Origin of the sequence: Streptomyces sp. 378, assembly GCF_030124145.1 — a bacterium.
Lineage (GTDB): Bacteria > Actinomycetota > Actinomycetes > Streptomycetales > Streptomycetaceae > Streptomyces.
In genome coordinates this window covers 1-56,267 of record NZ_JASKMS010000021.1, presented here as the reverse complement: position 1 = coordinate 56,267, position 56,267 = coordinate 1, and the positions used below count along the sequence as shown (strand labels likewise).

General features: G+C 72.3%; 52 protein-coding genes and 1 pseudogene (1 of these 53 running past the window's edge). 23 read left to right on the top strand and 30 right to left on the bottom strand.

Annotated features, from left to right (window positions below; all coding sequences use genetic code 11):
- Both QNO09_RS25960 and QNO09_RS25955 read right to left on the bottom strand, forming a co-directional pair.
- On the bottom strand, positions 1-210 hold the 5' portion of the coding sequence (locus QNO09_RS25960) for a phosphatase PAP2 family protein (protein ID WP_283972660.1). Its footprint begins 1,710 nt before the window's first position; 210 of the gene's 1,920 nt are visible here — the first part of the coding sequence; the start codon lies at positions 208-210; its stop codon lies off the left edge, out of view.
- Positions 211-421: 211 nt separating this feature from the next.
- Complete coding sequence (locus tag QNO09_RS25955; protein WP_283972659.1) at positions 422-1,321, bottom strand: N-acetylglucosamine kinase; 900 nt, start codon at positions 1,319-1,321, stop codon at positions 422-424.
- Positions 1,322-1,562: 241 nt separating this feature from the next.
- On the opposite strand from QNO09_RS25955, the gene QNO09_RS25950 reads away from it, so the two are divergent.
- The 5 genes from QNO09_RS25950 (at position 1,563) to QNO09_RS25930 (ending at position 8,103) form a co-directional block, all read left to right on the top strand.
- Entirely contained in the window at positions 1,563-2,684 is a 1,122-nt protein-coding gene (locus QNO09_RS25950) for an ROK family protein (protein WP_283972658.1), read from the top strand.
- 274 nt (positions 2,685-2,958) lie between these two features.
- On the top strand, positions 2,959-4,284 hold the full coding sequence (locus QNO09_RS25945; RefSeq protein WP_283972657.1) for an ABC transporter substrate-binding protein: 1,326 nt from the start codon (positions 2,959-2,961) through the stop codon (positions 4,282-4,284).
- Between the two features lie 122 nt (positions 4,285-4,406).
- Complete coding sequence (locus QNO09_RS25940) at positions 4,407-5,318, top strand: carbohydrate ABC transporter permease (protein WP_283972656.1); 912 nt, start codon at positions 4,407-4,409, stop codon at positions 5,316-5,318.
- Positions 5,315-6,217 carry a carbohydrate ABC transporter permease gene (locus QNO09_RS25935; RefSeq protein WP_283972655.1) on the top strand — a complete coding sequence of 301 codons (903 nt, stop codon included), beginning with the start codon at positions 5,315-5,317 and terminating at the stop codon, positions 6,215-6,217. The genes QNO09_RS25940 and QNO09_RS25935 overlap by 4 nt, the downstream gene beginning before the upstream one ends.
- Positions 6,218-6,264: 47 nt before the next feature.
- Positions 6,265-8,103 (top strand): hypothetical protein, encoded by a 1,839-nt coding sequence (locus QNO09_RS25930; protein ID WP_283972654.1) that lies wholly within the window; start codon positions 6,265-6,267, stop codon positions 8,101-8,103.
- Between the two features lie 7 nt (positions 8,104-8,110).
- Here the strand turns inward: QNO09_RS25930 and QNO09_RS25925 are convergent, their stop codons facing one another.
- Both QNO09_RS25925 and QNO09_RS25920 read right to left on the bottom strand, forming a co-directional pair.
- Positions 8,111-8,620 carry a GNAT family N-acetyltransferase gene (locus QNO09_RS25925; protein ID WP_283972653.1) on the bottom strand — a complete coding sequence of 170 codons (510 nt, stop codon included), beginning with the start codon at positions 8,618-8,620 and terminating at the stop codon, positions 8,111-8,113.
- A 7-nt stretch (positions 8,621-8,627) separates the two neighbouring features.
- A complete protein-coding gene (locus QNO09_RS25920) occupies positions 8,628-9,305 on the bottom strand; it encodes a nucleoside/nucleotide kinase family protein (RefSeq protein ID WP_283972652.1) in 678 nt (225 codons plus the stop codon).
- A 530-nt stretch (positions 9,306-9,835) separates the two neighbouring features.
- On the opposite strand from QNO09_RS25920, the gene QNO09_RS25915 reads away from it, so the two are divergent.
- The 6 genes and pseudogenes from QNO09_RS25915 to QNO09_RS25890 all read left to right on the top strand — a co-directional run bounded on the left by QNO09_RS25915 (position 9,836) and on the right by QNO09_RS25890 (position 17,228).
- Positions 9,836-10,573 carry a beta-phosphoglucomutase family hydrolase gene (locus tag QNO09_RS25915; protein WP_283972651.1) on the top strand — a complete coding sequence of 246 codons (738 nt, stop codon included), beginning with the start codon at positions 9,836-9,838 and terminating at the stop codon, positions 10,571-10,573.
- Entirely contained in the window at positions 10,570-12,924 is a 2,355-nt protein-coding gene (locus tag QNO09_RS25910) for a glycoside hydrolase family 65 protein (RefSeq protein ID WP_283972650.1), read from the top strand. The genes QNO09_RS25915 and QNO09_RS25910 overlap by 4 nt, the downstream gene beginning before the upstream one ends.
- A gap of 104 nt (positions 12,925-13,028) precedes the next feature.
- Positions 13,029-14,507, top strand: coding sequence for a hypothetical protein (locus QNO09_RS25905; protein WP_283972649.1), 1,479 nt, complete (start codon positions 13,029-13,031; stop codon positions 14,505-14,507).
- 74 nt (positions 14,508-14,581) lie between these two features.
- Positions 14,582-15,430 (top strand): proteasome subunit beta, encoded by an 849-nt coding sequence (prcB, locus tag QNO09_RS25900; RefSeq protein ID WP_283972648.1) that lies wholly within the window; start codon positions 14,582-14,584, stop codon positions 15,428-15,430.
- Between the two features lie 150 nt (positions 15,431-15,580).
- A pseudogene (locus QNO09_RS25895) lies at positions 15,581-16,482 on the top strand (HoxN/HupN/NixA family nickel/cobalt transporter).
- Between the two features lie 254 nt (positions 16,483-16,736).
- Complete coding sequence (locus QNO09_RS25890) at positions 16,737-17,228, top strand: DUF5709 domain-containing protein (protein ID WP_283972756.1); 492 nt, start codon at positions 16,737-16,739, stop codon at positions 17,226-17,228.
- 74 nt (positions 17,229-17,302) lie between these two features.
- On the opposite strand, the gene QNO09_RS25885 is transcribed toward QNO09_RS25890, so the two are convergent.
- Positions 17,303-17,509, bottom strand: a complete 207-nt coding sequence (locus QNO09_RS25885; protein WP_283972647.1) for a hypothetical protein — start codon at positions 17,507-17,509, stop codon at positions 17,303-17,305.
- Between the two features lie 217 nt (positions 17,510-17,726).
- Here QNO09_RS25885 and QNO09_RS25880 point away from each other — a divergent pair, with 217 nt between their 5' ends.
- Positions 17,727-17,963, top strand: a complete 237-nt coding sequence (locus QNO09_RS25880) for a chaplin (RefSeq protein ID WP_283972646.1) — start codon at positions 17,727-17,729, stop codon at positions 17,961-17,963.
- A gap of 68 nt (positions 17,964-18,031) precedes the next feature.
- On the opposite strand, the gene QNO09_RS25875 is transcribed toward QNO09_RS25880, so the two are convergent.
- Complete coding sequence (locus QNO09_RS25875) at positions 18,032-19,144, bottom strand: PP2C family protein-serine/threonine phosphatase (RefSeq protein ID WP_283972645.1); 1,113 nt, start codon at positions 19,142-19,144, stop codon at positions 18,032-18,034.
- A gap of 471 nt (positions 19,145-19,615) precedes the next feature.
- On the opposite strand from QNO09_RS25875, the gene QNO09_RS25870 reads away from it, so the two are divergent.
- On the top strand, positions 19,616-20,506 hold the full coding sequence (locus tag QNO09_RS25870; protein WP_283972644.1) for a GNAT family N-acetyltransferase: 891 nt from the start codon (positions 19,616-19,618) through the stop codon (positions 20,504-20,506).
- 131 nt (positions 20,507-20,637) lie between these two features.
- Here QNO09_RS25870 and QNO09_RS25865 read toward each other — a convergent pair whose 3' ends face one another.
- Together QNO09_RS25865 and QNO09_RS25860 are read right to left on the bottom strand one after the other, a co-directional pair.
- Positions 20,638-21,546, bottom strand: coding sequence for a Gfo/Idh/MocA family protein (locus tag QNO09_RS25865; protein ID WP_283972643.1), 909 nt, complete (start codon positions 21,544-21,546; stop codon positions 20,638-20,640).
- Between the two features lie 121 nt (positions 21,547-21,667).
- Positions 21,668-22,078, bottom strand: a complete 411-nt coding sequence (locus tag QNO09_RS25860; RefSeq protein ID WP_283972642.1) for a VOC family protein — start codon at positions 22,076-22,078, stop codon at positions 21,668-21,670.
- A gap of 175 nt (positions 22,079-22,253) precedes the next feature.
- Between QNO09_RS25860 and QNO09_RS25855 the strand changes: the two genes are divergently transcribed.
- A complete protein-coding gene (locus tag QNO09_RS25855; RefSeq protein ID WP_283972641.1) occupies positions 22,254-23,108 on the top strand; it encodes an aldo/keto reductase in 855 nt (284 codons plus the stop codon).
- A 25-nt stretch (positions 23,109-23,133) separates the two neighbouring features.
- On the opposite strand, the gene QNO09_RS25850 is transcribed toward QNO09_RS25855, so the two are convergent.
- Positions 23,134-23,364 carry a hypothetical protein gene (locus QNO09_RS25850; RefSeq protein ID WP_283972640.1) on the bottom strand — a complete coding sequence of 77 codons (231 nt, stop codon included), beginning with the start codon at positions 23,362-23,364 and terminating at the stop codon, positions 23,134-23,136.
- A 188-nt stretch (positions 23,365-23,552) separates the two neighbouring features.
- Here QNO09_RS25850 and QNO09_RS25845 point away from each other — a divergent pair, with 188 nt between their 5' ends.
- On the top strand, positions 23,553-25,277 hold the full coding sequence (locus QNO09_RS25845; protein ID WP_283972755.1) for a hypothetical protein: 1,725 nt from the start codon (positions 23,553-23,555) through the stop codon (positions 25,275-25,277).
- 71 nt (positions 25,278-25,348) lie between these two features.
- On the opposite strand, the gene QNO09_RS25840 is transcribed toward QNO09_RS25845, so the two are convergent.
- The 6 genes from QNO09_RS25840 to QNO09_RS25815 form a co-directional block, all read right to left on the bottom strand.
- Positions 25,349-25,990 carry a cutinase family protein gene (locus tag QNO09_RS25840; RefSeq protein WP_283972639.1) on the bottom strand — a complete coding sequence of 214 codons (642 nt, stop codon included), beginning with the start codon at positions 25,988-25,990 and terminating at the stop codon, positions 25,349-25,351.
- Positions 25,991-26,142: 152 nt separating this feature from the next.
- Positions 26,143-27,366 carry a PucR family transcriptional regulator gene (locus QNO09_RS25835; protein WP_283972638.1) on the bottom strand — a complete coding sequence of 408 codons (1,224 nt, stop codon included), beginning with the start codon at positions 27,364-27,366 and terminating at the stop codon, positions 26,143-26,145.
- Between the two features lie 122 nt (positions 27,367-27,488).
- Positions 27,489-28,439 carry an alpha/beta hydrolase gene (locus QNO09_RS25830; protein WP_283972637.1) on the bottom strand — a complete coding sequence of 317 codons (951 nt, stop codon included), beginning with the start codon at positions 28,437-28,439 and terminating at the stop codon, positions 27,489-27,491.
- A 22-nt stretch (positions 28,440-28,461) separates the two neighbouring features.
- Positions 28,462-32,430, bottom strand: a complete 3,969-nt coding sequence (locus tag QNO09_RS25825) for an acyltransferase domain-containing protein (RefSeq protein ID WP_283972636.1) — start codon at positions 32,428-32,430, stop codon at positions 28,462-28,464.
- A complete protein-coding gene (locus tag QNO09_RS25820) occupies positions 32,427-34,184 on the bottom strand; it encodes a fatty acyl-AMP ligase (protein WP_283972635.1) in 1,758 nt (585 codons plus the stop codon). The genes QNO09_RS25825 and QNO09_RS25820 overlap by 4 nt, the downstream gene beginning before the upstream one ends.
- A gap of 64 nt (positions 34,185-34,248) precedes the next feature.
- Positions 34,249-35,784, bottom strand: coding sequence for an acyl-CoA carboxylase subunit beta (locus QNO09_RS25815; protein ID WP_283972634.1), 1,536 nt, complete (start codon positions 35,782-35,784; stop codon positions 34,249-34,251).
- Positions 35,785-36,076: 292 nt separating this feature from the next.
- Here QNO09_RS25815 and QNO09_RS25810 point away from each other — a divergent pair, with 292 nt between their 5' ends.
- Together QNO09_RS25810 and QNO09_RS25805 are read left to right on the top strand one after the other, a co-directional pair.
- Positions 36,077-36,934, top strand: coding sequence for an aldo/keto reductase (locus tag QNO09_RS25810; RefSeq protein WP_283972633.1), 858 nt, complete (start codon positions 36,077-36,079; stop codon positions 36,932-36,934).
- 260 nt (positions 36,935-37,194) lie between these two features.
- Positions 37,195-37,446: a DUF5133 domain-containing protein gene (locus QNO09_RS25805; RefSeq protein WP_283972632.1), complete on the top strand. Its 252-nt coding sequence runs from the start codon at positions 37,195-37,197 to the stop codon at positions 37,444-37,446.
- A gap of 47 nt (positions 37,447-37,493) precedes the next feature.
- Here QNO09_RS25805 and QNO09_RS25800 read toward each other — a convergent pair whose 3' ends face one another.
- Entirely contained in the window at positions 37,494-38,462 is a 969-nt protein-coding gene (locus tag QNO09_RS25800) for a GlxA family transcriptional regulator (protein ID WP_283972631.1), read from the bottom strand.
- 188 nt (positions 38,463-38,650) lie between these two features.
- On the opposite strand from QNO09_RS25800, the gene QNO09_RS25795 reads away from it, so the two are divergent.
- On the top strand, positions 38,651-39,106 hold the full coding sequence (locus QNO09_RS25795; RefSeq protein ID WP_283972630.1) for a hypothetical protein: 456 nt from the start codon (positions 38,651-38,653) through the stop codon (positions 39,104-39,106).
- Between the two features lie 138 nt (positions 39,107-39,244).
- A complete protein-coding gene (locus QNO09_RS25790) occupies positions 39,245-39,448 on the top strand; it encodes a hypothetical protein (RefSeq protein ID WP_031111422.1) in 204 nt (67 codons plus the stop codon).
- A gap of 54 nt (positions 39,449-39,502) precedes the next feature.
- On the opposite strand, the gene tgmB is transcribed toward QNO09_RS25790, so the two are convergent.
- The 3 genes from tgmB to QNO09_RS25775 all read right to left on the bottom strand — a co-directional run bounded on the left by tgmB (position 39,503) and on the right by QNO09_RS25775 (position 41,137).
- Complete coding sequence (gene tgmB / locus QNO09_RS25785) at positions 39,503-40,486, bottom strand: ATP-grasp ribosomal peptide maturase (protein ID WP_283972629.1); 984 nt, start codon at positions 40,484-40,486, stop codon at positions 39,503-39,505.
- A 16-nt stretch (positions 40,487-40,502) separates the two neighbouring features.
- Entirely contained in the window at positions 40,503-40,694 is a 192-nt protein-coding gene (tgmA, locus tag QNO09_RS25780) for a putative ATP-grasp-modified RiPP (RefSeq protein ID WP_283972628.1), read from the bottom strand.
- A 119-nt stretch (positions 40,695-40,813) separates the two neighbouring features.
- Entirely contained in the window at positions 40,814-41,137 is a 324-nt protein-coding gene (locus QNO09_RS25775; protein WP_283972627.1) for a YkvA family protein, read from the bottom strand.
- Between the two features lie 400 nt (positions 41,138-41,537).
- On the opposite strand from QNO09_RS25775, the gene QNO09_RS25770 reads away from it, so the two are divergent.
- Complete coding sequence (locus QNO09_RS25770) at positions 41,538-41,990, top strand: hypothetical protein (RefSeq protein ID WP_283972626.1); 453 nt, start codon at positions 41,538-41,540, stop codon at positions 41,988-41,990.
- Between the two features lie 62 nt (positions 41,991-42,052).
- Here the strand turns inward: QNO09_RS25770 and QNO09_RS25765 are convergent, their stop codons facing one another.
- From QNO09_RS25765 to QNO09_RS25750, 4 genes are all read right to left on the bottom strand, one after another.
- On the bottom strand, positions 42,053-43,201 hold the full coding sequence (locus QNO09_RS25765) for a hypothetical protein (RefSeq protein WP_283972625.1): 1,149 nt from the start codon (positions 43,199-43,201) through the stop codon (positions 42,053-42,055).
- A gap of 107 nt (positions 43,202-43,308) precedes the next feature.
- Positions 43,309-43,632, bottom strand: a complete 324-nt coding sequence (locus QNO09_RS25760) for a hypothetical protein (protein ID WP_283972624.1) — start codon at positions 43,630-43,632, stop codon at positions 43,309-43,311.
- A 447-nt stretch (positions 43,633-44,079) separates the two neighbouring features.
- The gene (locus QNO09_RS25755) at positions 44,080-44,418 is read right to left on the bottom strand and encodes a hypothetical protein (RefSeq protein WP_283972623.1); all 339 of its coding nucleotides are present in this window, start codon (positions 44,416-44,418) and stop codon (positions 44,080-44,082) included.
- Positions 44,388-44,558, bottom strand: a complete 171-nt coding sequence (locus QNO09_RS25750) for a hypothetical protein (RefSeq protein ID WP_283972622.1) — start codon at positions 44,556-44,558, stop codon at positions 44,388-44,390. Before QNO09_RS25750 ends, QNO09_RS25755 begins: the two co-directional genes overlap by 31 nt.
- 208 nt (positions 44,559-44,766) lie before the next feature.
- On the opposite strand from QNO09_RS25750, the gene QNO09_RS25745 reads away from it, so the two are divergent.
- Positions 44,767-45,192: an ATP-binding protein gene (locus tag QNO09_RS25745; protein ID WP_283972621.1), complete on the top strand. Its 426-nt coding sequence runs from the start codon at positions 44,767-44,769 to the stop codon at positions 45,190-45,192.
- 60 nt (positions 45,193-45,252) lie between these two features.
- Entirely contained in the window at positions 45,253-45,615 is a 363-nt protein-coding gene (locus tag QNO09_RS25740; protein ID WP_283972620.1) for a hypothetical protein, read from the top strand.
- Positions 45,616-45,687: 72 nt separating this feature from the next.
- Here QNO09_RS25740 and ppk2 read toward each other — a convergent pair whose 3' ends face one another.
- From ppk2 to QNO09_RS25720, 4 genes are all read right to left on the bottom strand, one after another.
- Positions 45,688-46,644: a polyphosphate kinase 2 gene (gene ppk2 / locus QNO09_RS25735; protein ID WP_283972619.1), complete on the bottom strand. Its 957-nt coding sequence runs from the start codon at positions 46,642-46,644 to the stop codon at positions 45,688-45,690.
- Between the two features lie 231 nt (positions 46,645-46,875).
- On the bottom strand, positions 46,876-47,601 hold the full coding sequence (locus QNO09_RS25730; protein WP_283972618.1) for an SDR family NAD(P)-dependent oxidoreductase: 726 nt from the start codon (positions 47,599-47,601) through the stop codon (positions 46,876-46,878).
- Between the two features lie 289 nt (positions 47,602-47,890).
- Positions 47,891-49,267, bottom strand: coding sequence for a glycoside hydrolase family 43 protein (locus QNO09_RS25725; RefSeq protein WP_283972617.1), 1,377 nt, complete (start codon positions 49,265-49,267; stop codon positions 47,891-47,893).
- A gap of 525 nt (positions 49,268-49,792) precedes the next feature.
- The gene (locus QNO09_RS25720) at positions 49,793-50,191 is read right to left on the bottom strand and encodes a cupin domain-containing protein (RefSeq protein WP_283972616.1); all 399 of its coding nucleotides are present in this window, start codon (positions 50,189-50,191) and stop codon (positions 49,793-49,795) included.
- 434 nt (positions 50,192-50,625) lie between these two features.
- Between QNO09_RS25720 and QNO09_RS25715 the strand changes: the two genes are divergently transcribed.
- Entirely contained in the window at positions 50,626-50,787 is a 162-nt protein-coding gene (locus QNO09_RS25715) for a hypothetical protein (protein ID WP_283972615.1), read from the top strand.
- 42 nt (positions 50,788-50,829) lie between these two features.
- On the opposite strand, the gene QNO09_RS25710 is transcribed toward QNO09_RS25715, so the two are convergent.
- From QNO09_RS25710 to QNO09_RS25700, 3 genes are all read right to left on the bottom strand, one after another.
- The gene (locus QNO09_RS25710; protein ID WP_283972614.1) at positions 50,830-51,774 is read right to left on the bottom strand and encodes an MIP/aquaporin family protein; all 945 of its coding nucleotides are present in this window, start codon (positions 51,772-51,774) and stop codon (positions 50,830-50,832) included.
- Between the two features lie 127 nt (positions 51,775-51,901).
- A complete protein-coding gene (locus tag QNO09_RS25705; protein ID WP_283972613.1) occupies positions 51,902-52,090 on the bottom strand; it encodes a hypothetical protein in 189 nt (62 codons plus the stop codon).
- 101 nt (positions 52,091-52,191) lie between these two features.
- Positions 52,192-55,845, bottom strand: a complete 3,654-nt coding sequence (locus QNO09_RS25700) for a LamG-like jellyroll fold domain-containing protein (protein ID WP_283972612.1) — start codon at positions 55,843-55,845, stop codon at positions 52,192-52,194.
- Between the last annotated feature and the right edge of the window lie 422 nt (positions 55,846-56,267).

The window sequence follows — 56,267 nt, the reverse complement described above, 5'->3', positions numbered from 1 at the left end:
GTTGGTCTCGGGGGTCTGGTTCGTGACGACGTTCGACGTGTAGTCGTCGACGAACGCGGCCAAGCCCGTGGCGGCCTTGGCGTCCGCCGCGCCGAGCCACGACACGACGGTGGGTGCGGCGATCAGGCCCGCCGAGGCGCCGAGGGAGGTCCTGAGGAAGCCCCGCCTGTCGACGGTGGTGGGGGAGCGGTGCCCGGCTGATGACGGCATGGGTGTGCCTCTCTGGAATTCTGCGAGGAAGGTGTCATGGCGTGGAGCGACGGAGCTTCGGCCGTTGCGGCCGGGGAATCTGCATGTGCTGCTTCTGATGGTTTCTGTGGCACCTGGTACGTACGAGCGAAGATCTACGGCCGTGTGGTGACCCTTCGGCGAGGGTTCGGCCACCAGACCGTGTCCGGATGGTGAACGGCGGCGGCCGGGCTCACAGAAGCGAACGGGCCAGGGCCAGCGCGCCCTCGACCGGCGGCACGCGCAACGGCTGCGGCCGGGCCCCGGGCAGGGACTCGGCGAGCGCGGCGGTGAACGCCTCGTACAGGGCGGGCTGGGCGAGCACGGTGCCGCCCGCCACCACCACGTCGTCCACCGGGACGCCGCGTGCGGCCAGCCGTACGACCAGCCCGGCGAGCGCCCGTCCGCCCTCGGCGATCACGGCCCGGGCGAGCGGTGAGCCCGCCGCTGCGGCGGCGAACACGGCGGGGGAGCGGCGGCCCCACTCCGCGGAGACGTCGACGGCGGCCTCCAGGGCGGCTCCGAGCGCGGGCACCTCGGCCACCCCGAACGCGGCGACCAGCCCGCTCGCCAGGGCGTCGGGCTCCTCCCCGCGGTCGTGCGCGGCCCAGACGGCCCGTGCGGCCTCACGGACCAGGCCGGCCGCGCCGCCCTCGTCGCCGAGTACCGCGCCCCAGCCGCCGACCTGGACCGGAGCACCGTCGGACAGTCGCCCCACGGCGACCGAACCGGTGCCGGCGACCAGGCCGACGCCCTTGTCCAGCCCCGCGGCGGGCACGAGCAGCTCGGCGTCGCCCACGACCAGGGCGGGGACCCCCAGCCGCTCCTGAAGCGCGGCCCGGATCCCCGCGCACTGGCGTGGTGTCTCACAGGCGTGGCCGCCCACGGCGAGCGCGGACGGCCGTACGTCGGGAGGCAGGGCGTCGGCGACCAGAGCGGCCAGCCAGTCGGCGGCGGCCCCGGAGTCGTGCGGCCGCCATCCGGTACTGCTGCGGACGCGGTCGACGAGGTCCTCGCCGTCCGCGAAGGCGCGCAGATGCGTCTTGGTGCCGCCCACGTCGATACCGACCGCGTAAGGCGTGGAGTCCTGCACGGGTCCTCTTTCGTCGTTGCGCGGACACGGCGAACGGCAGGCGAACCGCACGTCGGACCACGGCAGTTGAAGAGGTCGGGAAGCCCCGGGACGGGCTTCTGTCGAGCACGGCAGGCGAGTACCGTGAAGTTCGTTAGGAAGTTAACTAACGAAGTAGGGTGCGCGTCAAGAGGCACGGAATTCCCGGTGCCGCGCGACCTTCGCGGCCGCCTGCTCGGCCGCAGCACGACCTGGGGAGACCATGCACCTGAGTGAGAGTGCCCGTGTGGTGTTCGACGTACTGGCGGGGACGGGAACGGCCACCCGCCCCCAGCTGGCGGCCGGTGCGGGCCTTTCCAAGCCGACCGTCTCCACCGCCGTGGCCGAGCTCGAGGCCGCGGACCTCGCCGCTCACTCCGGGCGGGCCTCCGGCGGCACCGGCCGCAGCGCCGCCGTCTACCGGCTCGGCCCGGCCGCCGGGGCCGTGCTCGCGGTCGATCTGGGGCCCGCCAAGACGCGGGTGCGCGGGTGCGCGCTGGACGGCACGCTGCTCGCCGAGGACACCGGATCCCGATCCGAGGCGGCGGGCACCGTCGCCGGGGTGCTCGACGCGCTGCCCGCCGGGGCCCCGCTGCGGGCCGTCGTCGTCGCCGTCGGCGACGTCACCACCCGGGACGACGAGGGTGCCGGGGAGCGCCCGGCGACCGCCAAGGCCGGCCCGGTCTTCGACGCCATGGCCGTCGCGCTGCCCGAGGGTGTGCCCGTCCACCTGGAGAACAACGTCAACTGCGCCGCCCTCGCCGAACTGCACGAAGGCGCCGCCGTCGGCCGTGACACCTTCGGCTACCTGCGCATCGGCGTCGGCATCGGTCTCGCCGTCGTCATCGGCGGCCGGGTGCTGCGGGGCGCGAACGGCGCCGCCGGTGAGGTGGCCCGCCTGCCCTACCCCTGGGACGAGAGCCGCGCTCCGCGCCACGAGGGCCTGGAGCAGCGCATGGGCTCGCGCACGCTGCTGCGCCGGGCGGCCGATGCCTGGCAGGAGGCCGACGGGCCCCGCCCGCGCACCGCCGAGCGGCTCCTCGCCCTGGCCGGGCAGGGGCACGCCACGGCCCGGTCGGTGATCGACGCGCACGCCGCCGACGTGGGCCGGCTGGCCGCCGCCGTCGCCGCCGTGCTGGACCCCGGCCTGATCGTCCTCGGTGGCGGCACCGGCGCGGACCCGCAGCTCCTGCCGGGAGTGCGGGCCGAGCTGGCCCGGCTGAGCTGGCCCACAGAGGTGGTCAGCAGTGTGGTGGGCGACACCGGCACCGTGGCGGGCGCCAGCAGGCTCGCCGTCGCCCATGGAATTCAAACCGTGACCGGAGCTGTGCGGGCGAAGCATTGACGGGTGCGCCATCGGTCTGCCAATGTCCGGACAAGCGCTTTCTGAGTTGGCCGGGACGCCGACTCCGGGTGAGCCTCCCGCTCGTACGCGAAGTACGGCAGCCGCACGAGGGCGTGCTTGTGCGACGTCGGCCGTCATGGCCGGGGACCCCACCCGTCAGGACGACGCGGCCGGGCGAGGCCGTGCCCCCGGAAAGCGAAATCTCCCGTGAAACGCACCTGTGCCGCCTCGGCTGGCGCCGTGCTTCTTCCGCTACGACGAAAAGGGATTGAAGATGACCAGTCTGGGTGTGCGGCGCTCGCGCCGACTCGGCCGCGGCGGCATACGCCGCGTTGTTCCCCTCGCTGCCGTGGCAACGGCAGGTGCCCTCCTGCTCTCCGCCTGTGGTGGCTCGGACTCCGGCTCGGGTGGGACCTCCAAGTCGCTGACGTTCTGGATCTCCACGGTTCCGGGGCAGGACGCGGGCTGGAAGAAGATGGTGGCGCAGTACAAGAAGGAAACCGGCGTCACGGTCAAGCTCGTCAACATCCCCTATGACGGCTACGACGCGAAGCTGCGCAACGCCGCGCAGGCGAACTCCCTGCCCGACGTGGCGGCCGTGCCGAAGCTGGACCCGATCTGGGCGAACAAGCTGATCGACCTCGGCTCCATCGCCAACAACAAGAACAACAAGATCAACAAGAACTTCATCGCCAAGGACTCGTCCGGGAAGGTGCTGTCCATCCCCTCGGACGTCACCGCGTCCGGCCTGTTCATCAACAAGTCGCTCTTCGAGAAGGCCGGCGTCTCCTTCCCGTCCTCGCCCCAGAAGACCTGGACCTGGACCGAATTCGTCAAGGCGGCGGACAAGGTCCGGGAGAAGACCGGCGCCAAGTACTCCCTCACGTTCGACCAGTCGCCCTCCCGGCTCCGCGCCATGGTGTACGAGCTCGGAGGGAAGTACGTCCACGCGGACTCCTCCGGCACGTTCTCGGTGGACGCCGCGACCAAGAAGGCCGTGAAGCGCTTCGTCGAGATGAACGACGACAAGACCATGCCGAAGTCGGTGTGGACCAGCGGTGCCGACCCGTCGGCCATGTTCCAGAGCGGTGACGTGGTCGCCTACTGGTCCGGCGTGTGGCAGGTTCCCGCCTTCGCGGAGAGCATCAAGAAGTTCGAGTGGGCGAGCGTCCCGACTCCCGCCGAGCCGGTCCAGGCCAGCGACGTCAACAGCGGCGGCATGACGGTGGGCTTCAACAACAACGGTGACGCGGCCGCCGCCGCGACGAAGTTCCTGTCCTGGCTGTACGAGCCGGCCCACTACAAGGCGCTGTGCGAGGCGTCAGGGTTCCTGCCCGTCGAGAGCGGCCTGAACCCGAAGTACCCCTTCGAGTCCGAGGCGGCGCAGGCGGCGTTCAAGCTGTACAACGAGTCGATCCCGCTGTACGCCCCGATCTCCGGCTACTTCAACACCGCGCAGACGAACTGGGTGCTGAAGGGCAAGAGTCTCACCGAGGACCCGACCAAGACGGAGCTCGGCAAGGCGATCAACGGCCAGCAGTCGGTCGACAAGGCGCTGGACAACATCGTGGCCGGCTACAACCAGCAGGTCGGCGGCTGAGCGCAGGCCCACAGGCCCGGGCGGCGGGTCGAGACACCGCCGCCCGGCCTCGGGACCCACGCGATGCCGGGCTCATGGCCTGAGCCCACAGGAACCCATTCCACCAGCACGGAGTCAGGAAGATGACAAAACGCGCCCCGGACGTGTCCGCGAGCCCGCCCAGGAGACGCAGTAAGTACACCGTCGCGCCGCTCGTCCTCATCACGGCCAACGTCGTGCTCTTCGCGCTGTTCTTCGTCTGGCCGGCGGTGATCGGGTTCGTCTACTCCTTCACGAACTACACGGGCGTAGGGGCGTTCCAGTTCATCGGACTGGACAACTACCAGCACTTGTTCGGGGACTCCACCTTCTTCGACGCGCTGACCCGGACGCTGCTGTACACCGTGCTCTTCGTCCCGCTGAACTTCGTGTTCTCGCTGCTCATCGCCAACGTGCTGGTGAGCAAGCACGCCAAGGGCGTGTCGGTCGCCCGCGTCTTCTTCTTCATCCCGTGGCTTCTGTCGCCCATCGTCGTGGGTGTCCTGTGGCGGTGGCTGTTCGGTGAGAACTTCGGACTGGTCAACTACCTCATCGAGCAGCTCGGCGGAAGTGCCGTTCCGTGGCAGTCGAACGCGGACCTGTCGCTGCTGGTGGTGGTGGTGGCGGCATCCTGGGCCTGGACGGGCTTCTCGATGCTGCTGTTCATCGCGGCGATCAAGAACGTACCGGTGTCGTACTACGAGGCGGCATCGCTCGACGGCGCCGGTCCGTGGCGCCAGTTCGTCAGCATCACACTGCCGAGCATCGCGCCCACTTCCTTCATCGTCATCCTGCTCAACACGATCCACGCGATGAAGGAATACCCGCTGTTCGCCGCCCTCAACAACGGCGGACCCGGAACGTCGAACAACCTGCTTGTTCAGTACATCTACCAGACCGGCTTCAAATCGGGCCAGATCGGCTACGCGAGCGCCGCGTCGTTCGTGCTCATGCTCATCCTGATGGCCGTCGCGATCATCCAGCTGGTCGTCAACCGGCGGGTGGAGAACCGATGACAACCACAGACATGCCACGCCCCGTCGACGCCAAGGCCGGACGGGCTGTCGGCAAGAAGCGGCCCCGCGGCACGGCCGGCGGCGGGCTTCGGCGCGCGGTGCCCGCGACGACACTGCTGTGGGTCCTGGCGGCCCTCTACGGGCTGCCGGTGCTGTGGTTCGTCCTCAGCTCCTTCAAGCCGGCGGGAGACCTGTTCTCCCTTCCGCTGACGCTGCTTCCGCACGACCCCACCCTGTCGGGCTATGAGGCGGCGTGGGACAGCGCCAACTTCTCCGGGTACTTCATCAACACGGCCATCGTGTGTGTGATCGCGACGATCCTCACGGTGGGAGTCAGCTGCTGCACCGGGTACGCGCTGGCCAAGTACGACAACAAGTGGCTCAAGGTCTTCTTCGTGGGCATTCTGGCCACCACGATGCTGCCCTCCGAGGTCATGCTCGCCCCGCAGTTCCTGGTGGTCCGCGACCTCGGCCTGTACAACTCGCTCGCCGGTATCATCCTCCCGGCCGTGCTCACCGCGACCGGGTGCTTCATGTTCCGCCAGTTCTTCCTGACGGTCCCCGACGAGCTCATCGAGGCCGCTCGCATCGACGGTGCCCGCGAACTGTCGATCTTCCTGCGGATCATGGTGCCGATCTCCCGGCCCATCATGCTGACGCTCGCCATCCTGTCGTTCCAGTGGCGGTGGAACGACTACATCTGGCCGCTGCTGATGCTCAACGACCCCGACAAGTTCACCGTGCAGATCGGCATCCAGAGCCTCGTCGGGGCGCAGAACATCAACTGGTCGGTGGTGCTCGGCGGATCGGTCATCTCCATGATCCCGCTGATCGTCGTCTTCCTGGTGTTCCAGCGTTACGTCATGAACGCCGACATCAACGCCGGACTGAAGGACTGACCGTGCCCGCGGCATGGCCGTCCCAGGCATGAAGGGCTGATCCACCCGTGCACCTCCCTCACCAGCGCGGCCCGTTGCACGACCTCCCGGACACCCCGGAGGCGTACGACGCCGTCCTCGCCGACGTCACCGAGCAGGCCCTGGCCCGTATGACGCCGGAGGGCAACCTCGAGCACCCCGACTGCGTCGACGACATCGGCGATACGTCCCTCGGCATCACCTCCCTGCTGGCCCTGGCCTGGCAGCGCGGCAAGGACCCCCGGCTGCCCGCCGCGGTGCGCCGCAGCCTCACCTTCCACCTGGACGAACGGGTCTACACCGAGGACAACCCCGGCTACCCCAATCTGCGGGTGCGCAACTCCGGCCTGCCGTACGCCCGTTACACCCTGGCATCCGGCGCCCACCCCATCGGTGACTGGCCGAGCACGGTGTGGGCGCTGCTCCAGGCGGTCAACGTCCTGGACACCGCCGACGGCCTCGTCGACGAGGCGCAGCGCACCCGGCTCGTCGAGGTGGCGCACGGCTACTGGCGCTGGCTGACGGAGGCCACGTTCTTCAACCCGCAGGAGGCCGGCAACCAGGCGATCGGCTGTGTCGTCGCCGGCCTGATGCTGGCCCGGCACCTGCCCTCCCCGCAGGTCGGCGACTCGGTGCGGCGCGAGGCCCTGCGACTGTACGAGGACGAGATCCGCGCCCACCGGGTCGCCGACCGGGGCGCGCTGCTGCCGCCCGAGCACGGCGGTGCCTACGACAACAACTACGGTCCGATCTCCCTGTCCTTCCTCGCCCAGGCCCACCGGGTCAGCGGTGAGGAGAGGTTCGCCGAGGACGGCGAGGCGCTCGCCCGCTACCTCGACGCCCGCCTCACATGCGGCGGCTTCGACAACGGCGGCCCCCGCTACAGCGAGCAGCACTCCGCGTTCGAATCGGTGCTGGGCCTGCGCTATTTCGGCGCCCGCATCGGCTCCGACCTGGGCCGTTACCGGGGCGACAGCCGCTGGGCCCGGCACGCCCGCAAGGATGACGGCGGCGTCGACGGCCACTTCGCGTGGATGCTGGTCTGGCAGATCCAGGACACCACGCGCTGGCACCGCACCCCGTCGACGACGCCGGTCCGCCACCAACTGCGCGCGGGCACGGTCTCGGTGGCCTTCGACACCCGCATGACCCCCTCGCTGGTCGAGGCCGCGGGCGTCTACTATCTGCCCGCCGCCGTCCAGCGCCAGCACGGCTTCGGGCCGGTGACCGACGGTTTCCTGCTGTGCCGCCCGATGGGCGAGGTCCGCGTGCGGGACGTGGTGGCACAGGGCGGCCTGAGGGCGAAGCTGGTCACGAAACCGGTGGTCGGCCGCGACCATGTCCTGCGCCACGTCCAGTCCCTGTACGTCACCGACGGCACAACCCTGTGGATGACGGTCGCGGTCGAACGCCTCCCCGGCACGCCGTACCTGCTGGCCGGTCTGCCCTACGCCGCCGACGACGGGGACCGGGTCCGCAGGACCGCCGAGCCCCGGGTGACATCGGCGGGGGATCTGCGCCTGACCCACCCCACCCCGGACGATCCGCACCACTTCGACGCCCGCACGCCCGTCACCCAGGAACAGGCCGCCTTCGCCCTGGCCGCCGACCCCCGCGGTTACGGCAACCCCGACGAGGGCTGGAGCCACCTGGTCGCCTCGACGGCCCTGGAGGCGCAGCCGGCCCCCGGCACCCCCGAGGACCTGCACGTCTTCGCGGTCCGCTACGGCCCGGGCGCCGACGCCTTCACGCCGGTCTTCGCGCGCGTCGGGACTGCCCTCCGGGTCCGCACCGAGGCGTTCACAGCGGTGATCGGCGAGGCCGCGGGCGACGCGAGCGGGGAACCGGAACTGACCCTGTCCGCCTGAGAACGGCTCACCCCTCGCCGGCCGGGTCCACGACCTGCGGCGCCTGAGCGGCGAGTTCCCCGAGGGGCTCGCCGCTGAGCCGGCACACCTTCCACTCGTCCAGCAGTTCCACCCCGAGCGACGTGTAGAAGTCGATGGTCGGCGTGTTCCAGGCCAGGACCCACCACTCGAAGCGGTCGTAGCCGGTGCGCCGGCAGGTCGCGGCGAGGGCCGCGAGGAGGGCCTTGCCGTGCCCCGCGCCGCGCGCCTGCGGCCGTACGTAGAGGTCTTCCAGGTGCATGCCGCGCGTGCCCGTCCAGGTCGAGAAGCGCGGGAACCACAGGGCGAAGCCCACGGTCCCACCCGTGTCGTCGTCCTCGGCGATCAGCGCGTGGGCGGCCGGATACGCACCGAACAGGGCCTCACGCAGCTGCTCCTCCGCCGCCCGGGCCTGCTCGGGGGCCCTCTCGTAGGCGGCGAGTTCACGGATCATCGCCCGTATCTCGGGGACGTCGTCCGGGGTGGCGTGTCTGATCATGGGCAGATCATGCCTCGCCCCGCCCCGGCCATGCCTGCACGCGAGGCAGCGCCGGCTCCGGGACGACCAGGTCCGCCCGCCCCCGGGTCGCGGCCACCAGCTCGGCATTGCGCGCGTCCGAGCGGGACACCCAGGCCACCGCCTCCTCGTGCGTCTTGCCGAACCGCTCGTGCCGGGCGACCAACCGGCGGGTGCGTTCGTGCTCGGGCGGCTCGCAGAACCACACCTCGTCGAGGAGGGGACGGACACGGCTCCAGGCGCCGGTGTCCAGGAGCAGGTAGTTGCCCTCGGTGATGACCAGACGGGCCGCCGCCGGCACCGGGATCGCGCCCGCGACCGGCTGCTCCAGGACGCGTTCGAAGCCCGGGGCGTAGACGACGTCGTCGCCGGGCTCGTCGCGCAGCCGCCGCAGCAGGGCCGCGTAGCCGGCCGCGTCGAACGTGTCGGGGGCGCCCTTGCGGTCCCGGCGGCCGAGGCGCTCCAGTTCGGCGTCGGCGAGGTGGAAGCCGTCCATGGGGACGTGCGCGACCCAGGGGGCGCCGGTGCCGTGCAGCTCCCGCACCAGGTGCTCGGCGAGCGTCGACTTGCCGGAGCCGGGGCTGCCCGCGATACCGAGGATCGCGCGCCGGCCGCCCCGCGGGAGGGCCCGGGCGCGGTGAACGAGGTCGTCGAAGGTGAGCGGCACGGGGAGAGTCTGCCACCCGCGCCCGGACCGGAGCACCGGGCGTCCCGGGCACCTTCGCGTCGCGGCACCCCCGTGTCCCGGGCATCCACGCGCTCCCGGCGCCTCGCGTCCCGGGCGTCCTCGTGCTCCCGCGTCCTGGGTGCTCTCGTAGCCCGGCGCCCTTGTGTGCCGGGCGGCCTTTGTATCCCGGGCGTCCTCGTGCTCCCGCGTCCTGGGTGCTCTCGTAGCCCGGCGCCCTTGTGTGCCGGGCGGCCTTTGTATCCCGGGCGTCCTCGTGCTCCCGCGTCCTGGGTGCTCTCGTAGCCCGGCGCCCTTGTGTGCCGGGCGGCCTTTGTATCCCGGGCGTCCTCGTGCTCCCGCGTCCTGGGTGCTCTCGTAGCCCGGCGCCCTTGTGTGCCGGGCGGCCTTTGTATCCCGGGCATTCTCCTGCCCTCGCGCCCCGGGCGCTCTCGCAGCCCGGCACCCTCGCGCCCCCGGCGTGTGGCGTGCGCCACTCACTGGAACGTCGCCGGGTGGGGAACGCAACCTGTATGACGCAACTCGGTCTTCCCGAAGACATCCACGCCTGTCTCTTCGACCTCGACGGCGTCGTCACCAAGACGGCCGTCGTGCACGCCGCCGCCTGGAAGGAGATGTTCGACGCCTTCCTGCGCGAGCGTGACGGCGCGGACTTCCGGCCGTTCGAGGCGGCGGACTACGACGAGTACGTCGACGGGCGACCACGCGCCGACGGTGTGCGTGCCTTCCTCGCCTCCCGCGGCATCGACCTGCCCGGCGGCGACCCGGACGACCCACCGGGCGCCGAGACCGTGCACGGCCTGGGCAACCGCAAGAACGACCTGGTCCTCGAGAAGATCCGCACCGACGGCGTCGAGGCCTACGACGGCACCCTGCGCTATCTGGAGGCCGTCCGCGCGCGCGGCCTCAGTACCGCGATCGTCTCCTCCAGCGCCAACTGCCGCGACGTGCTCCGCTCGATCGGCGCCGAGCACTTCTTCGACGTACGCATCGACGGCGTGGTCGCCGCCGAGCGCAAGCTGCCCGGCAAGCCGCACCCGGACACCTTCCTCGCCGCCGCCGAGGACCTCGGTGTCGAGCCCTCCGCCGCGGCCGTCTTCGAGGACGCCCTGGCCGGTATGGACGCGGGCCGTGCGGGCCGTTTCGGGTATGTCGTCGGAGTCGACCGGGTCGGGCAGACCGACGCGCTGTACCGGCACGGCGCCGACATCGTGGTGAAGGACCTCGCCGAACTGGAGGACACGCGGTGATCACCCGGCGGGCGTACGGCGTCGAGCCCTGGACCGTCCGCGAGCCGGAACTCACCCTGGACGTCCTGGCGCAGAGCGAGTCCGTGTTCGCCCTGTCCAACGGCCACATCGGCTGGCGCGGCAACCTCGACGAGGGTGAACCGCACGGCCTGCCCGGCTCCTACCTCAACGGCGTCCACGAACTGCACCCACTGCCGTACGCCGAGGCCGGCTACGGCTACCCGGAGTCCGGCCAGACGTCCATCAACGTCACCAACGGCAAGGTGCTGCGCCTCCTGGTCGACGACGAGCCGTTCGACCTGCGCTACGGGCGGCTCGTCACCCACGAGCGGACCCTCGACCTGCGGCGGGGCGTCCTGGAGCGGATCTGTGAATGGACCTCCCCGGCCGGCTCCACCGTTCGGGTGCGCTCCACGCGCCTGGTGTCCCTCACCCAGCGCGCGATAGCCGCCGTGGCGTACGAGGTGGAGCCCGTCGACAGCCGTACCCGCGTGGTCGTCCAGTCGGAACTCGTCGCCAACGAGAGCCTGCCCGAACCGGACGGCGACCCGCGCGCCGCCAAGGCGCTGAAGTCGCCGCTGGAATCGGAGGAGGACCTCGCCGCGGGCAGCCGGCTGCGCCTGATCCACCGCACGCGCCGCAGCGGCCTCAGGGTCGCCGTGGCCGCCGACCACACCGTCACCGGACCCGAACGGACCACCACGAGCAGTGAGTCCAACGTGGACGTGGCCCGGCTGACCATCACCTCCGTTCTGGAACCGGGGGAGCGGCTGCGCGTGGAGAAGCTGGTCGCGCACGGCTGGTCCGGTGCCCGCTCCCGGCCCGCGATGAGCGACCAGGTCGAGGCGGCCCTGGCGGCGGCCGGCCACAGCGGCTGGCAGGGGCTGCTGGAGGAACAGCGGGCCTACCTCGACGACTTCTGGTCGCGCGCCGACGTCGAGATCGACGGTGACGAGGAGATCCAGCAGGCCGTCCGCTTCGCCCTCTTCCACGTGCTCCAGGCCGGAGCCCGCGCCGAACAGCGCGCCATTCCCGCCAAGGGACTGACCGGCTCCGGCTACGACGGCCACGCCTTCTGGGACACCGAGGCGTTCGTACTGCCGCTGCTGACCCACACCGCGCCGAAGTCCGCCGCCGAGGCGCTGCGCTGGCGCCTGGACACCCTGCCCGCCGCCCGGGAACGCGCCGCCCAACTCGGCCTGCGCGGCGCGGCGTTCCCCTGGCGCACCATCGACGGCTCGGAGGGCTCCGCGTACTGGCCGGCCGGCACGGCGGCCTTCCACGTCGGCGCGGACATCGCAGACGCCGTCGTGCGGTACGTGGCCGTCACCGGCGACGAGACCTTCGAACGCGAGGTCGGTGTGGAGCTGCTGGTGGAGACCGCCCGCCTGTGGCGCTCCCTCGGTCACCACGACGACCGGGGCGCCTTCCACATCGACGGCGTCACCGGCCCGGACGAGTACAGCGCCATCGCCGACGACAACACGTACACCAACCTCATGGCCCGGGCGAACCTGCTCGCCGCCGCCGACGCCTGCAAGCGCCACCCGGACGAGGCAGCGCGGCTCGGCGCCGACGAGGAGGAGCGGGCCGCCTGGCGGGACGCCGCCGAGGCCATGCACGTCCCGTACAACGAGGAACTGCGGGTGCACGAACAGCACGCCGGCTTCACCCGCTACCAGCGCTGGGACTTCGACCGCACCGGCCCGGACCACTACCCCCTGATGCTCCACTTCCCCTACTTCGACCTGTACCGCAAGCAGGTCGTCAAACAGGCGGACCTGGTTTTGGCGATGTACACCTGCGGCAGCTTCTTCGAGGAGTACTTCGACGAGGAGCAGATCGCCCGCAACTTCGCCTACTACGAGCCGCTGACCGTCCGGGACTCCTCCCTGTCCGCCTGCGTCCAGGCCGTCATGGCCGCCCGGGCCGGCCATCTCGGCCTGGCGGTCGACTACACGGCCGAGGCCGCGCTGATGGACCTCGGCGACCTGGCGCACAACACCCGCGACGGACTGCACATCGCCTCGCTCGCCGGTGCCTGGATGGCCCTGGTCGCCGGGTTCGGCGGCCTGCGGTGCAGCGACGGGGGGCTGCGGTTCGCCCCCCGCCTGCCCGAGCGCTACAGCCGGCTCGCCTTCCGGGTGGGCTTCCTCGGCCGGTGTCTGCGCGTGGAGCTGACCGCGGATCAGGCCACGTACACCCTGATCTCCGGCCAGCCCCTGACCCTCCACCACCACGGGAGCGAACTGACGGTGAGCGAGGAGGCACCCGTCTCCCGGCCCCTTCCCGAGCTGCCCCACCGCCCGGCCCCGAGCCAGCCACCGCACCGCGCCCCGCACACCCGCTGAGCCCGCCCCCCGGGTCAGTCACTTGGCCCAATCCCGCCCTGCGCACCCCTGCCCCGCGGGTTAGCTTGATCGTGTTTTCCGATCACCGGGATTAGGGGCGCACCATGTCTGACGGCGCGAGCGCCATCCTCGTCAGAAGGAGAAAACGCGAACGTCCGGCCGGGCCGCGCACCACTCGCCTGGCGCGCGGCGACCGGCCGCTCGCCGCCCTGGCCGCCGTCTTCACCCTGGCGCAGCTCGCCCTCGTCCGGCCCGTCCTGGGTCTCGGCTGGGACGAGATCGTCTACGTCAGCCAGGTCACCACCCACCACCCGGCGGCCTTCTTCAGCGCCCCCCGCTCCCGCGGGGTCTCGTTGCTCGTGGCGCCGGTCGCGTCCTGGTCGTCGTCCGTCCCGCTGCTGCGCGTCTACCTCGCCCTGCTCTCCGGACTCGCCCTCTACCTGGCCCTGCGGGCGTGGCGGGGCCTGTTCCCGACCCGCGTCCTGGTCGTCGGCGGGGCCCTGTTCGCCTCCCTGTGGCTGACCCTCTTCTACGGCCCGCAGGCCATGCCCAACTACTGGGTCGCGATCGGCGCCCTGATCTGCGTCGGCTGCTTCCTGCGCGCCGGGGCGGAGCGGCGCGCCCCGGCGCTCCTGTGGGGTCTGGCGGCGGGCGCCGCGCTCATGGCGTGGATGCGGCCCACCGACGCCGTCCACGTGGCCGTGCCGCTGCTCGTCCTCGCCTTGGCGCGCCGCCACTGGCGGCTCCTTCTCGTGCTCGCGGCGGGACTCGCGGCGGGCGGCGTGCCCTGGGTGATCGAGGCGTACACCGCGTACGGCGGCCTGGGCGAGCGGCTGGCGGAGGCCTCCCGCATCCAGGGCGGACTGGGCTGGCAGATCGCCGTCGACGACCAACTGCGCAGCCTGGGCGGGCGGGCCCTGTGCCGGCCGTGCACCGGGCCGATGCCCCACCCCCTGGTCACCCTCTGGTGGTTCGCCCTGCCCGTGCTGACCGGCCTCGGGCTGGTCGTCGCGGCGCGGGCCAGGCGCCTGGAACGGACCGTGGTCCCGCTGGCCTGCGCCCTCACGGCCGCCCTGCCGTACCTCTTCATGATCGGCTATGCGGCTCCGCGCTTCCTCCAGCCGACCTACGCGCTGCTCGCGCTCCCCGTCGCGGACGCCCTGTGGCACCTGGTCAAAGCCCCCGGCGGCGCATGGCGTCCGGTGGCCGTCACGCTCGTCGCGCTCGGCCTGGCCGGGCACCTCGCGGCGCAGCTCGCCGTGCTGAACGGCGCCGTGGTCCGCAACACCGAGAGCCGCCGCGACTGGGACCGCACCGCCGACGCCCTGCACCGTCTCGGCGTCCGCCCGCCCTGCCTGCTCACCGGCCACGAGGCCCTCCCGATCGGCTACTACACCGGCTGCTCCTCGGGGGCGACGTCCGGCAACAACGAGAACATCACCGTGGCCGGCATCCTGCGCACCGCGGACCGCCTCCCGGTCGCCCACCTCGCACCCGCGGGCGCCACCCCGCCCCGCTACGCCCGCTCCTGGCCCGTGCACCGGATCTCGGACCTGGACGTCCGCCTCGCACCGGGCGGCTGACGTCCCGGACGCGTTTCCCGCCCGCCCGGCTCAGGTAGGAGTCGGTTGTCGGTCTCGAGCGAGGGGGCAACGGCATGGCGGCGAGCGAGCACGAGGGCGGACTGCGGGCGGAGTTCTTCACTCCGGGCTCCTCGTCCTTCACGGAGTTCCTGGCGGCCCACCGCCCCGAGCTGCTGAGCACCCGGCGCGTCCTTCCGGACGGCGTCCGCGCCGAGGGCGCCCCGCACGGCACGACCGTGCTGGCCCTCACCTACCGGGACGGCGTGCTGATCGCGGGCGACCGGCGGGCGACGATGGGCAACCTGATCGCCCAGCGCGACCTGGAGAAGGTGCACCCCGCCGACGACCACTGCGCGGTCGCCTTCGCCGGCACGGTCGGACTCGCTGTGGACATGGTGAAGCTGTACCAGGTGGAGCTGGCGCACTTCGAGAAGATCGAGGGCATCCCCATGACCCTCGCCGCGAAGGCGACCCGGCTGGCCACCATGATCCGCGACAACCTGGGCCAGGCCATGCAGGGTCTCGCGGTCGTCCCGCTGCTCGCCGGCTACGACCCCGCCGCTCCCCGGGGCGCACACGGCCGCATCTTCTCCTACGACGTCACCGGGGGCCGCTACGAGAAGTTCGGCTTCCATGCCGAAGGCTCCGGATCGCCGTACGCCCGGGGCGCGTTGAAGAAGCTCTACCGCCCGGGCATGTCCCGCCGTGAGGCGGCCCTGGCCGCCCTGCAGGCGCTGTACGACGCGGCGGACGACGATTCCGCGACCGGCGGTCCGGACCTCACCCGCCGCATCTACCCGATCCTCTCGGTCATCACCGAGGACGGCTTCGAGCGGCTGACCGGGGCGGAGACGGAGGAGCTGAGTCGCGAGATGGTCGAGCAGCGTCACACCCGGCCGGACGGGCCGAACGCCGAGGTCTGACACCCGCCGGCAGTCACGCGCCGGGCGGAGTTTCCGGTTCCATGGACAAGACCGGTCACGGGCTTTACTGCACATGACTTGCAGCTGCCGGAGCATGGCACGAGGCTGTTTCACCACGGCCGTCCGTATGACAGAAAGACCTTCCCCCCGATGACGGCCGCCCCTGAGTCCACTCCGCCCCTCCCCGCCCCGGCCCCCGCCCAGCGCACGGCCTGGCACCGCGTCCGCAGCTCCATGACGCGGCGGGAGTGGACCAGGGTCGGGGGGATGGCGGCCTTCGTCCTGGCCCTGCACGTGGTCGGCTGGTTCACCCTGGTCGTGATCGTCGCCCCCCAGCACCGCGCCATCGGGACGCAGACCTTCGGCGTCGGCATCGGCGTCACGGCCTACACCCTCGGCATGCGGCACGCCTTCGACGCCGACCCCATCGCCGCCATCGACAACACCACCCGCAAGCTGATGGGGGAGGGGCAGCGGCCGCTGTCGGTCGGCTTCTGGTTCTCGCTCGGCCACTCCAGCGTCGTCTTCGCCCTGGCCTTCCTGCTCACCCTCGGCGTGAAGACCCTGGCCGGGTCGGTGCACGACGACGGCTCCGCGCTGCACGACGTCACCGGCCTGATCGGCACGGCGGTCTCGGGGACGTTCCTCTACCTCATCGCGGGCGTCAACCTCGTCATCCTGGCCGGCATCTGGAAGGTGTTCCGCGCCATGCGCTCGGGCCGCTACGACGAGGCAGCCCTGGAACAGCGGCTGAACAACCGCGGGCTCATGAACCGCCTGCTGGGCCGCGTCACCAGGTCGGTGTCCAAGCCCTGGCACATGTACTCGCGGGGCAGTTCGGCCTGCACGGCCCCTTCTGGGACCGGATCTCCGGCCTCGACCTCAACGTCCTCGGCTACGTGGTCGTCGCCCTGTTCCTCGTCACGTGGGTGGTGGCCCTGGTGGTGTGGAGGGTCGGGCGCATCGAGGAGAAGTGGTCGGGGGACCCGGTCGGGCCGCAAGGCTCCTGGCCGGCGCTCACGCCCCCGGTCGCGGCTCCCTGCGCCACGTGACGGTCTGCTTCTCCGCGTCGCCCGTGTGCGACCAGGGCGTGCGGGGCGCGGGCCCCCAGCCGCCGGACGGAGGAAGGTGGGATCGGGCCCGGGGACGACGGTTTCGACTCCGCCGGTCCGCCGGGTCGGGCCGCCCTCCCGGCCGGGGGAATCCGTCGAGGTTAGAGCCCGCGTTACGGGAAACGCGGAACGGACAGCAGAGACGAACGAGTCGACGCAGCGACAAGGAGGCAGGAGCGATGGGCACGGAACCGATGCGCCCCGAACCGATGGCGGACGACGTGTACCAGCCCACCGGGACCAACGAGGAGCAGGAGGACGCCGCGCCGCTGGACCTGCAGGACGCCGTCGACGAACGGAGCTACGACGACACCCTCGACGAGGGCTACTCCCCGCCGGAGAAGCCCCTCGGCGTCACCAAGCGCGGCACCACCGCCGCCGAGCAGCACGAGGGCGAGACCCTGGACGAGCGACTCGCCCAGGAGGTCCCCGACGTGTCAGCCGAGCCCGTGGGGGACGGCGTGGGCGACAGCCCCGACAGTGACGGCGAACCGGTGGACCCCGAGGCGGGCACCGCACGCGCCGGACGCCTGGTCGCCCCGGACGAGGGGGCGCACGCCGACACCACGAAGGAGAGCGTCGCGGCCGACGTCGGCATCGACGGTGGCGCCGCGGGTGCGGAGGAGGCCGCCGTGCACGTGGTCGAAGAGGACCTCGCCCTGCCCGAGGACGACCGCAGAGAGTGAACCGCCCGCCCGTACGGGAGCCGCCGTGCCAGGACACGTCCTGGCACGGCGGCTCCCGTACGCCGCGGGTCCGGCTAGGGCAGCAGCTTCTCCAGGGCGGCGGGTCCCTCCGCCGCCAGCTTGCGCTTGGCCCACTCGATGGTGTGCGGGGTGAGGTCCTTGCCCGAGGCGAGAACCAGGTCCTCCGGCGACACGTCGGTGCCGGTGCGGGCGTGGAGCAGACGGTCCGGGGTGGCGCGGTCCTCGGGCTGCTGGGACGCGGCGGGCTGCGAAGTCGACATGTTCTCTGCTCCTAGGGTCCGGATCGCTGGTGCGGCCCCGGTGCTGAAACGGGTCCGATATCACCATTCCCCGCGGGAGCGCGGCGTGCATCCGGAGAGGGCGGACCCGGCCCCGCCGGACCCCGTGCACCCCGTTCGGCCGCTCACCGATGTCGCGTCGGCGCACCACGGGTCACGGTGGGGACACGTGTCCCTGCGAACGACAGAAGCTCTACCCATGCGCACACGTGTGACTGCCGCGGCCGGCCTGGCCTGCGCCGCCCTGCTGGCCTTCGCCGGTACGGCGAGCGCGGACGACGGCCCCGTCGGTATCGCCGCCAACAACCCCGGCGTCCTCTCCGGCAACGTCATCCAGATCCCGATCGACATCAACGCCAATATCTGCGGGAACACGATCAACGTGATGGGTCTCCTGAACCCCGCGTTCGGCAACGAGTGCCAGATCAAGGACTGACGTACCGGTCGTACGGCGCCGCCGGCGGCGGCCCGCGCGGGTTCGCGGGCCGCCGCCGGCCGCCGTTGTCAGGGCCCTCCGGGCGGGCGGGGCGCGAGCACCAGCATCGTGACGTCGTCCCGCACGTCCGGGCAGTGCCCCACGAGGTCGGTCCAGACCCGCTCGGCCAGCGCGACCGGGTCCTCGGCGGCGAGGCCCGGCAGCCGGTCGACCAGCGGATAGAAGACCCCGTCGGCGTCCCTGGCCTCGGTGACGCCGTCGGAGGCGAGGAAGAGCCGGTCACCGGCCCTCAGCGGCACCGAGACGACCCGCGGCGGAGCGGCCTCGGTGAGGCTGAGGCCGAGAGGCGCGCACGGCTCGACGTCCAGCTCCACGACCCGCCCGCCCCGCAACAACAGCGGTCCGGCCTGCCCGCACGCCACGATCCGCACCAGCCGGGCGTCGGCGGAGAAGTCGAGCAGCACCGCCGTGGCGAACAACTCGGCGTGCGGCTCGCCCGCCGAGTCCACCGCCAGCCTCCGGTCGAGCCGGGCCGCCACGGCCTCCGGGTCCGGCTGGTCCAGCACCGCCTCCCGGAAGGCACCCAGCAGCGACGCGACCGTCGCGACGGCCGACAGCCCGTGCCCCTGCACATCGCCCATGACGGCCCGTACACCGTAGGGGCCCGCCCGTACGTCGAAGAAGTCGCCGCCGACCAGCGTCCCGCTCTGCGCGGCCCGGTACAGACCCGCGCAGCGCACCGGCCCGACGCGCTCCGGCAGAGGCGGCACGACCGCCCGCTGCGCGGCCTCGGCGACGGCCCGCTCGGTGACCAGTTGCGCGTCCCGCCTGGTGCGGACGTACGACAGCAGCACACTCAGCACCGAGACGAAGCACACGGTCAGCAGGTCGGTGCTGCCGGGATTGTCGAGGTTGAAAACGGGCACGGTCAGCACGACCACCACCAGCGCGCCGAGCACGGCCGTCATCACCGGTCCGTGCGCCAGCACGGCCAGGGGCGGGATGGCGCCCAGCAGGAAGCCGATGTCGAGGGGCTTCGGACTGATCAGCTCCGCCGCGCACACGCCCGCCAGCAGTGCCGACGGCAGCACCCGGGCCCAGCCGGGCGGCCGCGCGGCGCCGCGCAGCCAGCCCCGCCGGTCCGGGTCCCGGCGCGCAAGCCGGCCGCGCACACTGTTCATCCCACCACGCTGCTACGCCCGACCGGCCGCCGCACGCCGGGCCCGCGCCGCCGCAGGCCGTCGTGGTCCGCCGAGGTCCTGGAACGGCGCGAGCGTCAGCCTGATGCCCGTGGGAGCCGTGCCCTGGATCGGAGCGCTTTCGGACCACGCTGCGGCACGGATGCCGCGGACGGGCGCCGCCCTCGCCGACCCGGTCTCTTTCGCGGAAGTCCCGCCTCTCCCCATCCACTTGAAACACCCTGCATCGCTCGGCCATCGCTCAAGGAGCAGTCGAGCCGGGCCGGGAAAAGCGATGGACGGCCCGTCGGAGACCCCGTAGCGTGTGGCGCGCCACGCCCCTGAGACCTGTGGAAGGAGGGCAGAGCCGTGCAGTTCACCCCGTACCCGCGCTCCCTCCCCCTTGTCCCGGCGTGCCTCGACTGACCGACCGGGAGCGCTCTGAGCAGCAGCCTGCGTCCCGGAGGACATCCCATGACCGATCCGGTCATCCGCGCGCTCGACACGAGCGACGCCGAACTCTTCGACACCCTGCCCGACCCGCTGGGCGCCCGTGAGGGCCACCGGCTGACCCGGCACCGCCCCGACTGGAAGCGGGTGGCCCTGCGCGACGGCCGCGTCGTCGCACGCGGCGCCTGGTGGGGCGGGCCCGACGACACCCAGCCCGTCAACCTCAACTGGTTCGACGTGGCCGAAGGCGAGGCGGAAGCGGGCGCCGCCCTCCTGCGCTCCGCCCCCTGGCAGGTCGAGCTGGAGCTGAACCTGCCCGCCGGCTGGCGCGACGACCCGGAACTGCGCGCCGCCGCCGAGACCCGCCTCACCGCCGCCCGGAAGGCCGGTTACACCCTCCTGGTCGAGCGCCTCCTGTACCGCTGGACCCCGGAGCGCGGCCTGCCCGAGCGGCCCGGGCGCCTGGAGTTCCGCGCCGAACCGGACAACGCCGTGTTCTTCGACGCGCTGCGCCGCATCCACTCCGTCACCCTGGACGCCCATGCCCTCAAGGCCATCGAGCAGGGCGGACTCGACCAGGCGGCTCGGGAGGAACTCGACTTCTTCCACTGGTGCCCCTCGCCCCGCGCGTGGTGGCAGGTGGCGTACACCCCGCAGGGCGAGACGGCCGGCATCCACATCCCGGCCCACAACCCGTCCGGCCCCTGCATCGGCTTCATCGGCGTCCTGCCCGATCAGCGCGGGCACGGCTACGCCTACGACCTCCTGGCCGAGTGCACCCACTTCCTCGTCGAACAAGGGGCGGAGTTCGTCGCCGCGGCCACGGACCAGGGCAACTTCCCCATGGCGGCGAACTTCGCCAAGGCCGGCTACCCGGTGGTGAGGGAGCGGCTCAACTTCGACCCGGCGCGGTAAGGGAGCCGTCGCCGGGGGACGTCGCCTGGCTAGTGTCCCGCGCCGGAAGTTCCTAGGTAGTTCCCGCTGAGCTGCGGACGGTCAACGCCCCTGGTCGGCGGCGAGAATCCGACCGCCGAGACGAGACAGATCTACCGACGGATTTCTGGCGCAGCACACTCGGACCCGTCGTTCAGCAGGTCCTGGACCGCCGTGAGGATCTCCGTCACCCGCAGCCCGAACGCCGCGTCACAGGCATGCGGGCGGCCGGTCCGGGCGGCGTCGAGCAGGGCGTCCGCGGCCCGCATCAGCGCGGGCACCGCTCCGTCGGCGCTGTCGGGAAGCACCGCGACCCCCGCATTCCCCCGCAGCTCCACGGCGGCACCGGCAGCGGCGGCCGGTGCCGTCAGGCTCAGGGTCAGAGTGCTCGACGCGCCCCCCGAGTGGTCGAGGACGAGATGGGACGTGTCGCCGGGCCCGTACACCGCCGCCGTCACACGCCGCACGTCGCCGAGGACCGGCAGCAGCACGGACAGGGCGTGCGGGCCGACGTCCCACAGAGCGCCCTTCTCCCGCCGCCACGGCGTCGCGAAGGGACTGTCCCCGGAGAACACCGCCCCGAGCCACTCGGCCCGCCCCGTGAACCAGCCCGGCACCGCGGCCTGCTCGGCGATCCACGCCGCCGGCTCGGGCTGGAAGCGCGTCGTGAAGAACACGGCCGAGGCGACACCGGCCTCCTCGGCCGCCTCGACGACCGCCCGCCCCTGCTCCACCGTCGGCGCGAGCGGCTTGTCCAGCAGCAGATGGCATCCGGCCCGTGCCGCCCGCGCGGCGAGCCCGGCCTGTACCTCCGGCGGCAGCGCCACGGCCACGGCGTCCACGTCGGCGAACAACGCGTCGACGTCGTCGTACGCCCGCACGCCGTGTCGCTCGGACAGTTCCTCGGCGGCCTCCGGACGGCGGCCCCACACCCCGGCGAAGTCCAGCCCGTCGTGCCCGCTCAACGCGGGTGCGTGAGCCATCCGCGCCCAGGGTCCGGTGCCGAGCAGTCCTATCCGCATGCCGCCGCCTCTCCACGCTGCCAGGACGAAGAGCGTGCCACACGACAGCGGCGGGGGCGGGTTCGAGCCCCCGCGTTGGGCGGCCTCGAGGGGACGGTTCCGGACCGTCGGGCTCCGCTGCTCAGCTCTCCGAGCTGATGTTGACCATCCAGGGGACGCCGAAGCGGTCGGTGCACATGCCGAACACGTCGCCCCACATCTGCTTCTCCAGCGGCACCGACACCGAGCCGCCCTCGGACAGCTTCTCCCAGTAGCCGCGCAGCTCGGCGTCATCGTCGCCGCTCAGGCTCACCGAGTAGGAGCTGCCCTGCTCGGACTCCATGCCCGGCGGGTTGTCGGCGCCCATCAGGGTGAAGCCGCCGGTGGTTTCCAGCATGCCGTGCATGATCTTGTCGGCGTTCGGAGCGTCCGCCTGCCCGAAGTCTCCGTAGCTGTTGAGGGCGAGCGTGCCGCCGAAGACCTCCTTGTAGAACTCCATCGCCTGCCGGGCGTCACCGTTGAAGCTGAGGTACGGATTGAGACGCGAGACCATGAGAACCTCCCAGAAAGGGGCAAAGGGTCGTTTTCGCGCAGCGTAGCGCCGGGCACCGGCAACGGCTCGTCGAGTGTGCCGCGCCCGGATCGGTGCGACGGGCCGCAGCGGCCGGTGCCCTTCCCCAACTGCCCTGTTACCGTGCTCTCTTGAGCGGAGGGGGAGGCGGCGGCTCATGACATCCACCGTCCGCGTCGGCGGAGATCTGGAGGTACGCCGGCTCGGCTTCGGCGCGATGCACCTGCCGACCGGACCGGGCCCCGACCGGGAGAACGCCCTCGCGGTCGCCCGGCGGGCCGTCGAACTGGGTGTCACCCTGATCGACACGGCGCATCTGTACGGCGGCGGAGCCAATGAGGAACTCCTCGCGGAGGCCCTGTACCCCTACCCGGAGGGTCTGCTGATCACCACCAAGGTCGGTGTCGCGCGGACCGGCCCGGGCGGCGACTGGAAGCTCGACGGACGGCCCGAGATCCTGCGCGACCAGGTCCGGCAGGCGCTGCGGCGGCTGCGGACCGAGCGGATCGAACTGCTCCAGCTGCACCGCGTCGACCCCGACACCCCGCTCACCGACCAGCTCGGCACCCTGCGGGAGCTCCAGACCGAGGGCCTGGTCGGCCGGATCGGGCTGTCGGAGGTCACCGCCGACGAGCTGCGACGGGCCAGGGAGCTCATCGACGTCGCGAGTGTGCAGAACCGCTACAACCTCCTCGACCGGGAGCACGAGCCGGTGCTGGACGCGTGCGCGGCGGCCGGGATCGCCTTCCTGCCGTGGCGGCCCGTGGCCTGGGGCAAGACCGGGACCGAGGGGGAGATCGCCGCCGTCGCCGCCGAGCTCGGGGCCACGCCCACGCAGGTCGCGCTGGCCTGGCTCCTCGACCGTGCGCCGGTCGTCCTGCCGATTCCCGGTACGGCCCGGATCCGGCACCTGGAGGAGAACCTCGCCGCGGCCGACCTGAGGCTGACGCCTGCCCAGCGCGACCGCCTCGACCGGTTGGCGAAGGGGGCCGCACGGGCCGGAGCGGACTGACCGTCCGGGCCCGCCGTACCGAGGCTCACGCCTCCTCGGACGCCCCGCTGTTCCAGTCGTACGGGCCGCCGCCCCGCCACTCGATCAGCTGGGTGTCGTCGACGGCCGTGTCGGCCGTGGGAAGGCCCTCGCGGTGCAGCAGGTCCAGCACGTCGAAGAGGCTGTAGGCGACGCCCATGCGCTCGCCGTGGATGGTCACCAGCCGTCCGCCGTCCGTCGCGGGCGGCTGCACGACCACAGGGGGTTGACCGTCCATAGCCCCACCATGCTCCCGAAACGTCCGGTTCGCAGCTCGGTGACGTCCGGAAGCGTTACGCACCCCGTACCGGGGCCCGCCGCCGGGGCGCGCTGTGCGCCGGTGACAAGGCGCGATCCGGAAGCTGAGTTCTCATCAGCAATGGCTGAGAGCGGCGGCGGCGCCGCCCTAGCGTCCGTGGCATGGACATGAACTACATGAACCGTATGCGGAGAGGGAAGTGGTGCGGTGCCGTGCTGGCGGTGCTGCTGACCACCGGGACACTCACGGCCGCCGCCCCCGGCGCCCAAGCCGACGGGACGCGCACCGAGACGCCGGTGCGATCGACCTCACCGGTGACCGGGGTGACCGAGTCGGTGGTGCGGGTGAAGGTGCCGCTGCCGGAGTCGGCCGGGGCCCGTCCGGCGGCGTGCGACTGGCTGTCGTACCTGCGCTACCGCTCCGCCGACGGGCCGGCCGCCTCGGCCGACGCGGACCGCGTCCTCATCGCCCAGCCCGGCATCCTCGAAGGGGCCGGCGCCTTCGACAGCGTCGCCCGCAACACCGTCACGAAGGCCGCCCAGCAGGGACTGCACATCGAGTTCTGGGCGCTGGACCGGCGCTCCAACTGCCTTGAGGACCGCACCGGCATCGCCTCCGGCGACCAGCACACCGCTGTCGACTACTACTACCGCGGCAAGCAGGTCGACGGCCGGACCTTCGGCGGCTACCCCGGCAACGCACAACTGGGCTGGATGGCGAAGCTCGGCATCGAGCAGACCGTACGCGACCAGTACGACCTCCTCACCGCCGAGTTGCCCTCCCAGGCGCTCCGCAAGCGGAAGGTGCTGTGCGGCGGGCACTCGCTGGGCGGTGTGATCACCGGCTACTTCGCCGCCGCCGACTTCGACGGCGACCGCGCCACCACGGCGGACGCCGGGTACAACCAGTGCGCCGGCTACTTCGCTCTCGACACGACCGTCTCCACCTCGCTGGCCGACCTCAGCGGGAGCATCCCCGACGACACCAACCTCCCCGACATCGGTCTCGGCCACGGCGTCGTGCAGGCCGGGCTCGACAGCGGAGTGCTGCCGCGCACACTGTCCGCGCCGGTGCTGCTCAACCCCGAGACCATGACCCTGCTCGGCATCGCCGGTCTCGGCGCCCTGAACGACCTGGAGGGCGAGGCCGACCTGCCCCGCTACCTGCCCTCCAACCTCAACATCGAGGCGACCCACCGCTTCCTGTTCGCCAAGGACACCGCGGCCTTCCTCAGCGGCAAGCCCGCGGTGAAGGACTTCCGCCTCACCAACGGAGCCGTGCTCGGGGCGCTGCTGGACGACAACTCCGTGCCGCTGGCGTTCCTGCAAACCAGCGTGGGCTTCTTCGACGGCGGACCGATCGCCGACAAGAGCTTCCCCGTCGCCAACGGCGGTGACGGGCAGACCGGGCCGTACGGCACCGCGTACAAGGCCATCCCCGACAAGCCGAAGGGTCCGCTCTACACCTGGCGCAACTACGACCGGGTCGGTGACGCCGACGACCCGGGGTACCGGTCGGCCGACGGCACCCCGTTCACCGGCGCCGGTGAGGAGGTCACCGACGTGCGGCAACTGGCCCGCAGCCTCGCCGAGCAGCCGCTGGACTTCACCGAGCAGTACTTCCCCACCAAGCTGGTCACGGACATCCAGCTGGCCACCTCCCCGCAGGTGAAGAAGCTCGTCGTCCATCCCGAGGGGCTCAAGGCCAATCCGGTGCTCACCGTGCTCGCCGGTGAGGGACTGCTGGCCGGCCGGGTCCCGGCCGAGCTGCACCCCGTGGTCGCCGACGGCTACCAGCACCTCGACGTCCTGACCGCCGCCCCCGAGCAGAACGACGGCCGGCCGGAACCCGTCTCCACCAGCCTCGCCGGCTTCGCGCGCGCACCGCGCTAGCCGCCCTGCCCGCACGCACGCCCGGGGCCCGGGAGGATCTCCTCCCGGGCCCCTTCGTGTACGGGCGTGGCTCAGAGCCTGCCCGCGGCGAACGTGGCCGCCTCCTCGGCGTCGTCCCGGTAGCTCAGGTGTGCTCCGACGTCGCCCCCGCCGTTCTCGCAGACGGGGTCGCCCTGGGCACAGAGGTCGAGCGTGCGGCCCTGATACGTGCCGGTGACGCTCTTGCCGAGCGCCCGGATCGGGTTGCCGAACAGCAGCACCGCGGCGACCTTCGGCTCGACCGCCGCGGGCAGCGTGGCCACGATGGGGCTGCCGACCACCGCGCCCGCGCTGCTGATGCCGATCGAGTTGTCGACGACGTTCGCGCCCTGCGAATAGCCGACGAGAACGAACTTCTGATTCGGGCAGGCAGCGGCCTGGCTCTTCACATGGTTCACCAGGTCCCGATTGCCCTGCGCCGCGGATGTGGGGGAGAGGTCGGCGGGGTAGTTCACCTTGTAGCTGGACAGGTTCTTGCCCGCTGCCTTCTTCTGCAGCGCGGAATACACCGGGTCGCCGACGATGAAGCCGAGGGTGCCCGGCTCGAAGGTGCCGCGGGCCGCGACGACCTCGACGTCCGAGCAGGCCGCCGCCATGGCCGGGGGAGCCGTGAGGGTGGCGAGTCCGGCCCCGCCGGCCAGCGACAGCGCCGCGAGACACATACGGATACGCATGGGGGATCCTCCGCGTGGGGAGGCGCGTGAAGCGCCTGCGAAAAAGAACGCCCCGAACGTATTCGCTTTCTTCCGCCCCCTGTTATGGACGGGATTATGGAAACGTCGCCGGTTTTTGTCGCCGAATGAGTACGCCGCCTGAATTCAGGCCGTCAGTCCTGTGCCGGGCGCAGTGATTGCGCGCGCAGCGCCAAAATGAGGTCGAGGCGGGTCGCCGGGTCGTGCAGGGTGTCGCCGAAGAGCTTCTCCAGCTGGCGCAGACGGTAACGGACCGTCTGGGGGTGGACGTGCAGCCGCGCGGCGACGTCCGGCACGTTGCTGCCGCTGAGCAGCCAGGCCAGCAGTGTCTCGGCGAGCCGGTCGCGCTGCCCCGCCGACACCGTGTCGAGGGGCGCGAGGACCAGGGCCTGGAGCCGCTCCAGCAGCGGCTCGTCGCCGTACAGCAGCAGCGTCGACAGATGCTCGGAGCAGCGCACCACGCCCTGGCGGGGGAGCACCCCACGCCCCATCAGGCCGAGCGCCCGGGTGGCCAGGCGCAGCGACTGCGCGGCCTCGGTGACCGCGACCGCCGGACCGATCGCCGCGGGCCGGCCGCGCAGCGCGAGTGTGAACGCCCGGCCGCCGATGCCGCCCGGGCCGTCCGGTTCGGGCACCAGCATGCGCGGCGGACGGGACCCCATGTCCACCAGGGCGCCCGACGCCGCCAGCGGCCGGTCCTCCTCCCGCCGGTCCGGCGCCGCCGCGAGCGCCACGACCGCGACCGTGCGGGGCACCTGCCAGCGCGCGCTGTGTGCCAGGTCCTGCACGGCCTCCAGCGCCACCGGCCCGTCCTCCAGGAGCAGGTCGAGCAGGCGCTTGCGGCGGCGCTCCAACTCGTCGGAGCTGCGCAGCTGGGCCTCGGCGTACCCGGAGGCGGCCGCCTGGGCCACCTCGTGCACGGTCCGGAACGCCAGCTCCCCCAGTCCGGCCACGACCGTGGAGTCCAGCCCGAGTTCCTCCGCGGTGCGGCTCATCTGCCGCCAGGCGCACATACCGCCGACCCGCAGCGCGGACTGCAGGGCGTCAAGGCTGCGTCCCTCCAGGGCCTCACCCCGCCCGAGTTCGTGGTACGTCGCCGCGATCGCGTCCCCGTCGTCGCGCGGATCGGCGATGTGGTCGACGAACAGGGTCAGCGCCTGCACCACCCCCGACCGCAGCGCTTGGCGGTACGTACCGTCGGCGGGCCGGGCGTACTCGGGGACCTGGCGGCGGACCTCCTCCTCCACCTGGTCGGCGACGGCCGCCAGATCGGCGCGCAGCACCTTCGCCAGCTCAGGGGGGAACTGTGGCGCGGTGGTGGGGCGGTCCGGCACGCCGTGCGGGGTGGGCACAGCCATCACGGACACTCCTTTCGACCGGAAGCGGCTCACCCGCGGGCTGTCGCCCGTGGGACGAGTGGGAAGTCCTGTGTTGGACGGACGACCCCTCCGCTGCGTTCCGTGCCCCGACGGCACCCCCGTCACTCCGGCACACCCAGCCCACGGGCGAGGATGGGCCACGAGGCGGCGAACTCCGGCTTCCAGTGTGTCCAGTCGTGCCCGCCGCCCCCGTAGAAGTGCGTGGTGGCCGGGATCCTCAGCAGGGACAGCGTGCGGGCGAAACCCTGGGCGGAGGGCCACAGGGCGCTCTCCAGGATCCCCGGGAGCGGATCGCCGCCGTTGCCCACCCCGCTGCCCTGCGAGACGTACAGGGCGGTGCCGCGCAACCCGGTGGCGCGGGCGCGCGGGTTGAAGTCCCGCCAGGTCAGAAGGTTGAGCAGCGGATTGCCCCACAGGGACGCGGCCGGCAGGTTCTCGCGGGCCACGATCGCGTCCATGATGACCGGAACACCGGGGGCGGTGGTGTCCAGGATGCCGCTGTAGGAGGCCGCAGCGGCGAACGCCCCGGGGTGGCGGGCCGCGTGGGCCATCGCCCCGTAGCCGCCGGTGGAGACCCCGGCGACCGCCCGGACGCCGGAGGCCCGGTAGTCCCGGGCGAGCAGCGCCGGCACCTCCTTCACCTGGAACGTCTCGTAGTCCGGGCCGCCGCGCCAGACGCTCGGGATGCCGGTGGGACCCGCGTCCGGCATCGCCACGATCAGGTCGCGGCCCGCGGTGAACGCCTCGATGTCCGTCTCGCGGGTCCAGGACGTGTAGTCGTCATGAGCGCCGTGCAGCAGGTACAGCACGGGGTACCTCTTCTCCGGGCGCGTACCGAAGTCCGACGGCAGGATCAGCCGGACCGGCGCGCTGCGGCCGAGGGCGACGGAGGGCACGGACACGTCCAGTGTGCGCGGCCCGAGCCGCCCGGTCGCCCGGGCAGGGGCGGCGCCGGCCGTGGCCCCCAACAGGGCGGCGAGACCGGCGGCGGTCGCTCTGGCGAGGGTGCGGCGGGACACTCCGGCAGCGGGCCGGTGCGGCAGGTCGGGCATGACGGCTCCTCGGGTTCCGGGGTCAGAGGGCCGGCTCGGCGAGCAGGCGGCTCAGATGGGTGGCGATCGCGTCGACGTGCGGCGGATCGAGCAGCGACAGATGGTGACCGGGCACCGGCACCACCTCCAGACGGGGGCACACCTCGTCCCAGCCCAGCGCCGGGTCGTCCCGCTCGTACGCCGGGTCGCGCACGGTGTGCGGCGCGGGTTCGGCGGCCCGGTAGAGGACGACCGGCCCGCCGTGGACGCCGGGACGGTGAGCCTCTCCGACACCCATGTCCAGGTAGGAGGCCCGCTGGTGCTCCAGCGCGGCGGACGGCACGTCGGCGGCCTCGCGCAGGGCCCGCAGCACGGTGTCGATCCGGTCCGCGTCGTCGTCCATGGCCACGAGCTCGTCGTACGGCAACTCCAGCCGCACACCGTAGGCGTCGGCGACATGGCGGGCGAAGCCCTCGAAGTGCGCCCGGATCCGATCGGCCCGCGTGAGGCCCGGGAGGGGGAGGGGCCGCACGGAGTCGATGAGCACGACCAGCGGCACCTCCCGCCCGGCGGCGCTCAGTTGCCGCGCGGTCTCCTGGGCGACGAAACCGCCGAAGGACCAGCCGCCCAGCAGGCAGGGCCCGTCCGGGTGGGCGGCGTTGATCGCCTCGGCGTAGCGCCGCGCCTTCTCGGGCACGGTCCGGGCCTCCTCGATCCGCTCCAGCCCGTACACCGGCTGGTCGGCGCCGAGACGCTCGGTGAGCGCCCGGTAGACGGTGACGGGCCCGCCGGCGGCGTGGACGAGGAACAGCGGGGGCCGCGTGCCGGTGGCGCGCAGCGGCCGCACCGGGGTGTCGTCCCGGGGGAGGGCGCCCTCGACACGGGTGGCGGCGTCCTCGACGGTGACGGCGGCGAACAGCTCCCGCAGGGGCAGTTCGATGCCGAACTCGCGCTCCACCGCCGTGCGCACCCGGACCGCCATCAGCGAGTCCAGACCGAGGTCGGCCCATGCGGTGCCCGGGGTGATACGGGCGGGGGAGTGGCCCGTGACGGCGGCGATGTGGTGGGTCAAACGGGTCAGGACCGAAGAAGGCTCGCTCGCCGCGGCAGGAGGTTCCTCCGGCAGCGGCTCCGAGCCCGCCCCCCGGCCGTCCGTCCACCAGTGCCGTACGTGCCGCCACCGGGGCAGCGGCAGGTCGATGACCCGCCCCGGCGGCACGGGCAGCCGCTGTCCCGCCGCGTACAGGGCACCCACCTGCCCGGCGAACGCCTCCGATCCGTCGGCGTCCCGGCGCAGGGTGGCCAGGGCGAGGGCGCCGGGTACGGTGTCGGCGACGGCGCCGGTCAGAACCGGGTGGGGGGAGATCTCGACGAAGGCCGTGTGACCGTCGGCCGCGGCCGAGGCGACGGCCCGGTCCAGCCGCACCGGCCGACGCAGGTTGGCCGCCCAGTGCGCGGCGTCGAAGAGGCAGTCTCCGCGCGGGTCGTCGAGGACCGTGGAGAGGACCGGGACACGCGGCCGCCGTCCCCGGATCCCCGACAGCGCGTCCATCAGCTCCGGCAACAGCCCGTCCACCTGCGGGGAGTGCCCGGCGCCGACGACCCGCATGGCCCTGGCCGCCCGGCCCTGCCCCTGCAGCCGGCGCACGAGCGCGGCCACCGCCGCCTCCTCGCCGGTGACGACCTTCTGCCGGGGGGAGGAGTGCACGGCCACCTGTACCTCAGGGAAGTCCCGTTCCAGGGCGTCCAGTTCGGCTTCGTCCAGCTCCACCACGGCCATCGCTCCGCCGCGCAGACCACTCAGCAGCCGAGCCCGTACGGCGATGACACGCGCCCCGTCCGCCACGTCCAGCGCACCCGCGCACACCGCCGCCGCCACTTCACCCATGGAGTGGCCGATCACGGCGGCCGGCTCGACCCCGTGGGACCGCCACAGCTCGGCGAGCGCCAACTGCACCCCGAACAACACTGGTTGGGCCACTTCGAGACGGTCGAGACCCTCACCCGAGGCCAGCCGGTCGTAGAGGGACAGGCCGCACTCCGGGGCGAGCTGCGGGTCGAGCTTCTCCACGGCGGCGGCGAACGCGGGCTCTTCGGCCAGCAATCGGCGCCCCATGCCGGGCCACTGGCTGCCGTAGCCGGAGAAGACCCACACCGTGCCCCGCCCGACGCGGTCGCGGTTCCCGGTCGTCACCCGCGTGTCGGGGTGTCCGGCCGCCAACGAGTCCAGGGCGTCGGCCAGTTCGGCGCGGTCGCGGGCGACCACGGCGGCGCGCACCGGCCCCCGGCCCGTGCGCCCGGCCAGGGTCCGGGCCACGTCCGCGGGATGCGCGGCGCTGTCACGCAGCCGGGCCGCGAGCCGGCCCGCCGTGTCGCGAAGGCGCTCGGCGTCGACGTCGGAGAGCAGATGCAGGCGGGTGGCCGGCTCCTCGGCCGGGCGGACGGGAGCCAGGCCGGGCGGCCCTTCCTCCAGCACCACATGGGCGTTGGTCCCGCCGAACCCGAAACCGGAGACGCCCGCGACGGCCGTGCCACCGTAGCGGGGCCAGGGCTCCGGCTCGGTCACCACCCGCAGCCGGGCGTCGGCGAGCGAACTGCCCCGCTCGCAGTGCAGGGACGGCGGGATGGCGTCATGGTGCAGGGCCAGCACGGTCTTCACCAGGCCGGCGACACCCGCCGCGGACTCCAGATGACCGAGGTTGCCCTTGGCGGAACCCAGCAGCAGCGGCTGGTCGGGGTCGCGGCCCGCGCCGAGCACCGCGCCGAGCGCACCCGCCTCGATCGGGTCGCCCAGCGGGGTGCCGGTGCCGTGGGCCTCCACGTAGTCGACGTGCTCGGTGGCGAGCCCGGCCTGCCTGTACGCCCTCTCCAGCAGCGCCCGCTGGGCGGCCGGATTGGGCGCCATGAGGCCGTTCGAGCGGCCGTCGGAGTTGACGGCGCTGGCCCGGATGACGGCCAGCACACGGTCACCGTCCCGCTCGGCGTCGGACAGCCGCTTCAGGATCACGGCCGCGCAGCCCTCGCCGCGCCCGATGCCGTCGGCCGCCGCCGAGAACGGCTTGCAGCGCCCGTCCGGCGCGAGGGCGCCGGCCCGGCCGAAGGCGACGGTGACGGCGGGGGACAGCAGCAGGTTGACGCCCGCGGCGATCGCCGTGTCGCTCTCGCCCGTGCGCAGGCTGACGCAGGCGTGATGCACGGCGACCAGCGAGGAGGAGCAGGCCGTGTCGACGGCCAGGCTCGGCCCCCGGGTGTCCAGGACGTAGGCGAGCCGTCCGGCGGCGACGCCGAGCGCACCGCCGGCGGGCGCCCAGGGATCGACGGCGGCCGGGTCGGCGCCCGTCAGCTGCCCGTACTCCGGCGCGGAGATGCCCACGAACACGCCCGTGGCGGTGCCCGCCAGGGACCCGGCCGGCACGGCGGCGTGGTCGAGCGCCTCGTGGACGACCTCCAGCAGGATCCGCTGCTGGGGATCCATCACCGCGGCCTCGCGCGGGGTGACGCGGAAGAAGTCCGCGTCGAACCCGGCGATGTCGTCGAGATAGCCGCCGTAGGGGTGCGTGTCGGCGGGCGGGAACGCGGTGAAGTCGCGCCAGCGGTCCTCCGGGACGCGCCGGATCGCGTCGACGCCCTGGGTGAGCAGACGCCAGTAGCCGTCCGGGCCGTGCGCCCCGCCGGGCAGGCGGCAGCCGACCCCGATGACCGCCACCGGCTCGGCCGCAGTGCCCGGCACCTCGGGACGCGACGCCGACGCCACCCCGGTCCCGGCGCCCTCCGGATCGCAGAGGCGCGTCACCAGGGCGTCCCCGGTGGGCGCCTCCCACAGCAGCGTCGTCGGCAGCTCACGGCCCGTGGCCCGGGACAGCTCACCGGCCAGGGCGACGGCGTCGCGGGAGGCCATGCCGAGGTCCGCGAGCGGCCGGTCCATCGGCACGTCCTGCGGGGACGCGCCGGTCCAGGCGGCCACCCGCTCGGCGATCAGCCGGCGCAGCGCGGTCTCGTCGACGTGCCTCATCCCGCGGCACCCGCCCGGTCCTGCTCCCCGTAGGCGCCCTCGAGATACCGGGCGCGGGTCAGCGCCCGGGACACCTTGCCGCTGGAGGTCCGTGGCACCGTGCCCGGCGGCACCAGGACCACATCGGCCAGCCGCAGCCCGTGCCTGGCCGAGACGGCACCGCGCACCGCATGCACCAGAGCCGCCACGTCCAACTCGGCGAGCCGCACCGTCCGGGCGTGCTCCGCCACCACGACCGCACGCTCGCCACCGGCGCCACCCGGCACGGCGAACGCGGCCAGCCGGTCCCGACGCACCGCCCCGTGCGCCTCCTGGGCCGTCGCCTCGACGTCCTGCGGGTAGTGGTTGCGCCCGTCGACGATGATCAGATCCTTCAGCCGTCCCGTGACGACCAACTGCCCTTCCAGCACCGTTCCCAGGTCCCCCGTGCGCAGCCAGCGTCCCGGCCCGGCCGCGGGGTCCGCGAACTGCGCGCCGAAGACCTCCTGCGAGTCCCGGTTGCGGTAGCCGCGGCCCACGTTCGGCCCCTGCACCCAGATTTCCCCGACCTCGCCCTCCGACAGCGGCACCCGCGTCACCGGGTCGGCGATCCGGACCCGCTGACCCGCCGGGGTGCCGCAGCCCGCCAGCAGCACCGCACGGGGGTCACCGGGAGGGGCGGGCAGGGCCTTTCCGGCCGCCAGGGCGTCCCGGTCGAGCGCGAACCGGCTCAGCGGCTCACCCGGCCGGGCCGCGCACACGAACACCGTGGCCTCGGCCAGCCCGTACGACGGGCAGTGCGTCCCGGGCGCCAGGCCCTGGCCCGCGAACGCCGCGTGGAAACGGTCGGCCGTGCCCGGGCGGACCGGCTCGCTGCCGTTGATCAGCGCGGTCACCTTGTCCAGCCGCAGTCCCTCCTTCTGGTCGGCGGTGACGGTCGCGACGCAGTAGTCGTAGGCGAAGTTGGGCGCGGCGCTCACGGCGTTCGGATGCGCGGCGAGCAGCCGCAGCCAGCGCACCGGCTCGCGCAGGAACGCCGCCGGGTCCATCAGCACCGACAGCTCCCCGCGTACCACCGGGGCCGCGACGCTGAGCACCAGCCCCATGTCGTGGTAGAGCGGCAGCCAGCCCACGCAGGTCATGGGGCGGGTGTCGACGCCGTAGGCGGCCAGCGCCTGGCGGGCGTTGGCAACGACGTTGCCGTGGCCGATCTCCACACCGGCCGGGGCCCGGGTCGAACCGGAGGTGTACTGGAGGTAGGCGGGGGTCCCGGCGTCGGGGGCGGTCGGCTGCCGGTCCCGGCCCTCGTCGTCGGGCACCTCGTCCGCGACGACGATCCGCGGCCCGCCGGACCCGAGGAAGTCCCGCACCTCGTCCCTGGCCCGCCTCGTGGTCACCACGACCGAGGGGCGCGCGTCCGCCAGGATGCCCGCGAGCCGGTCCGCGTGCCCCGGCAGACCCGGCGGATACAGCGGCACGGCGACCAGTCCGGCGGCCAGGGCCGCGAGGAAGGCGGTCACGTACTCCGTGCCCTGCGGGCACAGCAGCGCGACCCGGTCACCCGGATCCGACTCGTTCGAGAGTCGGGCGGCGAGCGCCCGGACCCGCACGTCCAGGCGGCGCCAGGTCAGGGTGCGGTGGACGCCGCGCGAGTGCGGCGTCGGGTGCTCGACGAAGGTGAAGGCCCGGCGCTCGGGGGTGGTTTCGGCCCAGTGCCGTACGTACTCCGGCAGTGTGGGACACGCGGGCGCGAGCGGGGGGCGGCGGCTGTCCATCAGGCGGGGGCTCCTCACGGCGCGGATCGGCCTAGGGGTCGCGAAGGGGCAGAGGGGGGGGCGGCTAGAGGGGGATGTTGCCGTGCCGGCGTTCCGGCATCGGGGCGCGTTTGCCGCGCAGTGCGCGCAGGGCGCGGCAGACCTGCTCCCGGGTCTCGCGCGGTGCGATGACGGCGTCGACATAGCCGCGCTCGGCGGCCAGGTACGGAGTGCCGTGGGTGCTCTCGTAGGCGGAGAGGAGGCGGGCGCGCAGTGCCTCCGGGTCGTCGGACGCGGCGAGTTCACGCCGGTGCAGGACACCCACGGCCCCCTCGGCGCCCATGACGGCGATCCGGGCGGTGGGCCAGGCGAGATTGACGTCGGCGCCCAGGTGCTTGGAGCCCATCACCGCGTAGCCGCCGCCGTACGCCTTGCGTACCACGACCGTTACCTTGGGGACGGTGGCCTCGGCGTAGGCGTACAGCAGTTTCGCCCCGCGCCGGATGATGCCGGCCTGCTCCTGCCGCACCCCGGACAGATAGCCGGGCACGTCGGCGAAGGTCAGCAGCGGGATGCCGAACGCGTCGCAGAACCGCACGAACCGCGCCGCCTTCTCGGACGCGTCGATGTCGAGGACCCCGGCGGAGCGCAGCGGCTGGTTGGCGACGACCCCCACCGAGCGGCCCTCGACGCGAGCCAGGGCGCAGATGATGTTCGGCGCGAACAGCTCCTGCACGACCAGCAGTTCACCGTCGTCGACGACCGCGCGCAGGATGTCCCGCATGTCGTAGGCCTCGCCGAGCCGGTCCGGGACGACCTCGTCGAGCCCGGTCCCGGGTGGAGCGTGCCCGGGGGCGTACTCCGGGGGCCGTTCCAGGTTGTTGGCCGGCAGGTACGACAGCAGGTCCCGCACCGTGTCGAGGGCGTCCTCCTCGTCGGCGGCCAGGAAGTGCGCGTTGCCGTTGACCGTGTTGCTGGTGCGGGCGCCGCCCAGTTCCTCGGCGGTGGTGCGCTCGCCGGTGACCGTCTCGATGACGTCGGGGCCGGTGACGAACATGTGTGAGGCGCCGTCCACCATCACCGTGAAGTCGGTGATCGCCGGCGAGTAAGCGGCGCCGCCCGCACACGGGCCGAGGACGACCGAGATCTGCGGGATCACCCCGGACGCCTTGACGTTGCGGCGCACCAGTTCGGCGTAGAGGGCCAGCGAGGCGACGCCCTCCTGGATGCGGGCGCCGCCGGAGTCGTTCAGGCCGATCACCGGGCAGCCCGTCTTCAGGGCCAGCTCCATCAGGGCGACGGTCTTCTCGCCGAAGGCCTCGCCCATACTGCCGCCGAACACCGTGGAGTCCTGGGCGAAGACGCACACCGGGCGGCCGTCGACCGTGCCGTACCCGGTGACCACCCCGTCGCCGTAGGGGCGACGCGCGTCGTGCCCGGCGGGCCGGGCCCGGACGAACAGGCCGGTCTCGGTGAAGGAGTCCTTGTCCAGGAGCCGTTCGATGCGTTCCCGGGCGGAGAACTCCCCGCGTCTGCGCGGCCCGCCCGGGGCCACCGCCCGCTCCCGGCGGTGCTCCAGGCCGGCGACGCGCTCCGCGGTGCCTCCGGGCGTGCGCGTCACCGTCTCCCCCGGACCGGATGCTGTCACCTCTGTGCTCACAACCACCTCCGAAGTGGTTCTCGAATATGGCAGCGAGGCGGAGGCATGCCCTACGGATCCACGGTCTGTGTGGGGGAGATGAGTCCTCGGACGCGGGGTTTCATCCCCCTGTGACAAGAGGGCTCCCGGGGGCCCGGCACGATTCAGCGGCCCGAGTGCTGAATGTGTTCTCCTTCTTCTATTGGACCCCCGGCCGTGCGGCGTCCAGGCTGGAGTGCACCATCGCCCGACAGCCGGAAGAGGTCACGAACCCATGCACACCCGCCGCATCGGTGACGTCGAGGTCAGCGCGATCGGCCTGGGCGCGATGCCCATGTCCATCGAGGGACGACCGGACGAGGAACGCTCCCTCACGACCATCCACGCCGCCCTCGACCGCGGTGCGACCCTGATCGACACCGCGGACGCCTACCACCGCGACGCCGACGAGGTCGGTCACAACGAGACCCTGATCGCCAAGGCCCTCGCCTCCCACGACCGCGGCGGCGACGTCCTGGTCGCCACCAAGGGCGGCCACCTCCGCCCCGGCGACGGCAGCTGGACGCTCGACGGCAGCCCCCGCCACCTCAAGGCGGCCTGCGAGGAGTCCCTGCGCCGGCTCGGCGTCGAGGCCATCGGCCTCTACCAGTTCCACCGCCCCGACCCGCGCGTCCCCTACGCCGAGTCCATCGGCGCGATCCGGGACCTGCTGGACGAGGGCAAGATCCGCATGGCCGGCATCTCGAACGCGGACCCCGAGCAGATCCGGCAGGCGAACGAGATCCTCGGCGGCCGTCTGGTCTCCGTGCAGAACCAGTTCTCCCCGGCCTTCCGCTCCAGCGAGCCGGAGCTGCGCCTGTGCGACGAACTCGGCATCGCCTTCCTGCCCTGGAGCCCCCTCGGCGGAATCTCCAGGGCCGGCGAACTGGGCTCGGGTCACGCCCCCTTCGCCCGCATCGCCGACGCGCACGGCGTCAGCCCCCAGCGCGTGTGCCTGGCCTGGATGCTCGCCAAGTCGCCCGTGGTGGTCCCGATCCCGGGCGCGAGCAGGCCCGAGACCATCCGCGACTCGCTCGCCGCCACCGACCTCGTCCTGAGCGCCGAGGAACTGGCGGAGCTGGACGCCGCCTGAGCGGACCACTGAGCGGACCACGAGACCCGGGGACGGCCGCGCGCCGCCCCGGGTCTCGCGCTGTCGACGAGGAAGCGCCGGCTGTACCTCCCGGCGACCGCCGCACCCCTTCGCCGCCGCCCACCGGCTGTCCACCGTCGGCTCGCCCGAGACCCCGCACGTCCGATCGATTCTCGTCACATCCGCCTCAGGTGAGGAAAAGGTGTGAATGTTTACGTGCGGTTCGGGCATACGCAGCGAAAAGAGAGAGGGGCGCTTACGTGCTTGTACCGGACCGGAAGATCGTCAGGGAGCTGCTGACGCGGTACGCGTCGCTGAGGATCGCACAGTCGGAGAGGCACGTGCCGACGGCGGCACGCGAGCTGGAGGACGTCAGCTACACGCTGTGCGTGATGATGGGGACGTCCGACATAAGCGACGCCATCGCCAAGGCTGACGTCCTGCTGCTCACGGAGGGGCGGCCCGACGCCGCCGACGCGGACGGGGAGAACGGCCTGAAGCTGGTCGGCTGACAGCAGGAGAAGCCCGGCACGGACCGGGCGGCGCGCCTCGGCGGCCCCTAGGAAGGGGCCGCCGAGGCGCGCCGCCCGTGGAACGCCGTGCGGTACGCGTACGGCGTGGTGCCCACCACCTTGCGGAACCGCTCCCGGAACGCGGTCGGTGAGCCGAACCCCGTCTGGCGTGCGATCCGCTCGACGGAGTGGTCGGAGCTCTCCAGCAGGTACTGGGCGCGGCGCACCCGCGCCCGCAACAGCCACTGCAGCGGTGTGGTGCCGGTCTGCTCGCGGAAGCGGCGGCTGAAGGTCCGCTCGCTCATCCCGGCCCGCGCCGCCAGCGCACCCAGCGTCACCTCGTGCGCCAGGTTGTCCTCGATCCACTCGAGCAGCGGTTCCAGCGCCGAGCCCCGGGGCACGGGCGGATGCTCGTGCACGATGAACTGGGCCTGCCCGCCCTCCCGCTCCAGCGGCATGACCGACATGCGGGCGATGTTCGCCGCGACGGCCGACCCCAGGTCCCGCCGGATCATGTGCAGGCACAGATCCAGCGCGGCGGCCGCCCCGGCCGAGGTGAGGATCCGGCCGTTGTCGACGTACAGTACGTCCGCCTCGACCTCGACCAGCGGGAAGCGGCGGGCCAGCTCGCCGGCGGCCACCCAGTGCGTGGTCGCGCGCAGACCGTCCAGCAGCCCGGCCTCCGCCAGCACGAAGGCGCCGACGCACACCGAGGCGATCCGGGTGCCGGCCTCGGCCGCCTCCCGCAGGGCCGCCAGCACCCGCGCGGACGGCGGCGCGCCGTCGGGGGAGCAGCCCGGCACGATGATGGTGTCCGCCTCCGCCAGCGCTTCCAGACCCCGCTCGATCCGCAGGGTGAAGCCCCCGTCCGCGCGCACCTCGGGTGTCTCGGCGCACAGCCGGACCCGGTAGGCGGGCCGCCCGTCCGGCAAACGGGTCCAGGCGAACGTCTGCTGGGGCGCCGCCATGTCGAACGGCACCACATGATCGAGGACAAGGATCGCCACGGAGTGCATGAACGCCACCCTAGGTGCATTCCCGCCAGCCGCGCGGAGCGGGGGCCTGGGCGGTCCGGAACGAGAGGAAGGAGGTCAGGACAGTTGGCGAGAACCCGCTGGAAGCTGTCGTTCCAGCCGCTGGGGTGATCACGCCGGGGCGTCCTATCGTGGGCGGCGCCGTCGATCACATCCTGGAAAGAGCCCCGGTGACCAAGATCCTGCTGTCCCTCCATGTCCTGGCCGCCATCGTCGCCATCGGCCCCGTGACCGTCGCGGCCAGCATGTTCCCGCCCGCGGCGCGCCGCGCCGCCCCCGACGCGGCGGGGGTGGGCACCGTCGCGCTGCTGCACCGCATCTGCCGCGTCTACGCCGGCGTCGGGCTGTCCGTTCCGCTTCTCGGGTTCGCCACCGCGGCCGCCATGGGCGTCCTCGGCAGTGGATGGCTCGTCACCTCCATCGCGCTGACCGCCGCGGCCGCCGGCATCCTGGTCGCCTTCGTCCTGCCCCGTCAGGAGGAAGTGCTCGGCCAGTTGAAGTCCGAGCAGGGAGTGGGCCGGGAAAGCACCGTGCAACTGGCCATGTTCACCGGCATCTTCAATCTGCTGTGGGCGACGGTCACCGTGCTGATGACCGTCCGGCCGGGTTCCACGACGGGAGCCTGAGAAGGCGCCGTTCTCCCTGTCACGGATGTCCGGTCTGCGTCAAGTCATCCCAAGGAATTCACACTCCGGGACATCCTGCCGCCTACACTCGCAGTCTCGCCCCGCACGGGGCCGACGAGCAGAAAGGCACGTTGACGGGTGTTCCAGGATTCCCCCATCTACGACCGACTCATCGCGGAGCGTGGCGATGTCCCCGCACAGGTGCGCCGCGAGGCCGAACGGGTGAGCAGGGAACTGGAGCTGGTCATGCGGCCCTCACAGTCCCTCGGCTACGACCGCCCGCACTCCCCGGGCGCCGGCTGGCAGCGCGCGGGCATGCTCCCCGGCCCCCGGCCCCAGTGAACCGGGCGGCAACCGGGCGGCGGAACCGGGCCCGGTCCGCGCCGGCCCCGGTGCTCAACCCACCTTCGTGTTCCAGCCGTTGACATGGGACGGCTGAACCGGCACGGGCCGGGACAGCCACTCGGCGATGCTGCGGGCGATCGGCTGACCCGTCTCCACCTCGACGAAGCCGAACTGCCCCGACTGGTTGCACTCCAGGAACCACCACGTCCCGTCGGTGTCCTCCACGAAGTCGAAGGCGCCGTACGCCAGTTCCGCCTCACACAGGTAGGACAGGACGCCCGGGCCGATGGAGGACGGCACATCGACGGGCTCCCACGGTGAGCCGGGCGCGGCGAACCGCACGTCGACCTCGTCCGGGTCCGCGTCCCGGGCGGTCGCCTTGCGGGCGGCCAGCATCCGCTCGCCCACGACGGTGAGCCGGATGTCGGCCCGCTTGGAGATCCGCCGCTGCAACAGCGTCGGCCCGAGCGCGACGGCGGAGAAGTCGGTGTCCGGCGGGACGCGGCTGGTCGGCACGGCGCGCGGCGGGTCCTGCGGATGCGCGCCCGACACCGGCTTGACCACCAGGTCCGGGTAGCGCTCGGCGAACTCGCGGGCGGCGCGCGGGAAGGTCGTGATCAGCGTCGCGGGCACGGGCAGGCCGCACCTCTGGGCGAGTCGCAGCTGCCACGGCTTGTGCCGGGCCCGGCGCGCCGCGTCGGGCTGGTTCATCCAGCGCGCGTCCGAGCCCCGCAGCATGCCGTAGAGCGCCTGGGCGGCCTCCTGGGTCAGCCATGCGGACGGCTGGGCCGCCCGCGCGGCCGGTACGCCGGGGCGGCGTACCCACACGGAACGGAGCCCCCCGATGCTCACCAGCCGCCCCCCGGCGGACAGATGACCGCGGAACCGGCCGTGCGCGTACTCCCCCGACAGCGCGACGCCACCGGTCAGATCGGCGGGGTCGACGCGGACTACCGGAACCCCCGTCGCGTTCAGGTGCACGACCACCATGTCCGCGGTCACGTCCTCCTCGCAGGTGAGGATCAGTACGGTCATCTTCGGCGACCCGCGGTCAGTCGTCGAAGTGCGTCTTGGAGCCGGCGGTGGAGGTGGTGGTGCCGAACTCTCTCAACAGGGCGAAGTCACAGGCCGCTACACGGCCGTCGCGGAGCACGTTCAACTGCAGTCCGGCGTCGTACACGTACGGAATGGCAGCTTCCAAGTCCACTGCCGGGCGCGCGTAGTTGAGCGCGAACGGTTGCATCGTCTCTCCCTCGTCGGTACTGCGCCGATCAAGTGGCGCCCCGGGGGCGCGGCCGCCCGGTACGCCGACGTGTTTCGGCTTCCAGAGACTTATACGAGTCGAACGGGTGGTTGGTTTCCTTACTTTCCGTAGTTATTCGCCGGTTGCTGGTCCGGCCGGTGTGTCGTACTGCGCTCCCGTTCGCCGAGGGAGCCGCGGACGGTGCGCAGAGCGAGCAGCAGGACGCCCATGTCGTCCAGGTAGACCGGGTCGGGCAGCAGGTCGGTGGGCAGCACGAAATAGAGCACCGCGCCCCAGAAGACCCAGCGCGGACCCGTGGGCAGGCCCGCGCGCCGCAGATCGCGCCGGGTCCGGACCAGCCGCACGAGGACGACGACGGCGAAGACGAGGACGACGGCCGCGAGAACCGCCGCCAGGATGATCACCTGTGTGGTCGTATCCACGGGTTGCCCTCCTCATGGCGTGCCGGGGCACGGGGTGTCCTTAGCTGGATTCCCGTTTCCGGCGGCTGTATTGCGGCCGGGACCGACATGTGGGCGAGTCGGCGGATTTTCCGCGCGGGTGGTCATCCCGGTGGCTCACACGAGTGGCACGGGGTGACGGGGACGCCTAGTAATGGTCAGCGTAACGTCGCTCGTCCCAGGACGGGGGCGCAGGAGCGGCCGGTGGAGCAGACGAGCGCACAGCCCGCCGCCGAGCCGTACGACACGTACCGGACGGGGTATCCCCGGTCCGCCGCCGACCTCCACCAGGCCGGGCGAGCCGAGGCCGAGCCCGTCGCCCTCGGTTCCCACCCGGCGGCCGGGACGGGAACGCGGCCTACGGGACCCCGGCCCGGACCGGATGCCCTCGCCCGACGCCCCCGGCTCGCACCAGGCGGAGCAGGCGCCCGCGTGGCCCACGTCCCCCGGCGCGGGAACGGCGACCGAGCGGCCCTCCGACCCGGCCCCGGAGCGGCCCGCCGCGCAGCCGCCTCCGCCCCCGCCCGCTCAGGACTGGCTGGACCCCGCCGAGGCGCAGCCCGCCGCTCCCGCCGTGGACCGGACGGAGCGGGCACAGGAGTCCGCCGCGACCGCCGACGCGGTCCCGGACGACGCCGCGCGGTACACCGCCGGCCCCGGCGACGACAGACGGCCCGACGTGCGCGACCCGGACGAGGCCGATCCGGCCGCCCGGGACAGCACCGGCCGGCCGGGTCCGCGCCCGTTCGTCATCCGGTCGCTCGACGACAACCCGGTGGAGCTCCGGCCCGGCTCCGGCCCGGCCTCCGGCGCACCGTACGGGGCGCCGCCGTGAAGGCCGGGGCCAGTGACAAACGCCGGGGCCGAGTACACACGCGCCGCACGCGGAAAGGGCGCTTACCCTTCCGGCGCCACGTGCTGGGCCGTGGCGCTCTTCTCGTCACCGGCCGTGATCGCGGGGCGCTTGACCTTGAAGCGTTCGAAGGTCCGTGTGAGCTGCTGGAGCGGGGACACCGCGGGGGGACCGGACGGCTGCGGTCCGACGGGAGCGATGCCCGCGGACTCCTGGTAGGCGGCCAGGGCCTCGTGGGCGCTTTCGGCCGCCTCCCGGTACAGGTCACGGGACTTCGTCATGGCCTCCAGCGCCTCGGCGTACATGGCCACCAGAGCGCGCTGACGTTCCAGTTCCTCCTGGAGTGTCAGCAGGTGCCAGTCCTCCCGCAGCGCGGTCAGGGCGTCCTCGGCCCCGTCGGGCAGGAGCCTGGGCAGTGCGGCGAACCGCTTCACGGCGTCGACGAGGTCGGCCGGCTCGGACCCGTCGAGGAAGACCGCGCGCACGGAGAAGTCCTGGGCGTCGTAACCCTCCGGCGCCGGGACCCCGGGCAGCACCACCGCTCCACCACGGGGCACCTGCACGCCGAAGGCCCGTAGGGCCCAGTTGAGGCCGCGCAGTTGCTGCGGAGCGGCGTGATGCTCCACCACACGGTGGCGCAGGCCCGGAGGCAGCCACCGCGCCAGCGGCGTACGCCCTCGGTCGTCGGTCGTCATCGCCTCGTGCACGACCACGTGGATGTGCCATCCGCCGCGCACCGCGTTCTTCAGCAGGCGGCGGATCTCCTTGTCGTCCCGGGGCAGCGGATTGATCTCGCCCAGGGCCAGCCGTGTGCCGGGATCCTGCTCCCAGGCGGTGTCCGGCTCCTCCGGCCAGAACAGGGCGGTGGGGGAGGGCCAGGTCTCGTCCCACGGCGCCTCGGCCTCGGCGACCAGGATCCACTCCTGCCCGGGCACCTCGCCCTCGGCGGCCCGCACGCTCAGCCGGGCGCGCACGGGCACGTCGTCGCCGGCCCGCCAGCGCGCCTCGAAGACCCGCTCCGCCGGGGCGGCGCCGTCTTCGGGCAACTCCAGGAAGTCGTCGATGGCGTGACTGTCCTTGCGCTGCTGCAGCGAGCGTCGGAGAACGTCTTCCGCGGATCCCGAGGCATGGCGGCCACGCGCCGGCCACACCGTGGCGGGCGTCATGGAGCGGGCGGTGAGGGAGGTCTGCATGGGTCCATCTGTGAGCGGGGGTACGTGCGTCTGCCAGTATCGTCTCCGCAGGCCGACGGGTGCTACCCGGGGTCGCACCCGGCTCCGTGCGCCGGTGGCGTACGTACTTACGAGTCGTCACCTCCCCGGTCGGAACGCGGCTCCCGCCCCTGGGCGACATCGGTCACGCCCGACTCCTCGGCGGTGTCCTCATCGCCGGGCCGGGGCGTGCCCCGGCCGCCGGCCTGGCCGCCGCTCGTGGTGCCGTAGCCGCCCGGGACGCCGGGAACGCTGTCCGCGTCGGCCTGCTCGCGGCTGATGTGCCGGGTGGCGCGCACCCCGGCACGCCGCTCCGGATGCGGATAGCTGAAGGGACGGGCGGCAGCCCGCTCCGCCTCGGCGTTCTCCACCTGCTGGGTCCGGTCGTCGTCTTCGCTAGTGCCGTTGGTCATGCGGACCGCGTACCCCCACCGGGCCGTGCCATGTGACGTGCGGGCGGCGCCAAGGGGTGACCGGGCGGCGCGATGCGGCACCGGACCGTGTGACGCGGCGTACGGCAGCGCCCCGGGGTGGTATCCGGGGCGCGGGACGTGCGCGGGATGTACGCCGTGCGCGCAGGGTGTGCGCGCCGCGCGCACATCGGCGGATCTCACGCGTGGCCCACCCGCCGGTGCGGTCCCGACAATGGTGCGCACGAGCAGGGCCCGCCCACCATCCGCATCGGGGCGGGTCCTGCTCTCTCCGCGAGGGGTGACGGGTCACCGGTCCCGGGCGGACGTCATCGCTGAGCCGGAGGCAGAGGGGACCTGGCGCGGGGCTCTCGCAGGCCGGGAAAGAGGGCTCGGGGGGGCAGGAGTGGCGCGGTGGCGCGGTGGTGCGGAAGGGGTGAATTCATCGGGTCACGCGCCGAGTGCGGCGCGGACGGCTGTGGCCTTCTCCTCGATGAACACGCCGCTGTCCAGCAGGGAGAGGACGGAGAGGACGGTGCCGCGCGAGCCCCAGCTGCCCTCGTCGATCACCCGGAAGGTCACCCACCAGCTCGGCGACGGCTCCGTGAGGCCGCAGGCGTCGGCCATCGCGGCCAGCACGCGCTCGATGACCTCGGCGCGCACTTCCCGCCGCCAGTCCCCGTCCATGACCGTCACGTCGAGCACCATCGCGTCGGTGTCCGGTCCCGCATCGGCCAGCAGCCGGTCGCCGATGGCCATCATGTCCGGCTCGCGTTCGGTGAAGTGCACACCTGGAACCCGACCCGCGCGGCCGGGGCGAGCTGTCCGACCTCGGGCACGAGCACGGCGTCCGTCAGGGTCCCGGTCGGCTTGCTGCGCTGCTCCCGGCTCAGGCGGCCCTTCGAACTGTTGACGGTGATGACGGTCATGGCTCTCCTTATAACGACTGCTATAAATCGAGCCCACATGGAGATATGACGAGTGTCATAGTGAGGCTGCAGGCGCTGTGAGAACCCGCCGCCCCCGAGTCGCCGAACCCCCGTCCGGTGACGCCGGTGCCCTCATGCCTGTCGGGGCCGGGACCGGGTACACGGTCTGAGCACTGACTGTGCGGACACAGGAGAGGGGACCGGGGGAGTGGCAGTGAAGGCGATGGGGTGGGCGCACTCGTTCCGTATGTCCGAAGGCGTCCGCGCCGGACGGGAGTGGACGCGCGAGCGGCTCGACTCCCTGCCGTGGGCCGCTGTCGAACCCGACACGGTGGACGCCGTCGTGCTGGCCGTGTCCGAGCTGATCACCAACGCGCACATCCACGCGCACAGTGACGCGCACCTGGTCCTCACGTGGGATGGCGACTGCCTGCATGTGAGCGTTCACGACGAGGACCCGACGCTGCCGCGCCAGCGCGACCCCGAGCCGGGGGAGGTCTCCGGCCGCGGGGTGTCCATCGTGCGCCAGCTCGCCGACGAGTGGGGCGTCAGCTGTCAGCGGCACGGCAAGACGGTGACGGCATGCTTCCGCCCGGCCGACCCCGACGGCACTGGCGCCGGCGCCAGTCGGTAGGACCGCGGCGGCAGTCGACTTCCGCTCACCCGGTGAGGATCGGTTCCGAGGAGAAGTGTCGTGTACCTGGCACGTGGATCGAGTGACGACCCCTACGTCTGGCTCTGGGTCCTGGGCGCTCTCGCGCTGTACGCGCTGATCAGCTACGGACTGGCCTACCGCGCCCGCTCCCGGCGCGGCTCCGCACATCCGGCTCATGACGCCCTGCACGACCTCAAGGACCGGGAGGACCCCCAGCCGCCCGAGAACCGCTTCTTGAGCCGCCTGATCATGCTGGGCGGGGCGGGGCTCACCGGTCTCGTCGCCTACCTGACCAGTGGCGCCCTGCGGGTCCTGACAGTGGGGCTCACCGCCGTGCTGGCGGTGGCCGTCTGGGCGTACTACGACCACCGCACGGAAACACGAGCCGCCGCCCAGCGCTGACACGGACCGGGTCCCCTCGCCCTGTGCGAACGAACGGGCCCCCTCGCCCTGTGTGGGAGGGCCCGGAGGCGGTCAGTCCGTCTCGGGGTGGTTGCCGGGTCCGTCGGCACCGGGGGACAGCGGAGTGGGAGACAGTGTGGTGTCCTCCTCACCGGGCTCCAGAAGGGTGTCGGCCGCGCCGACGATGAGGGGGTCGGGTGAGCCGACCGCCTCGCTGTCCTTGCTGGCGTAGTCGATGCGCGACAGGAGACTGCGCATGGTCTCCAGCCGCGCGCGCCGCTTGTCGTTGCTCTTGACCACGGTCCAGGGGGCGTGTGCGGTGTCCGTGGCGCGGAACATGTCCACCTTCGCCTCCGTGTAGTCGTCCCAGAGGTCCAGCGAGGCCAGGTCGGTGGGGGAGAGCTTCCACTGGCGCACGGGATCGACCTGCCGAATCGCGAAGCGTGTGCGCTGCTCGGAGCGGGACACGGAGAACCAGAACTTCACCAGCAGGACGCCGTCGTCGACCAGCATCCGCTCGAAGGCCGGACACTGGTCGAGGAACAGCTCGTACTCGTCCTTGGAGCAGTAGCCCATCACGCGCTCCACACCGGCCCGGTTGTACCAGGAACGGTCGAAGAAGACGATCTCCCCGGCGGTCGGCAGATGCGCGATGTACCGCTGGAAGTACCACTGGCCCGACTCGCGCTCGGTGGGCTTGTCCAGGGCGACCACGCGTGCGCCACGCGGGTTGAGCCGCTCGATGAACCGCTGGATCGTGCCGCCCTTGCCCGCCGCGTCACGCCCCTCGCACACGACGATCACGCGGGCACCGGTGTCCTTGACCCACCGCTGGAGCTTCAGCATCTCTATCTGCAGGACCCGCTTGGCCCGCTCGTACTCCTTGCGGCCCACCTTGCGGTCGTACGGATAGTTCTCCCGCCACGTCCGGATGGGGCGCCCTTCTCCGTCGAGCACGATCGGCTGCTCGCGGCGACTGTCGTCCACGGTCAGTCCGTCCAACAGTTTGTCAGCGTCGTCGGTGTTCATCACGAGGTTCCCCGCTCGGCTCGTTCGGTAGGCGACGGCCACTCGGGTGCCCCGCCCGGTCCCTCCCATGTGAGGAGCGGCCGTACCGGTCGAGGAGCTGTCAGCCGGTGCGGCCGTCGCACGCCACTGCGGTCGGCGTCCACACCGACCGGTTCGGCCACGAGCCGGTCGACGACTGAGGACCGGGGAGCCGCTCGCGGGCGCCGGGGCAGCTGAGGGAGAGCCGTCCGCTCAGAGCGCGGTGCCCGTCTCCTCGGCCAGCACCCGCACGAGCCGGTCCTGGAACGCCGTGTCGTGGACGGCGCGATGCGGCTCCGACCTGCGGCCGTGGTACCAGTACCCGCCGGTGATCAGGGCCTCCGGTGCGTCGCTCGACGCCAGCCACTCCTGCGTCCGGTGGCCGAGCTCCAGGTCGTCCGGCGCGCTCGGCCCGCCCATCCTCGTCGGTACCCACCCGGGGTCCACGGCGTTGCTCAGCACCCCGGGGCGCAGCCGGGCCACCACGGCGGCGAGGGTCGTGACGAAGAGCTTGCTGTCGGCGTACGACCCGGCGCTCTCGCCCCGCCAGTCGACCCCGTCCAGCGACGGACGGCCGCCGAGATGCGAGTTGCTGCTCAGGTACACCAGCCGGCGCGGCCCCCGCAGCAGGGCGGTCAGCAGATACGGCGCGACGATGTTGACCGGCATCACCGCCGGTCCGCTCCACACCCCGGCGTTGTGGATGACGGCGTCGAGCGGCCGCGAGGCGTTCAGCTCGTCGGCGACCTTCCGTACGGCGTCACGGTCGGCGAAGTCGCCCACCACGAGCTGTGCCCCACGACCGGACAGCTCCTCCAGTGCCGCCGCGCGCTCCTCGTTCCGGGCGTGCACCACCACGTCGTGCCCGGCGGTCAGCAACGCCTCCGCCGCGGCGCGCCCCAGCCCGTCCGCGGAACCGGTCACCAGGATTCGGCTCACCGCTCCTCGCATGAGACTGCCTCCCTCTCGTGGCTCGCATCCCGCGAAGGGACACGTACCGGATCACACACGCGTTGATCCCGGGTACCCCGTCGATGGGGTTGGTGTTGTTCTCGACGACCACACACGCCACGACGACCACCCGACGGTGATCTCCCCGGCCGGTGTCCGCTTCGGCGTCCTCGGTGCGATGGGGTGCCGGTCGAAGGTCCCCACGCTCGGGCGACGCCTCACCCGGTCTCCGGCACCCTGAGATCCGCGAAATCCTGCTCCTCCGAGCCCTGGGGGTTCAGTAGCCCACGCGGAAGGTCGCGTCCTGCCGCTCGGTCGTCGTGGAGATCGGGTCGATGCGCAGGGCGTAGTCGGTGTGGCGGATGTAGCGGGTCGGGTTGTTGTGCGAGCGGAACGAGGACCAGCTCGCGTCCGCCAGGCCCGCCGTGCGGTGGAACGTCGCGTCCGCGGCGAACGTCGACGTGCCGTCGTTGGCGTCGAGGCGGAGCGCGTAGTTGTAGTGCCGCAGGTAGCGGGTCGGGTAGTTGACGGACCGGAAGGAGACCCCGGAGCTGTCGGCGAGTCCCGGGACCAGCGTCCACAGGGAGTCCTTGTACGGCTCGATCGGGTAGGCGTCGATCCGCCCCAGGTAGCCGGAGTGGCGGACGTAACGGGCCGGGAAGTTGTAGGACTTGAGCCGGTTCCAGGTCGGCGCGCCCCACTTCGCGAGCAGGTTGTCGTACTCGGCGGCGGTGATCGTCGTGATGCCGCAGTGCTTGGAGTTGACCGGCTGGGTGTAGCTCTTCTGGTCGAGGGCCGTCCAGGTGCCGGAGGCGAGGTTGCCGGACTGCCAGGCGTAGAAGACGCCGTTGGGTGTGTAGGTGTCGCCCCACAGCCACCAGGTGCCGGACGTCAGGGACTTCACGAGGGTCGGTGCTTCGGTGCCGCCGTGCGCCACGCCGGTGCTGAACTCGGTGAAGCTCCCCGGGTTCAGGGTGGTGGATCTGGCACCCACCAGTGTCTGGTTCTTCTTGAAGTAGAGGTAGTTGTAGCCGTTCACACCCACGGCCATGTCGCCGTCGATGACGTCGTAGCCGGGGTCGAAGAAGACCTGCGGGGCGGAGGCCGTCACGAAGTCGGTCGTGTAGTTGACCATGATCACGTTGTGGCCGCTGGAGTTGACCGAGGAGTAGATCACCGCGTACTGGCGCCGGCCCGCGTCCCAGAACGCCTCGGGTGCCCAGCTGTGGGTGGCCATGTCGTGCAGTTTCAGCCGCCGGTAGCCGGTGAAGGTGCGCAGGTCGGCAGAGTCCCAGACGTGGATGTACTGGCTGTTGTAGTTCCAGTCGGTGCCCTTGAGGTCGGTGGCGAGCACGACGAACGTGCCGTCCTGCTTGCGCATCAGGAACGGGTCGCGCAGTCCGAGCGCACCCGCAGTGGGGGTGACCAGCGCATTGTTCTGGTTGAGGGGCGTCCAGTTGAGCCCGTCGGGGCTGACGGCGAGGTGCAGGCCGTAGTCGGTGCCGTCGCCGAGTTCGGTGGACTCGGTGAAGTAGACCATCGCGTACGCCGAGTCGGCGGCGTGGGCGGTGCCGGTGCCGAGGGTCAGGGCGAGCGGTACGGCGGCGGTCATGCCCAGCAGGCCGCGGCGGGAGAGGTGGGGGTTCGCGCTCATGTCTTCTCCAAGGGGAAGTGCGGGATACCGAACTGCCTTTGCTGCGGGGGGCGTTCGCAAAACCGTTCAGAAGGGGTCGGGGTATGCGGCACCCGCGTGTGCCGCTTCCCCGGCGGTGCCGTCACGGTGTTGTCCTTCACGGCGGCGGACCCCTTGACCCGGTCGGTGCGGATATCGGTGTGGACCCGTCGTCGATGCGTCACCGACCCGTCGTCGATCCGTCGCCCGTTCAGGGGTGCGTGCCCGGCTCCGGAGGGAGTCGCCCTTCACCGCCCTCGATCGATATGTCGAACGGCGTTCGTACTGCCGGATGGGACCGTAGGGCGCGCGCGGCACCACCGTCAATACTCGTGCTCACCCCGGTGCCCGCGAGACCTCGACCGCGGCGGGCCGGTGAACCTCTTCGCCGCTACTGACCCGCTACCAGACGTCAGATGGCTCCGAAGGCCCTGGGCGTCGCCCGGGCGCACGGTGCCGGCCCCGCGCAGGTCGGGACCACCTGGACTCCGCTTCCCGCTGCCACGATCACGCGCCGGGTCGGCCCTGGATCCGCAGGCCGGGGCGGCGGCGGTGCACCGTCACGTACGACAGGCCGCTCTCGCCCGCGGCGACGCTGCGGACGCTGCCGTGCGGCAGCCAGACGAGGCTGCCGGGTTCCAGCGGGCTCGGTCCGGCCGCGGAGCCGAGGGTGCCGTCGCCGGTGACGACGAGCAGGAGGACGTCGAGGTCGGGCTCGGTATGAGCGTCGATGGACGTCCGGGGCGGGACGTGGATGAGGTTGGCGTCCAACTGGCGGCCGGTCTCGGCCAGTCGCCAGAGGGCGCCGGACGCTGCCGGGTCGGACGCGGCGAGTGACGCGGTGTTGCACAGGACCCGCGGGACGGCAGCGTCGGCCGGGCCGAGGGGCGCCTGAGGGTCAGTCATGGGTCGTGCCACCCTCCGATACGGGCCTGCCCGGGCCGGTTCACCTGCACGGCAGGCGATCCGCGCCGTTCTCGGGCGGATACACGGAAAATCTAACATCGGCCGCGTTCGTCCCGGGGGGCGGGCGCGTGAGTGAACCGAAGTGAAGGGAGGCAGGGAGGGAAGGCGCCGGTGCGGTGACGGCGGCCGTCCCGTCTGTGCGGCTCGGGATGGTGCCGGCGCTCTCCTTCCTGGAGGCGCGCCTGAAGTTCCGGGCGCCCGGTGTGACCGTGCCCGTGGCCTCGGTACCGGCCGGCTGGTCTTCCGGGTGCTCAACCGCGTCGATGCGGTGCTCGCCGGCGCCGTGACCGTGGCGGTCGTGGCCGGTGACCCTTGCCCGCCCCCGTCGTCGTGCCGGCCGTGGCGCGGCGGTCGTGGCGGCTGCGTGACTGCTCGTGATCCGGCCGGGTCTCAACCACCGCTCCGACCGGATCCGTGCCGGTGAGGGCCCGCCCCGGCCGCGAGCGCATTTCCTGCACATCGCGGCCGAGGCGGTCAAGGTCCTCGCGCTCCTCGCCCTGGGCGTCAGCACCCCCAAGCCCCGGGGGCGTCCCTGACGAGGGCCACCCGCGCGCTCGCGGACCGGTCTCCCCGGGGCGTCACTCGTTGTCGGAGGTGGTGGGACGCGTCCGTCCGGGCTCCGGAAGCTCGCCCTCCAGGGCCCGGGCGTGGAGCACGTCGCCGATGAACAGGTCGTACACGAGTACGCCGATCACGCCGCCGACGAGCGGCCCGACGATCGGGATCCACCAGTAGTCGCTGAAGGCCCCTGCCAGGCTGCCCGGAAACGCCAGGTCCTGCCATCCCGCCATCCAGGTGAACAGGCGCGGCCCGAAATCACGGGCCGGGTTGATGGCGTACCCCGCGTTCGCGCCGAAGGACATGCCGATGGCGGCCACCACGAAACCGATGATCAGCGGGCCGAGGTTCGCCTTCACGGCCGTGTTGCGCAGGTCGATGAGGGCCACCACCAGCAAGACCAGGAAGGCGGTGCCGACGACCTGGTCGATCAGCGGACCCCAGATCCCGCCGTTGAAGTACGGCGCCGGGAACGTGGCGAAGATCGAGAAGGAGGCGAGGGTGTGGCCGTTGGTCTTGGGCCCCGTCATGGCGGCGTCGAAGGCGTTGATGGCGTCGTGGTACACGGCGTAGACCAGGGCCGCTCCGGCCAGGGCGCCCAGTACCTGGGACGCCCAGTAGGGCACGACCTTGATCCAGGGGAACTTGCGGCGGACGGCGAACGCCAGGGTCACCGCCGGGTTGATGTGCGCGCCGCTGACACCGCCGGCCACGTAGATGGCGAGGGCCACGGCCAAACCCCAGCCCCAGGTGATCAGCAGCCAGTCTCCGGCGGCGAGGAAAATGACGGTGGGCCCCTCGGTTCGCCCCGAACCGGGCAGCGCCGCGACGGCCATCGCCACCACGCCGCATCCGAAGGCGATGAGGACGAACGTCCCCAGAAATTCCGCCAGGCACTCGCCCGCCAGACCCGCGCGGCGTCTGAGCCTCGAAGGTTTCACCAGAGGCTTGATCTCCACTGCCATGTGACTTCTCCCTGGGTTGGCCGCGTTCCCGGCTGACACGCGGTAATCACGTGGTAACCCGGCGCGAGAGCCGCGGCAACCGCAGGAGAGCCAGGAGGTGGGGGTCTCGCTCTTCCCCTCGGCTCGCTCACCCTGCCGCTGGACGAGCGGGCTCCGGCACGGAGGCGGTCCCCGCCGCCCCGTGCGGGGAGAGGGCGAGACCGCCCCGGCCGAACGGCACTTCCCGCACCCGGTGGTGTTCGCCCATGGCCTGTTGGCCGTGGTCACCCTCGTTCTCGTCCTGCTCACCGCCCTGGGCATCGGAGGCGGCTGTCATGACCGACGATCCCGTGCCGGCGTCCCCGCGGAGCGACCCGCACAGCGGCGCGGCGCCCGGGGCCGTCGAGGGGACGGTCCCGGGCGCCGCGCGTCAACGGGTCAGCGCACCTCGCGCGCGTAGGGCGCGACCGTGATCCGGTCGATCAGCGGCGCGTACCGGGAGCGGAGCAGCACGCCCGGGAAGGTGTCCGAGGCGTAGGTGGTGCCGTCGAAGTCGGGCAGTTCCTCGGAGCGGAAGCCGACCGTGTTCTTCCCCTTCTCCAGCCGCACCGGGACGGTCAGCTCCCAGAAGTTGTTCTGGTGGAAGCTGTGCGGGAAGCCGACGCGCCGCGCCGGGCCGCCGTTGACGCTGATGTCGGCGTGGCGGGCGAGTGGATCGGGGTTGTAATGGGTGGCCTCCGACTGCTCCGGGTTGGAGTAGCGGATGCGCAGCGCGTACAGCCCTGCCCGGTCGGCCGTGACGGTGAACGTCGCCGTGTTGTGGTTGCCGGGGGCTCCTCCGATGCCCGTGATCGCCGTGCCGTCGGTGGCGAGGGAGAGCGGGGCGAGCGCGGCCGAACCGGCGAGAGCGGCGTCCCCGGCCTCGTACGTGCGCACCGGCAGCGTGCCCTGGGTCGGTGTGACCGCGAGGCGGTCGACGAGGGTCGTGGACGCGCCCGCCGTCACGGTCACCTTGTTGACACCGCCGGAGAGGGAGACCGCCGCTCGGCTCCTGTTCCCGGTCAGGCGCAGGACGTCATGGCCGTTCACGGAGAGCCGCGCGCCCGTGCCGCCGAGGGTGTCGGCCTTGAGCGTGGCCTCGCGGTCGGTCGGCGAGTACACCCAGAACGTCGCGCTCTGGCCCTTGGCGAGGCGCATCGCGCCCGAGCCGGTGGCCGCCGGCTTCGGGAGGTCGTAGACCGGGCGCGCTCCGCCGGCCGGCCACGCCAGTTCACCCTCGTACACCCGGGTGTCCGCGGAGGGGCGGGGGAGGGAGAGGGTGAGGCGGTCGACGATGGCGTCGCCCCGGGTGGTGCGCTTGCCGTCGGCACTCTTCGCGGCCAGCGTGAGCGTGTGCCGGCCCTTGGTCAGTTCGACCTCGGTGTCGGTGTGGTCCCAGACGACCCACTTGTAGCCGAGCGGCAGGTGCAGTTCCCGTTCGCTGTCGGCCTTGCCGTCCACGCGCAGGAAGACGTTGGTGGGGCCCTGCTCCCTGACCTTGTCGAAGGTGTTGAGGGAGTTGGCGAAGACGCTCAGGTCGTAGGTGCCGTCCTCGGGCACGTTCACGGTGAAGTCGAGTGTGACGTCCGAGCCGGTGCGCAGGCCGCCGACGTCGTAGCCGCCGGAGGTGTAGAACTTCGACACGTCCTTCGGTGAGCCCTCCGGGCCGTTCTTCGACCAGCCGGAGCCGGTGTGCGCGGCGTCCTCCGCCTCGTACGAGGACTGCCAGCGCACGGGCGGCGACTGGGTGCCCTTCGCCTCACCGGCCGGGCTGAGGACGACCTCGTAGGCCGAGGACTCCTTCAGCTTCGGCAGGGCGCCGTCGCCGAAGTCGAGGCCCACCGTGCCGTCGTCGCCGACCCTCAGGTTCGACTCCGCGAGCAGCTTCGGGCCGGACGAGTCGCCGACCTGCCCGCTCCACTCGATCTCCCGCACCCAGGCGTGCACGCGCTCGCCGAAGACCTTCCTCGGGACGCCCGCGAAGGTGATGTGCCCCTTGCCGGTGGAGCCGCCGAAGACCAGCCGGGACTGCTTCCTCTGCTCGTCGAGGGTGGCCACGCCCTGCATGGTGTAGTTCTCGCCGGGGAACGGCGGGGTGACCCTCACCGTGTGCCCGCTCATCGAGGCGTACGCGTTCAGCAGCCACCACTGGCCGTTGCCGCGGCCCGACTGCACCGCGGAGTCGGACAGGTTGCCGTCGATGTTCCAGTACGCGATGTCGGCGTCGACCTTGGACTCCTCGATCGCGGACACCCACTGGATCATCTGGCCGGGCACGGAGGTGTGGTAGTTGAAGGCGTACTCGTTGATGTTGACGGGGAGTCGGGTGCCTTCGCGGTCGGTGCCCCGGAACAGGGCCTTTTCCCAGGCCCGGTACTTGGCGACGCTCTGGCGCACCGCCTCCGGGTGGCTCAGCTCGTGCCAGGTGACGACCTGGGGGAGGGTGCCGGCGGCCAGGGTGTGGCTGAGGAAGCCTTTCACCTGGTCGTACAGGACGCTGGTGTTGGGGCCGGCGACGCGGGCGTCGGGCATCTTGCCCTTGATGAGCTGGTACGCGTCGTCCCAGGCGGCGAAGAAGGCATCGGGGTCGTTGAGCCAGCTGACCTTGTCATAGCTCCACTCGCCGGTGCCGAACATGTTGCCCTCGGGCTCGTTGAACGGCACGAAGACGATGTTGTCCCGGTACTGCTCCGGCAGCTTCAGGACCTGGTCGACCTGCTTGGCGATCTTCTCCTTGTAGAGCTTCAGCTTCTCCGCGGGGGTGTCGCCCGGCCACTGGTACGGGAAGCCGCGGTGGATGTCGGTCATGTAGATGTACACATCACCGTCGGTGGAGTCGGCCAGCGGCTTGACCACCTCCAGGGCGTCGGCACCCGGGTGCTGCGGTCCGTCCTGCGCCTTGGTGGAGACCGTGCGCAGACCCATCCCCTCCATGAGGTTGTTGGTGGGGACGTCCGGTCCGTACACGCCGTAGAGGGTGCCCGAGGCGCCGCCGTGGAAGGCGCCGGTGTTCGAGCCGAGGTCGACGGTGAGCTGCCCCTCGCGGACCACGGTGACGGTGGCCTTCACCGCGCGTCCGGCCGCGGTTCCGGCGACCGTGAAGGTGCCGGGCGCGGCGTACTGGTCGGAGGGGACGGCGTCCCAGGTGACGGGGATGTCGCGGTCGTAGCCGTCGGAGAAGGAGGAGCGGACGGCGGCGGGCAGGGAGGGGGCGGTCCCGCTGGTGGTACGGACGTCGAACGATGTCCGGGTGAGCTCCTGGACGGTCGGCACGGCACCGACCGTACCGGCCACCTGGTCGGGGCTCAGTGCCGCGTGCCACACCGTGAAGTCGTCGATGGCGCCCTTGAGCAGCGGGTCCGGGTAGAGGGACCTGCCCAGGTAGCCCGCGGCGGTGGCCGAACCGTCCAGCAGGTCCCCCGCTTTGATGCCGGTCGCGGCGGAGGAGACGGCCACGCCGTCGAGGTAGGTGGTGAGCCGGCCGGCGGCGGTGTCGAGGGTGACGGTGACCGTCCGCCACTCGTTCGCGGGCAGGCTCGTGTAGCCGCGGACCTGGGCCTCGGCGCCTCCGCCACCGGTGGTCACGGAGGTCTGGAACAGGCCGCCGCCGTTGTGCGGGGTGGCGAAGAGGTACCTGGTGGTGTCCGTGCCCAGGTCGAAGATCCGCTGCCAGGGCGACGTGTCACCGCTCCACTTCACCCGGGCGGAGACGGTCAGGTCGGTCGTCCCGGCGATCACCTGGCGGGGCAGCCGGACGTACGCGCCGTCGGAGGCCGGGGCGCCGCCGGGCAGGGACAGTGCCCTGCCTCCGGCCGCGCCGTCGACCGACCGGGCGGTGGAGCCGTTCACCAGGGTGGCCGTCAGGCCGTTGCCCGAGCTGTCCGCGATGTTCCCGGAGGAGAGATCGTCCTGGTCGAAGGAGTAGTGGGCGGCGGGTCGGGGCGCCTCGGCGGCCTGTGCGGGGGCGGCCGGTGCGGCGAGCAGGCCCGCCCCGAGGGTCAGCGCCACGGCGGCCGGGGCTCGGCGCCGCGTGAATCTGTCAGCGGATGGCATGGATGCGTCCTCAGTCTTCGTGTCGTCGTGCCGTGGTGTCGTCGTCGCGTCGAGCAGCGGTCGCGGTCGGCAGATGCGTCGAACCGGTTCGGTATCCGGCGCGCGCGGGGGCAGGGGTGTGGTGTCGGGTGGCGGGGACGACGGCTTCGCGGATGGGGCATGAGGGTCTGCCGCACCGCTGCCTGAAGGGCTCGCTGTGTCGAACCGGTTCGCGAAGCTAGCATCGGGGCCCTCGGTCGACAATGCCTGCGACGCGAGGATCTTGACAGGGCGGCCGAGCGAACAGGGAAGCGCGGCACGGGTGTTGACAGGAGCCGGGGCGGTTCCTACGTTCCTGGCAAGCGAACCGGTTCGACGATAGGAGTTCTTCGTGAACATCGGTGAGATCGCCCAGCGTGCCGGTGTCTCGCGGAGCACCGTGT

Bases quoted from the DNA above. Each gene is read 5' to 3' on its own strand.
- QNO09_RS25705 (WP_283972613.1), bottom strand. From the start codon at position 52,090: ATGACAGCCGCCTCCGATGCCCAGGGCGGTGAGCAGGACGAGAACGAG.
- QNO09_RS25760 (WP_283972624.1), bottom strand. From the start codon at position 43,632: ATGACCAACGGCACTAGCGAAGACGACGACCGGACCCAGCAGGTGGAG.
- QNO09_RS25840 (WP_283972639.1), bottom strand. From the start codon at position 25,990: ATGCGTATCCGTATGTGTCTCGCGGCGCTGTCGCTGGCCGGCGGGGCC.
- QNO09_RS25820 (WP_283972635.1), bottom strand. From the start codon at position 34,184: ATGGACAGCCGCCGCCCCCCGCTCGCGCCCGCGTGTCCCACACTGCCG.
- tgmB (WP_283972629.1), bottom strand. From the start codon at position 40,486: ATGACCGTACTGATCCTCACCTGCGAGGAGGACGTGACCGCGGACATG.
- QNO09_RS25720 (WP_283972616.1), bottom strand. From the start codon at position 50,191: ATGACTGACCCTCAGGCGCCCCTCGGCCCGGCCGACGCTGCCGTCCCG.
- QNO09_RS25855 (WP_283972641.1), top strand. From the start codon at position 22,254: ATGACATCCACCGTCCGCGTCGGCGGAGATCTGGAGGTACGCCGGCTC.
- QNO09_RS25800 (WP_283972631.1), bottom strand. From the start codon at position 38,462: ATGCACTCCGTGGCGATCCTTGTCCTCGATCATGTGGTGCCGTTCGAC.
- QNO09_RS25835 (WP_283972638.1), bottom strand. From the start codon at position 27,366: ATGGCTGTGCCCACCCCGCACGGCGTGCCGGACCGCCCCACCACCGCG.
- QNO09_RS25860 (WP_283972642.1), bottom strand. From the start codon at position 22,078: ATGGTCTCGCGTCTCAATCCGTACCTCAGCTTCAACGGTGACGCCCGG.
- QNO09_RS25750 (WP_283972622.1), bottom strand. From the start codon at position 44,558: ATGACCGTCATCACCGTCAACAGTTCGAAGGGCCGCCTGAGCCGGGAG.
- QNO09_RS25915 (WP_283972651.1), top strand. From the start codon at position 9,836: ATGACGCAACTCGGTCTTCCCGAAGACATCCACGCCTGTCTCTTCGAC.
- QNO09_RS25830 (WP_283972637.1), bottom strand. From the start codon at position 28,439: ATGCCCGACCTGCCGCACCGGCCCGCTGCCGGAGTGTCCCGCCGCACC.
- QNO09_RS25845 (WP_283972755.1), top strand. From the start codon at position 23,553: ATGAACTACATGAACCGTATGCGGAGAGGGAAGTGGTGCGGTGCCGTG.
- tgmA (WP_283972628.1), bottom strand. From the start codon at position 40,694: ATGCAACCGTTCGCGCTCAACTACGCGCGCCCGGCAGTGGACTTGGAA.
- QNO09_RS25945 (WP_283972657.1), top strand. From the start codon at position 2,959: ATGACCAGTCTGGGTGTGCGGCGCTCGCGCCGACTCGGCCGCGGCGGC.
- QNO09_RS25810 (WP_283972633.1), top strand. From the start codon at position 36,077: ATGCACACCCGCCGCATCGGTGACGTCGAGGTCAGCGCGATCGGCCTG.
- QNO09_RS25880 (WP_283972646.1), top strand. From the start codon at position 17,727: ATGCGCACACGTGTGACTGCCGCGGCCGGCCTGGCCTGCGCCGCCCTG.
- QNO09_RS25925 (WP_283972653.1), bottom strand. From the start codon at position 8,620: ATGATCAGACACGCCACCCCGGACGACGTCCCCGAGATACGGGCGATG.
- QNO09_RS25825 (WP_283972636.1), bottom strand. From the start codon at position 32,430: ATGAGGCACGTCGACGAGACCGCGCTGCGCCGGCTGATCGCCGAGCGG.
- QNO09_RS25710 (WP_283972614.1), bottom strand. From the start codon at position 51,774: ATGGCAGTGGAGATCAAGCCTCTGGTGAAACCTTCGAGGCTCAGACGC.
- QNO09_RS25885 (WP_283972647.1), bottom strand. From the start codon at position 17,509: ATGTCGACTTCGCAGCCCGCCGCGTCCCAGCAGCCCGAGGACCGCGCC.
- prcB (WP_283972648.1), top strand. From the start codon at position 14,582: ATGGCGGCGAGCGAGCACGAGGGCGGACTGCGGGCGGAGTTCTTCACT.
- QNO09_RS25935 (WP_283972655.1), top strand. From the start codon at position 5,315: ATGACAACCACAGACATGCCACGCCCCGTCGACGCCAAGGCCGGACGG.
- QNO09_RS25865 (WP_283972643.1), bottom strand. From the start codon at position 21,546: ATGCGGATAGGACTGCTCGGCACCGGACCCTGGGCGCGGATGGCTCAC.
- QNO09_RS25905 (WP_283972649.1), top strand. From the start codon at position 13,029: ATGTCTGACGGCGCGAGCGCCATCCTCGTCAGAAGGAGAAAACGCGAA.
- QNO09_RS25770 (WP_283972626.1), top strand. From the start codon at position 41,538: ATGCCCTCGCCCGACGCCCCCGGCTCGCACCAGGCGGAGCAGGCGCCC.
- QNO09_RS25890 (WP_283972756.1), top strand. From the start codon at position 16,737: ATGCGCCCCGAACCGATGGCGGACGACGTGTACCAGCCCACCGGGACC.
- QNO09_RS25940 (WP_283972656.1), top strand. From the start codon at position 4,407: ATGACAAAACGCGCCCCGGACGTGTCCGCGAGCCCGCCCAGGAGACGC.
- ppk2 (WP_283972619.1), bottom strand. From the start codon at position 46,644: ATGAACACCGACGACGCTGACAAACTGTTGGACGGACTGACCGTGGAC.
- QNO09_RS25870 (WP_283972644.1), top strand. From the start codon at position 19,616: ATGACCGATCCGGTCATCCGCGCGCTCGACACGAGCGACGCCGAACTC.
- QNO09_RS25950 (WP_283972658.1), top strand. From the start codon at position 1,563: ATGCACCTGAGTGAGAGTGCCCGTGTGGTGTTCGACGTACTGGCGGGG.
- QNO09_RS25700 (WP_283972612.1), bottom strand. From the start codon at position 55,845: ATGCCATCCGCTGACAGATTCACGCGGCGCCGAGCCCCGGCCGCCGTG.
- QNO09_RS25725 (WP_283972617.1), bottom strand. From the start codon at position 49,267: ATGAGCGCGAACCCCCACCTCTCCCGCCGCGGCCTGCTGGGCATGACC.
- QNO09_RS25850 (WP_283972640.1), bottom strand. From the start codon at position 23,364: ATGGACGGTCAACCCCCTGTGGTCGTGCAGCCGCCCGCGACGGACGGC.
- QNO09_RS25765 (WP_283972625.1), bottom strand. From the start codon at position 43,201: ATGCAGACCTCCCTCACCGCCCGCTCCATGACGCCCGCCACGGTGTGG.
- QNO09_RS25875 (WP_283972645.1), bottom strand. From the start codon at position 19,144: ATGAACAGTGTGCGCGGCCGGCTTGCGCGCCGGGACCCGGACCGGCGG.